Consider the following 57671-nt stretch of genomic DNA (forward strand, 5'->3'; position numbering starts at 1 on the left):
TATCCTGATTTCCTTCCATTGTCTGCACGGCTAAAATCTCATTAGCCTCTTTTTCAGTTTTACAAACCTATAGATTTTAACCTTGATATTTTTAATATTTTTGGGTATTTCTGCTATAATCAGGGTAAAAGGAAAGAGGTGAGCCGTTTTGTCAGGCATAGAAAAAGCGTATGATTCCCCTACCAGAAAAGACTGGATCAGGACTTTTTATACTTTTGCTTATATAAGTCTGCTCATTCTAATTATCGTCTCTGGAATTATTCGCTATTTTCAGGCACCTGCTGGTAATGTTCAAGAGTCGAAACAGGAACAATCAAGTAACAGTGAAAAAGTAAAGGAAAGTAAAGTCATTGAAAAGGACCCCACCGTAACATCACTGGTTTTAAAACCATTAGCGGAATCACCAAAAGCAAAAATCATATTTGAACATGTCGGTTACTTTTTAATCCTGCTATTCCTTTTTATACTCATACCAATCCCGCTATTGAGCGTTAAAAGATTTAAATTCATGACCCTCGAAGTTGAAAGAGAATCCCAAGCCATCGAGGTAGCTAAGAATTTGACCATTCAACAAGATAAATTCGGACTTCTCTCTTACTGGTTAAAAGAGGATTTTAAATCATTGTTTTTAGAAGTTGAAAGGGATAATACAAGCTATAAGGACTTTCTTGAAGAAATGCTCTTTTACATGAGAGATCACTATAAAAATAATTGGGACTCCCATTTTGAATTTGATATAGTGACGGAAACCAAGTTTAAACAGAATTATTCAGCTCCTAAACTTGTTAAAAAATCTCTTCCCTCTGCAAAAGTGAAAGGAATCGGGCTTCCTATCAATAAAGAGAATGATAGATACATACACTTTAAAAACTTTATGATCCACACAATTAACGTCGAGGAAAATCTTTTGACTGAGGAAGAATGCTTAATTACTTATGTCATTGTCCTAAAGAGCTATCGAACCATTTTTGATGAATATGACGGCCATTTAGTATCAGGCTTAGCTTCATTAACATATGAATTATACCGAAGATATCACACATCTTTGGCTATTCAAGAAGAGGAAGATGTTGAATCTGAGGAAGAAATTAAGTAAAATAAAGGAAAGAGGTGATAACGATGTCTTTACCTAAAAGAAAATATAGTAAATCCAAACTATTTAAATCCGCAAGTAAGGTTGGTAAGTCACAGCCTCACGAGGTCGTTATTCCAACTTATCATTCGAACAAGTTGACACCGAATAGTCCGTCAGTAAAAAAAGTATTATCACATGTAAATTAAAAATAACCCCTGATGACTCACGGGGTTATTTTTTAAGTCCAAGATATGTATTAATATACGGTTCCAGAATAGGGCTCCTGCCGATCCAATCCTTAGCTGATTTTATATGATCGGGACTCCATACAGGTGAAGATGGCATTTCAGTACCTTTAGGTTTGGACCCGACTTTCCTGGCGCTTCTCAATAGTAGCTCATACTTGTACTTCCTTCCCTCCATATCTTCCCTCCTACCCATAAAACACCTATCGTTATATATAATTATGTTTAAATGACTTTTTTATGCGGAGCCATTGGTCATCCACTCCTCATTAAAGGATGCTCTTTTTTTCATATTCGCTTATTGCTACCTGGCAACCATTCCAGTGATCTATGCTACTCATTCAGGAAAATTGCGAATACAAAAACAAAAAAGATGACCCCGTTAATTCGGAGGTCATCTTTTTTAATGTGTTAGCGAATGCCTTTCATGTAACCTTGAATCTTTGGTGATAAGGCCATCAGGGCCAGTCCAAGGATTATTGAAGCAACACCGATCACTCCAAAATAAGCCATTTCGGTTTGAGGTGTGTAGAATCTAACGATTTGTGCGTTCAGTGCTTGTGCTGCTGCACTGGCCAGGAACCACAGGCTCATCGTTTGTGCCGAGAATGCGGCCGGAGCCAATTTTGTAGTTGCTGAAAGTCCGACTGGCGATAAGCAAAGCTCTCCAAGCACTACAAGGAAATAGCTAAGTACAAGCCATAACGGATTGACTAATGCGTCTGATCCACTGAAATAAACAGGAAGCAGGATCACCAGGAATGATAAACCGGCGAACAGTAGGCCTATCGAGAATTTTTGCGGAATGGTCGGCTGACGCTTTCCTAGTTTAATCCATAACCATGCGAATACTGGTGCAAGGGTGATTATGAACAAAGGGTTCAAAGATTGGAACCATGCCGGGTTTATTTCCAATCCTGCAAAGTTCAACTGTGTCCGTTTGTCTGCATAGCTTGCCAATATTGTTGCACCTTGCTCTTGAATCGCCCAGAACATGACGGCTGCTATAAACAAAGGAATATAGGCAATCAAGCGTGAACGTTCAACAGAAGTCGTTTTCGGGCTGCGATACATGAAAATGAAATAAAGGGTCGGAATTACGATTCCTAGAATACCTACAAGATTAATAAAAGTTTCAATCGTTAAGATGCCTGCAGAAGCAGTGATGCCGATGATGGCAGCTATGATAAGTGCGGCTATCCCCAATTTAGTAAATACTTTTTTCTTTTCATCCTGTGATAATGGGTTAGCAGGAAGAGTTCCAGCCAAGCCCAGGTTCTTTTTCTTTGTTGTAACAAAGACAATGAGACCAATCAACATACCAATTGCTGCAAGTCCAAAACCAAGATGGAAGCTGTAGTCCATACCGACTGTACCGACAACAAATGGTGAAAGGAATGCACCCATGTTGATACCCATATAGAATATACTGAAACCGGAATCCCGGCGTTCATCATTTTCTGCGTAAATTTCCCCGACAATGCTGGAAACATTCGGTTTTAATAAACCAGTACCCAGAACAATGAGTACCATGGAAACAAAGAACATGGAAAGACTGCCTGGTACAGCAAGGACAATATGCCCGAGCATGATCAAGATACCGCCGTAAAATACGGCTTTTGAAGTCCCGAAAATCCTATCGGCGAGCCAGCCGCCAATTATACCTGACATATATACTAAAGATCCATAGATGGATACAAGGGCAAGGGCCGTGGGTTCATCAAGGCCTAATCCCCCTTTAGAAACTTCGTAATACATATAGTAAACAAGAATGGCCTTCATGCCATAATAGGAAAAACGCTCCCAGAACTCAGTAAAGAAAAGGGTGAATAATCCTTTAGGGTTTCCAAAAAAACCTTTTTGAGGTACACTATCCACAATTTTCTGTTTATTTATCGTTGCCATACCTAGCCCTCCTTTTATTATTGTATAATAACTTTAAATTTCACTATTGTAAACAAATATTTAGTATATTTAAATAATTAATTTCAAAATAAATAGAAGTGAGCTTTCCACCATACAAGCAAAAGTCCGGATTTCGCACTAAAAAACAGTCCATATAATCTAATAGAAAGCGGCCATCAATGATATATTACCCTAACTTCATCCATGGTATTACGCTTGATATCACTTTGGTTGCCATGTACTTTTTAACGAGAAAAGGAAATGATGAATTTTGAAATAACCCCACCACAACCGTTATATTCACCGTATAATAGATATAAAAAAAGAGGAGGCACCATAATGTTCGGGATCATAACCGTGGTAATGATTTTTTCCATCCCTATACTCGGAATACTGACAAGCCATTTCGAAAAACAGTCAAAAAACAAACATAAGATGCTGCAAGTTGAACTGGAGCTTGAAAAACTTAAACATGAAAACTTCCTTATGGAGACGGAAAAAATGAGGCTGGAACTGGACCAGATGAAATTCGAACAAAAAAGAGACGAACCAAGGTTACTGTAAGTAGTAACGTTGTTCGTCTTTTTTAATGGATATTGTGCCGTTTTAAAAACCTTCCGCCCATCATAGAATTACAATAGGGCCGTTTTAATGGATATATTGATCGCCAACAAGAAGGTCTGACAGCACCTTTGTCGGGATGATGAACTCGACGGCCCCCATGTACCCCGGCGCAGCTACATAGCTGTTAAAGGCGATGACTAGCTTGCCATCTTCGTTTATATAAAAGTTTTGGTTTTCATCGATGCCTTTAAAAGCAGTAAAATCATCATCTTCCACCCAATATATCTTTTCCGGATCTTCAGCCATCTGCCGCTTCATCTGTTCCTTGATGTTTTCGCTGATCACCTGAAGATAGCGATCATCTTTAAATAAGCTATTTAGCGTTAACAGCACTTCGTTTTTCTTGTCGACTGTATCGAATTGACTTTCTGTAGAACTGGAAGCAGAAATCGTATCCGTATAACGCTGTACGGATACTATCGTTTCATTATCCGTCAATATCACATATCCGCTTTCCACCGAGATATTGCCCTTTTCCCCTTCCTTCAGTTTTGACATGGAATCCGTGAATTCCTTATAAAGCTGCTTGCTTTCCGATAAGTATTTTTCATTCAAGCTATCTTCGAGCTGTTTATTCTCGAGACCGGATATTGCAGGCGTTTTGATTACTGCCGAAGAATTATTCGCTTCTTCTTTCCATTCGACGAAGGTAATCACTTTGATGACCTTCTCGACTATCGGTATATCACTCATGGCTTTCGCCGCTGCCGGACTGATGTTTACGGAAGCTGTCACGATCAGGAGCGCTGCAGCCGCTGTCACGAGGATATTCCTGCCAACCCTCGGCTTTTTCCTTGGCTTTTCATTCAAGGCTGCTTGAACGACATCATCCAATTCCTTTGGTATCGGTATTTTAAGATATTCTTCCCGCAGATCTTTTAATTTTTTTTCCATCTTTTCGTTTCCTCCCGTTCAGTCATGTTGATCCGCAATAGTTGCAGCGCTTTATATAATCTCGTTTTAATCGTGCTTACATTTTATTCCAGCACTTCCGCTATCTCGTCCAGCTTCAGGTCCTCAAAGAAACGGAGGACGACTACCGTTTTGTACTTGACTGAAAGTCCTTCCAGGGCCATTTGCAAATCCAGGTCAGGATAGTGATCCTCCTCACCGCGGCGCAAGTATTCTATTGTTTCATCATCGGCGACTGTCAGTTTCTTCTTCTTCCGCAAAACATCCAGTGCTGTTCGGACGATGATCTTATATAACCAACTATCTATAGAAGCGGCGTCTTTGATTTTGCTGCTGGAGGCTAGCGCTTTCCTGATTGATTCCTGCACGATATCCAGGGCATCCTCTTGGTTTTTGACATAGTAAAAAGCAAGTCTGTACAAATTCTCTTGCCTTTCGGTTATCCGGGCCGCGATTAATTGATTCATTTCTGGGTTTTTCATTACATGTTAGAGCTCCTTACATTTAAATTACGTATCCTAGGTACAAAGAATAGACGTTGGTGCAGCCATAAAAGTTTGAAAATGAGCAAGAAAATATATAAATATAAAAAAATGAAATTTTTTACAAACTTTTAAGGCTTTTGGCGCCTCTATATAGTAGAATGATTATCGAGGTGGAGTGCATCATGAGGAAATTAAATTATAAAAAAGTCTTTATTTTTCTATTTTGTCTAACAGCTGCTGTAGGAACGATGGGGTTAGCCATTAAAAGCCTTGCTTTTGATAAGAAGAGAACCGTTTCGGCCTATACAACTGATAAAAATTACCCAGAAGCCGATATTCAAACGTATGTGAAAGATAATACGAAAGGCGGGTATTCAGCCAGCAGGCCAGTTCTGCATTTAGAAAATATCGACAAGCAGCTAGAAGCCTACATAAAGAAAGAAATTAAGGATTATGAAAAGAAATGGAAAGCATCCGACGGAAAAGCTTCCGAGCTTAACCTCACCTATACGATCCTCCATTTTAGCAAACAGACCATTACGATTTCCTTCGATAAATATGAGCAAGTGGAAGGAAAGAAGCAGTCTGGAACCCAGATCTTCACTTATGATATTCCATCTCAGCAAAAGCTCTCCATAGAAGACATCTTTGCCACGGATACTGATTATTTATCCGTTTTATCCGATATTGTTTTTGAAGAGTTAACGCAGAAGGAAGAAGAAGGCATTTCAAACAGTCTCATTAAAAAGGAAAACAAACTGAAGGCAGCCAACTTCAATTCTTTTTCAGTCTTGAAAAATACGCTCGTTTTCTACGTTAAGACTGATGATTCAACTAAGACCCATACAATAGCCATCAAGAAGGATCTTTTTAAAGATAGTTTGCTAGATTCATATCAAAGTCAAGATTTGAATGAGGATCGTGTAAAGGAATGGCAGCCGAAACATATCGTCGCCAAACTGCCCGTGCAAAATGAATGGATCGACCCTTCAAAAAAGGTCATTGCCTTGACGTTCGATGACGGGCCGCATCCAAGTCATACCATGTCCATCCTGGAAGTCCTGAAAAAATATGATGGTCACGCGACGTTTTTCGTACTTGGAAGCCGCGTACAGCACTATCCGGAAGTTCTGCAAAAAATGCTGCAGGAAGGAAATGAGATCGGCAACCATTCATGGGATCATCCGCAGCTGACGCGCTTAAGCAAGAACAAAATCGAAGATCAAATCGAAAAGACCCAAGACGCTGTAAAAAAAGCTACAGGTACTGAGCCAAATCTCGTCCGTCCCCCATATGGAGCGATTAACCATAATGTGCGGGAATACATGGAGGATATGAAAGTCTCACTTTGGGATGTCGATCCAGAGGATTGGAAAGAACGCAATGAAAAGAAAATCATAAACAAAGTGATGAGCAAAGCCAAAGATGGCAGAGTCATATTAATGCATGATATCTATCAAACTAGCGCCCAGGCTGCAGGAAAAATCATTAAACAACTGCATGACCAAGATTATCAACTTGTCACTATTTCAGAATTGGAAAAGGTAAAGAAAGACCGTGAACTTTCCGGAATCACCATAAGTGAATAATAAAAGGAAAGAGCCTGTTTCGTGATTCGGAACAGGCTCTTTCCTTTCAAATGAAATAAGCAGGCCTTTGATCATATAGCAAAGGCCTGCTCATTTTATCATTCACCAAGATCTACATTATGATAAACTTGTTGAACATCTTCCAGATCTTCCAATGCATCAATCATTTTTTCGAATTGTGCTTGTGCATCTTCCGGAAGGGTTAGGTCATTTTGTGCAAGCATCGTCAGCTCTGCCACTGTAAAATCGCTGATTCCTGCATCCTTGAATGCTTGTTGTACAGCATGGAATTGTTCAGGCTCGGCATAAACGATGACACTTTCTTCTTCTTCAATGATGTCACGTACATCAACATCCGCTTCCATTAACAGTTCAAGAACATCATCAGCCGTTTTACCTTCAATCCCGATGACAGCCGTTGCATCGAACATATAAGCAACAGATCCGCTGACACCCATATTCCCGCCATTTTTCCCAAATGCGGCACGTACATCGGATGCCGTCCGGTTCACGTTGTTTGTCAATGCATCCACGATGACCATTGAACCATTTGGACCGAATCCTTCATAACGAAGTTCGTCATAGTTTTCTTCCGAACCGCCTTTAGCTTTTTCAATCGCACGGTCAATGATCGCTCTTGGAACATTGTACGTTTTAGCACGCTCAAGTACGACCCTTAATGCCTGATTGGATTCTGGATCTGGTTCGCCTTGTTTTGCCACTACATATATTTCCCGTCCGAACTTAGCATAAATCCGACTAGTATTAGCATCTTTTGACGCTTTTTTTTCTTTAATGTTATTCCACTTACGACCCATTATAAACACTCTCTTTCATCATTGATATATACGAATAGATAATTAAGATACGGCCCTATGAGAAAACCCACAAGGGGAATTCCTTTGAAGATAGGCTATACGTTTACTAGATTATATTATACATCAATTGTATAATTTTGAAAAAGTCCTGCACATCCCTCACTGGCATTTATCGGTACTTTGCGCCATTTTTCATGAAATGCTATGGAAAACATCAGTAGTGGTATAGTATGAAGTGATTGGAAAGGAGAGATGATCCATGAAGGACAACCAAATCATCATCGGGATACCCGGGAAATGGAAGGACCGGACAGAATTGATTCAAACGGTTGCTTCCCAAAGCGAGGGGTATCTGTTAGCCGGGAATGTTTTTCATAACAGTGATAAGAACATTACGTTTCAGGCGGAGATCCATGATTATGAACCCACTTTAAAAGAGAGCTTTTCTTACGCCAGTAAAGACGCCTTTTCAGAGAATGCATTAGAGGAAATCAATGGCCATACCTTTACCGTTTATATAATAGCCGATGTATCCGATACCGGAACTGTTATCGATTTGATCGATGCCGGGGCAGCGATCCTCAAGGCAGGCGGAATGGCAGTGAAAATAGAAACGGCGGGAATTGCCCATTCAAAGGAAGATTGGCTGCATCTTCATCATAGCCCGGATATTCTCTCGGTATATGCCCATTTTGTCACGATCATCGGAGAGGAAGACTATTATTGTTCTTTCGGAATGAAAGCCTTTGGTCTTCCGGATGCCGTGACACTTAACACAATGAGTCCGAAAGAGGCGGCTGCCCTGCTTAACACATTTAATTATTACCATGTAGGTGAACGGCCTCTCTTTAAGAATGGCGAAACCTTTAGCATTCAGCAAGATGCACCCGACTTTATTTTGACGGGCCTTCAAGACTTTAGATATGAAGAAGAACATCCCTTCTACAACCCGTTTGGTTTATGGAATTTAGGGACAAGTAAATAGGGGAGCGATCCGCTCCCCCCAGACTGCAGGCAAATAAAGCGGGTGCTTGCAGTTTTTTTATTTTAAAAGTATTTCAGTCGATTCCAGAAATCCGCTCCCTTTCCGCCGACTGTCTGCCAAGCCTCCTCGGCTCAAGCGCCTGTGGGGTCTTGGCTAGCCAGCTTTTCGGCAGGAGTGTCGCACTTTTCTTCCGTCCAATAACGGATTCATAAAACAATAAAAAAACATATAAAGCGAGTGCCTGGAGAGGAAATCAACGACCTATTCTTAATGATCGTCAAATGAGACCATCCGAACTTCCTTTTTTAGACACTAGGGGTTCAACCGAGTTTTTCATGCTTTTCTTCTTCATGCTCCTTCTTCACGAGGGACATGCCGCTCGCTTGGTATTTGAGGATTTTTTGAATGACCGTGCCAAGATGCGCTCCAGCTTCAACAGGGGGGATCCCTCCTTTATGGATGTTGGAAATGACCATCCTCTCCGCTTCAATGGTGCCCAAACGTGGTTTATAGCAAATGTAAGCGCTCAATGATTCAGCACTGACAAGACCGGGCCGTTCACCGATCAACAGGACAATGACCTCAGGTCCAAGGATTTCACCGATATCATCCATCACGGCAACCCGGCCCTTTTCAATATAAAATGGTGTACCCGTATCCAGACCTGCCACTGCCAAAGATTGTTTGAAAGATAAATAGACGTCCTCGACATTTTCTTCGATTGCCTTGGCACTTAAGCCATCGGAAATGATGATTTGAACCGTTGGAGCCTTTATGCATTTGGCATCTATCACCCTCTTTGCTTCATCCGAAAGCTTCCTGCCATAATCCGGACGCCGTAAATAGACTTCCTTATCATCGGCCTTCGTTTTCACCTTGAATAAATCCAAGCGCTTCAAAATAATATCACTGACTTCACCATATACAGCATCGACGGCCGCTGCATGGTCAAAACGGAATTTCAGCCACGAATCCGTTTTCGGCCGGGTCCCTGACCTGCCTACCCCTATCCGCGCAGGGGTTTTCGCTATCATGGCATCCAAATCTTCCTTATTATTCATTCCCATATCATCCACTCCTAATGGTTAAATATAGTTGGATCACCGGCAAGCTTCGTTAATTTTCCGTTCTCCATAATCCCCATCTTCTCCAGCCAAGCTTCATATAATGGGGCAGGCCGCTTATCCATCGTTTGCCTCAAAGTCGCTATATCGTGATAACTCAAAGACTGATAATTTAACATGCAGTCATCACCCATCGGAGTAGCGATGATGAAATTCACACCAGCCGCCGTTAAAAGTACACCCAAGTCCTCGATATCATTTTGATCCGCCTTCATATGATTCGTATAGCATATATCCACCCCCATCGGCAGTCCATGCATTTTCCCCATGAAATGATCTTCTAACCCTGCCCGGATGACCTGCTTGCTGTTATATAGATATTCAGGTCCGATGAAACCGACGACCGTATTGACAATGTACGGGTCAAAATAACGGGCAAATCCATAGTTCCTGGCTTCAAGCGTCACCTGATCGATACCGAAATGCGCTTCGGCCGATAACTCGGAGCCTTGCCCCGTTTCAAAATAAAGATGCTGCGGGCCTGTGCCGGTGCCATAGGCCTTCGCTATCTCATTAGCTTCTTCGAGCAATTGTACGTCAATTCCAAAAGAGCGATTGGCCGTTTCCGTTCCGGCTATGCTTTGAAAGATCATATCAGCAGGCGCCCCCTGCTGAACGGCCTTCATTTGCGTGGTCACATGCGCAAGCACACAATTTTGGGTCGGGATGTTCCATTTCTGGATGACATCCTGTGTAGCATGAAGCAGCCGCTTTACGCTTTCGACCGAATCATCGACAGGGTTGATTCCAATGAGTGCATCCCCGATTCCATAGGAGAGGCCTTCTTTTAAAGAAGCCAGCATGCCATCCACATTGTCTGTCGGGTGGTTAGGCTGAAGGCGCGAAGCAAGCGTTCCTTTGTATCCGATCGTGCCATTATTCTTGGTGAGCACTTCGATTTTATTGGCTGCATGGATAAGGTCGAGGTTCGACATCAACTTGGCTGCCGCTGCAATCATTTCACTATTCAATCCCCTGCTTAATCGCTTTAAGTCCTCGCCTGTCGTTTCGTCACTCAAAATATATTCACGCAGTTCGGCAACGCTCCAATTCTTCACGGATTGATAGATGGTTCCATTGATGAGACCATCTATGATCCGCGACACCTCATCCTCTTCCGGGGAAAGCAGGGGATAGTTCCTGATGTCCGCCAAAGTCAATTCGCTAAGCACCGCTTTTGCCGCAATCCGTTCTTGAACGGAATCTGCTGCAATTCCCGCAAGCCTATCTCCTGATTTCTCTTCATTCGCTTTGGCCAGGACTTCTTTCAACGATTTGAATTGATGGATTTCCCCAAAGTATTGAGTGGATAATTTCATCGTATGATCCTCCTTTTCCTAACTGTGGAAGGTTAGCGTTTTTACTACAACCGGAACGACCCCTGTCCGCAGCAGCTTTCCTATATCTAAATAGTCACCATGTTCCACTTCTGTCTGATCAATGCAGATGACCGGCAGATCCGCTTGGTTCGCTAGAATGGTTTGACCAAGTGCCTTTCCATAATCACTATCCATGACAATGATCAGAGGCTGCTGCCGATTCGGTTTTTGCTTCAGTGCCTCGGTAAAAGCGACTGCAAGCCGGTGAATGTCCCGAAATGATTGATAAGGTAAATTCGTTAAATAAAAGGCAAAATTCAGCCCCTCCTGCAAAGCGTCGTATATTGTGATCGCATCCTGAACAGCCTGTGTCATTTTCGCGGTTACATCATCAAGCCCGCCATGAAAATCGACCCGATAGACTGGAATATTACGAACTGGCAGATGAGAATCATTCACTTCGATGGTTGCTCCGCTGATTTCAGTTGTATGTGCTCCTGCTCCAAGTACAGTCGCCCGAACCGTTTCTACTGGCTGTTCCCACTCCCATGCGGCCAATTCTTCACTTTCCTTGATGGAGGCGGCAAGCATCATGCCGATATCCCGGAAGCTTTCGTCCTCCCGTTCTTCATGATAGATGCAATCACTGACACCGCCCGAGAACATCAACACGTCTATTCGTTCTGTCCAAGATGGCTCCTTCCCAACTAATAGAAGTTCATCTTCTTTTGTGAAGGAGCCAGCCAAAAACCTCGAAAGCACCTTCGCCATTTCATTTGCGATGATTGCCCCTTCACCATTCAAAGGAGAGCGCCCTATTGATTTCAGCCATTTTCCTATTGAAGGAGCAACCTTCACCTTCGCTCCTTCCCACTCCACCAAACGGCCTCCTATATGCAGTGTGCAGGTTCCGCAAAGCATGCCTGAACGGTATACGGCAATATTCGCGGTCCCCCCGCCAATGTCTATGTTCGCTACAGTCTTTCTTGTCTTGATGGAATGTTGATAGGCGCCGGATCCCTTGGCGGCAATGATCCCTTCCAAATCCGGACCGGCTGCCGCTACAAGGAATTCACCCGCCGCATTAGATAACCGGTACACCATTTCTTCTGCATTTTGTTTGGTTGCCGTTTCCCCAGTGATGATGACAGCCCCTGTTTGTATGTTTTCGATCGTGATTCCTGCTTTTTGGTATTCACTTTCCACCATTCTTTGAACAGCAGGTATGTCAATTACCGTCTCGGATACAAGCGGGGTCCTGAAAATGGGACTTCGATACAGAATTTCCTTATCGGTAATTTCAATTTTTGGCACCTGTCCGCCACCCGCCACATTCCTAAGCGAAAGCTCGCTGATAACAAGTTTCGTCGTACTGGTGCCAATATCAATTCCTGCACTGATGATTCGTTCCACCTGTTCATTCACTAAAATCACACCCCAGTTTTACACCACTTGGATTTCATTGCTGTTTTCTTCCTCGTTTTTCGTTTTATATTCATTTATGCCGATAATTCCTGCTGCTCGATCCTTTTCTTCTAATTCCAAAGCTTTCGGAACGGACAGCCAGTAAGCAAGACCGATTCCAATCGCTCCGGCAGATAGCTTTCCGACAATGATCGGTAATATTAAGGAAGGCTGAAAGTTGGCTGTGAATGATAAATGATCACCCAATAGGAAGGCTGCACACACAGCGAAGGATATGTTTATGACCTTATCCTTCGGCGGCATTTCTTTAACAAGCTTGAACATTGCCAATATATTGGCTACCGTGGCTAATATCCCTGCACTCCCGGCTTTGCTCAACCCAATTTTCCCGCCCATCGCTTCCAATGGCTTGCCTGCATATTTTTGAATCAGGTAAATCATTGGAAATGCACCTGCCAGCATGATCCCGATATACCCCGCCGTTTCCAGGGCACGGAACTGGTCTGCCTTATCGGCCATGATCGGATGGAAGCCCCAAGCACCAAATACTTTGGAAAACAATCCGGTGAAAATTTCCACGATCGAAAACACGAGCACTAGTTTAATCGCGGCGTCCAATATTTTTCCAAACCACATGAAACCTTTGATCATCAAATCCGGCAGGAAATAAAGACCTAACGCGAGCAAGACCACAAAAATAAGAAGCGGAGAAAGATTCAGGGCAATTTTCAAATAGCTCAACGCGAATTCGTAGGTAGAATCCGCATTCGTGGAAATCACTTCGCGGATTTTTGAATTCGTCGCCACCACTAGCACGCTTGAGATAAAAGCGCCAATCGGAATCGTCAGGATTCCTGACATGACACCAAGTGCCATGTATTTATGATCACGCTTTTCCAGCATCGCAAGCCCCATTGGAATCGAGAATACAATCGTTGCCCCGGACATAAAGCCGACAATCATCGCCATGATCCAGCCTTCATAGGATTCCTTCAGCTCGGCCGCTAATTGGTAACCCCCCATATCCGTCGCCAAAATCGTTGTTGCGGCGAAGGCTGGATCTGCACCGATCGCAGCGAAAACCGGGCCGCATACTGTATTGATGAACCAAGATAAATAAGGGATCGAGGCCATGATTCCAGCTGCCGGGATAAATATATGGCCAACGGTATGCAAACCTTCCATGAACTGTTTCCCCAAGCCCTGCTCACTTTCTTTAATCGATGCAATAGCACCGACAACGGCACACACCATAATGATATAAATAACCAATTTACCTACCATCTCCATACATATTCCCCCTGAATTCCGATTTGATTTGGCCTATCGACTTAAAAAAAGGGTATAAAAAAGACGCCTCTTATAGCCCAAACTTAGGTTTTTTGGCAGAAATGCCTGCCTACAACCAATTTGGTCCATCAAAGCGCCATTGCTTCATCTATTTACTTGTTTTTGATCATTTGCAATGATTCGACGTGCCACCGTCTCCATGGAAAGCTGCTTATCCATACTAAGCCTTCTCAGTTTATTGTAAGCGATTTCTTCGGTGACATTCTTCCTTTTCATGATGATTCCTTTTGCCTTTTCAATGACTTTGCGATTTGTGAGCGTTTCATCCAATTGAGCATTTCGTTCCTGATACTTCTTTGTATTGGCTGCTTGCAGCAAAGCTATCTCCACTGCCGGAATCAGATTCGCCTCCGTAATTGGCTTTACAAGATATCCGACGATGTTCGCTCGCTTCGCCTCATCGATATATTCACGCTGGCTGAATGCTGTTAAAAGCAGGACAGGAATCTGAAAGGTATTGGATATCACATCGCTAGCCTTAAGCCCATTCATTTTCGGCATTTTGATATCCATCAAAACGAGATCCGGCTGCAGTGCATGTGCCAATTCAATCGCCTTCTCGCCATTACGGGCATGTCCAACCACATCGAAGCCTGCATCCTTGAGCATGATCGTTATATCAAGCAGAACAATCGATTCATCCTCCACGACCAAAATCCTCTTGTCCACTTCTCCCACCTACCTCTTGTATGGAAATCTTACAGAAGCCAGGGTACCTTCTTTAATCCGCTGAATCGAAAACTCCCCATCCAAATCATTTTCCACCGTCATACGGATGATATCCAGCCCCAAAGAAGGTTTCACTGGAGGTGAATATCCGATGCCATCATCTCTTACTTGAAGTTCCAATTCAGGACCATCCTTTTGCAAGGATACGGTAATGTTCCCTTCCGTCCCTTCCTTGAAAGCATGTTTCACACAATTATGAATGAGCTCATTCACCACCAGCGCGACCGAAATGCCAATGTCGGAATCAATCGAATGAAGCTCACCCCTATATTCAATACTTACGCATTGGCGAACTTGACCCTCCGTATGAACGATCATATCGCCTATTTTTCTAATAAGCTCCAGCAGATCCACATGATCAACCTGACTGCTTGCCAAAATGATTTCATAAACCGACGATATGCTTAACACCCGGTTCAAACTGACCAATAAATGGGGCTTGCTTTCTTCAGGGGCTCCTAACCTCATTTGCAGCCGAAGTAAACTGGCCACTGTCTGCAAATTATTCTTCACCCGATGATGAATTTCACGAATCGCTACTGACTTGCTGATTAGCTCCCTTTCTTTATCCCGCAGTTCAGTCAGGTCCCGGATGATGATGAACGTTTCATTGGAATTCTTGTTGCCCAAATGGAACTTCTTTAGTTGGATAATCTTTTTACCAATGTTCATTTCCTTCATCAAAATGTCCTCTTTTGAAGCAAGAACATCGGCAAAGCCAGGAAAATAATCGAAAATCGATTCACCTAAAACACAGTCCGTCAAACATATTTCCGATACTAAATTAATGGCAGCAGGATTCGTATAAACAAGTCGGTTTTGGTTATTAATCAGGAAAATGGACTCCTCGATAAATTCAGGAACTAAGGAATTTTGTTGATCTTGCCTATCAAACTGATTGAAAGATTCAAGTTCTTCATGAATCACCTTTTCCATGATCAAAACGGCGATGACCCGATTGCATTCACCTTTGATTGGAACGACACTTTGCTGGACCATCGCTCCCTCTTGAGTCAATGCCCGATTCACGAACATGTCCTTTCCGGTGCGCAATACATAAAATACGGCCGGTTCGAATGCCTCATAAGCAAATTTACCGACAACCGGATGATCGTAAACCGATTTCACGGAGTGTCCGCACGCCTCTGCAACGACAATGGCATGCTTCCCTTCACGCACCGGACAATCAATAAACACATTCGCTTTATTCAAATCGGCTATCAACGGTAAATTCGTTGATAGGTTTTCAAGAATTTGAATATCATTGTTCACTAAATGAGTATGCAACGCACATAAATCCCGGACGGTCATTGTCCGTTCCATAGGCAAAACCCCAATAATCGTTTATTCATGGATATTATTATTGATTATTATAGATACCGGCTTTATTTTTGTCAATATTCAAAATATTCTAATGTAATGTATTCTAACATTAGATAGCGATATTTAAAACGATTGACCCATATTCTTTTCAACTCACTTGTGGAACAAAATTACCACTTTACGTCCATATATGACCACCGTTCCTTTTTGCATACTCATGAATTCCACCTCTTCTGGTTATAGTAAAAAAGAAAATAACGGAGGAGGTACATTCCATGAAAAGTTCAAAGGAGTTTGTTGAAAGCATTCAAGAGCAGCAAAAAAAGGAAGAAGGCAATTTCCGCCGTCAAGGCAACGGGAATCCCGCCCAGAAATTACCAAATAAAAAACACTAATGAAGCAAAAGATCCCAGCTTTAATATAGGCTGGGATCTTTTCAGTCTGATGCACTTTTCTTCTTCATCTCTTCGATTTCATTTGAGAATGTTTCTTCTATCTCTTTTTTATTTCCATATAAAAAGAGATTATCCCCTAATTTGATTTTATACTCATATAGCTCTTTTCTGATTTTAACTTCTCCGCTTTCAATAAATAAAATATTGATGTCGGCTCCATCTGAAATGACATCAAAGGCTTTGACATCGATGAACTCCGAGTCCTCATAAATATCGATTTCCATGACCACGTCTTCATCTTCTAAAAATAAGACCTCTTCTATCGGGTGTTCCCATAATTCATAATGATTGTACATTTCACTTTTCATCTTATTCGATAATCTATTATTCAAAAATGGAACCTTCACTAAAATGGTTAAAACCAGCAGGATTCCAATAATGATGCTTAACTCCATCAAACGCAGATCATCTGTAAGCAATGTACTGATCGATGAAATGATGACAGCAAGCGAGAATGCACCAAATAAAATTAAGAACATGCTTATTTTCCTTCGAACGGGATGATCGATAATGGATTTTGACTCGTCAGTTGTAAAACCAGTGCCCGTCAGCATGGAAATAACCTGAAATCTTGCCACTGTGCCTTTTAATCCAGTTAATTTCATCAAGGTGACCGATATTTCAATTACAAGAACAATGATTATAAAATAAAGCAGCATAAAAAGTACATTCATCAAAATGATCACTCCTCATCTATGGTTTACCCCAATCACGACAAAAGAAATCTCATTCGACGTTCATTTTAAGTTTCCACCAATAGTTGACAAAGCCAAAAAAAAACAGTAAGATCCAAAACTTGAATCCTACTGCGTTTTTATCTATATGTTTCTTAAATGGTCTTCAGCAGCAATTTTTTTAACAGCGGTGTAAATTGCTCTGGCAATTCAGCTACACTCGGAATCATCAGGCGTTCTTTGCCATAGATGTTTTTCATTGTCATCTCTTCACTCTCATCGATGCCTCCATCCGCTAAAAACAGGCCGATGACTTCGATGCCCTTTTTTCTGGCTTCCGAAACAGCAAGGTGTGTATCGACAATTCCATTTTGATCATAATCGCTTGCCGCCGGCTCACCATCGGAAAATACGAGCAAGAAACGGTTTTTTTCGCGCCTTTTTTCCAATTCCATTGTGGCAACCCTGATACTGTATCCGTCGCGGTTGTCTTCCTCTGGCTCAAGCTGCATGATTTTAGCTCCTGAGTTTAGATAAAGAGAATCGGAATGGGACTGGATCACATGGAAGTAGTTTGGCTGATATCCTTCCCTCACTTCATTGGCATCTTCCCAGAAACCCACGATCGAGTGGGGGATCCTTAATTTCTTCAGCACTTCATGAAACAGGACGACCCCTCGTTTCGTTTCATCCATTTTGTTGTGCATGGAAGCCGAGCAATCGATAAGCAATGTGAATACCGCATCCATTTCATTGGAATCCTGGTTCTTTTTATAAAAGACCCTTGGATTTTCTTCAAATACAAGCGGCAGTAATTTCTTTGATAAACGGCCAAAAACCAAATCTTTTCTTGGTGCGTTCTTTTTATTTTCCAGCGTCTTTTCAATGGTGCTGGAGAGTTTCCTCTTGAACGGTTCGATATCCGCAACAAACTCTCGGTAGCGTTTCTCTTCCATAAGTGTTGGTACTTCGGCTTCTTTGATTACCTGAACGACGTCTTTATTTTCTTCACCAAATGGATGTTCACCGCTTTTGCCCATATTGGTTTGTTTCTTCTCCAGCGTTTCTTGCTGATTGTATTCCTTTTGTTGACTTTCCCCTGATGAACCCTGGATCGAAGCCAGTGCTTGGTCGGCATCTTCCGCTTCCCGGGCACCTCCGCCCATCAGGCTTGTTTTCGTTCCCTGCTCCAATTCAAATTGGAGAAACGTCGAATTACTTTCGCCGTTCTTGTTCTCCCGATGCCAAGTCGAAAATTTTTCATCAATGAACTCACTTTTTTCTTCGTCTGCATCATCTGTATCATCGTTCAACAGTTCATCATTTCTAGTCAGTTCATCAAATAAGGTATTTGCTTTATACTTTTCCACACTTGCAATGGGGAAAATGAAATATTCATTCATCGTATCTTCGTACCCATCGTTCACACGGAAAACGATTTGCTCGCAAATCCTCGTGATATCACTGGTTTTAGTGGCATCAAAGACCGAATGGATGAACGGTTTCAGTTTCTCCAGTTCTTCCAGCTGCCTTTCGTTGGCTCTCGGAAAAATCGGATCCGGCCTGTCGGATTGAAGTAATAAATATATGAGGCAATATAATTCATCCAGTGCAAAACTTCTTGTGACATTCGTCGCCAATTGGCTTTCGAAATATTGTTTAAGGTAAGCCCCCCTTACCGAAAACCATTTTTTCGTGCCTGGTCTTTCTTTCTTCACCAATTCTTCCAATCGCAAATCTTCCAGCAAAGCGAATAATTGGGCTGCAAACTTCGGAAGTGAACTTTCCCCGATGCTGTCCTGGTACTCCTTCATGCTCCGGATTGTTGTATGATGCAGCGTGCCTATCGTTCTAAGAAGCACGTCCGTTTTCAGCCCTGCTTCCTTCACTTCCTTATTGCCATTTTCCCAAAAGTGGCTGGCAGTGACCTTATTCTCGATCAGGTCAATGAAGGAGCCATAATTGTATTCGAATTCCAGCTCAGGAATGCCGGATAAAACAGTCGAGAGATCCTGAAGCTGTAAAAAAAGTGCCGTATCTATTATTGAATCATTGAACCGGATATACTTCATGAGGCATTCTCCTAGTTAGAATAATGTGTCAGCCAAGTTCTTCACGAACTCACGCTCCCGTTCCTCGTCCAACTTATCCACAATGGAACGAAGGATCGCCCGTTTCGGCGGGATCAACACACTCAGATCGCAAGCATCAAGCAAAGCCCTGATCGACGCCGCATCTTCAGCCACCTTCCCTTGATTCACGGCATTTATCAAATCACTCGACAGTTTAACGAACAAATCAATACTTCTTGGGTCCTTCAGCTTTGTATTGGTTTCTATCAATTGCTTTAACTGCTCCCCTTCGATATAAGGAACTTCAATGATGACAAACCTATTTTTTAGCGCTTCGTTCAGCGGCACTGTCCCGACATACCCTTCATTGATTGCAGCAATCACATTAAAGCCCTCTTTTGCCGTTATCACTTCATTCGTGAACGGATTCGTTATCGTCCTTCTGTAATCAAGCACACCATTGATAAGCGGCAGAGTCTCCGGTTTTGCCATGTTGATTTCATCTATATATAAGAAGTGACCGTGATTCATCGAATTGGTCACTGGTCCAGGTACGAATTCTATCACTTGTTTTTCCTCTTTGTAAGCCAGCGTCTTGAAGCCCAATAAGCTTTCTGCATCCAAGTCGACTGAGCAGTTGACACTGAACATCGGCTGATTGAATAAGTTCGATAAAGTCTCGGCAAACTTTGTCTTTCCAGCCCCTGTCGGACCCTTCAAAAGGATATTCTTCCCCATGCTCAAGGCCGTGATGGCATCCACCATCAACTCCATCTCGGGAGGGAGATATCCGCCGCTCCTGATCAATTCCTCAAATTGAGCAGGATTCTTTTTGCTTGCTTGTAATATATTTGCTATTTCTGTTGGTAATCGATTGATCATTATGTTCCTACACCCCTTTCTGAACATTTTAAGGCTCTTTCCCATTAAAAACAAACACTAAGAAAAGGAGCTGTCATCAAGACAGCTCCCCGACTGCAGATAAACCCGGAGTAAAGTGAGTTTTTCATTTCAGAAGTCCGTTCCTTACTCTAACCAAAACTCATCAAAACAAACTGAGTGTCGCAGCTTTCTTCCATACAATAAGAGTTTCATAAAACAATAAAAAACCATATAGAACTAGTATATCTGCAGTTTTTTTAAAAAAGACGTTCCAGCAGATTTCTGAAATCCGCTCCCTTTCCGCCGACTGTCTGCCAAGCCTCCTCACCGCAAGCGGCTGTGGGGTCTTGGCTAGCCAGATATTCGGCAGGAGTGTCGCAAATTTCTTCAATCCAATAAGGGTTCATAAAACAATAAAAAACCATATTGAACTAGTTCGCTGCAGCTTTTTTATGTAAAAGACGTTTCAGCTTGATTTCTGAAATCCGCTCCCTTTCCGCCGACTGTCTGCCAAGCCTCCTCACCGCAAGCGGCTGTGGGGTCTTGGCTAGCCAGATATTCGGCAGAAGTGTCGCAAATTTCTTCAATCCAATAGGGTTCATAAAACAATAAAAACCGAAAGTGTAACCCTGTCTTAATCAAGCTTAAAGATGAAACCAACTACAGTTTTTTCTTTAAAGACAATCCAGTTGATTGGAACGGAAGGTACGAGACTCCTGCGGAAAAGCGCGGCCAAGGGAGACCCCACAGGCGCAAAGAGCGCCGAGGAGGCTCCCGGACCGCCCGCGGAAAGCGAGTGCCTGGAGTGGAAATCAACGTTATTCGAGGTTCACTCTGATATCCCTTAATAGGCTTCCTTAGGTTCACCTTTCAATAGGTATACCATATAGCCCAATACACCGCCGATGATGGCAGGAATCACCCAGCCCACCCCTACACTATATAGTGGAAGGTATTGAGTGAAAAGGTCCGAAACGGCATCCAGTTTAATGCCTGATGCCACTATTCCATCCATTATGCTGATGATGGCCGTTAATAATAAGCTTCCTAAATATACCTCCGATTTCCCTTTGAATAAGGAATGGAAGAACGTAAGAACGATCAAAACGATCGCCACGGGATAAAGCGCAGTTAACACAGGCACTGTAATGGAAATCAGCTTGGTCAAACCTACATTGGCAACGGCCGCACTGAAAACGGAGAAGATGACGACATATGATTTATACGATACGGCAGGCAGTATTTTATTGAAATACGTAGCACAAGCCGTTATCAAACCGATGCTTGTAGTCAGGCAAGCAGCGATCACAATCAACCCTAACAACACGGCACCAGCCGGTCCGAAAAAATGGTTCGAGGCTTGGGCCAAAACGTCTCCGCCATTACCCAGTTGACCGAGGTTTTCCACACTTGTTGCCCCGACATAAGTTATAGACGCATAAACGATCACCAACAAGCTGGCAGCGATTAAGCCGGCTTTCAGACAGAAGCCCAACACTTCTTTTCTTGATGTTATCCCTCTATCTTTGATCGCATTGATGACGATGATCCCAAATGCAAATCCGGCCAGCGTATCCATGGTCAAATATCCTTCTTTAAATCCCTTAAAGAAAGAATTATCTGAATAATCAGCCGCTGGTGCCTGGATTTCACCCATTGGGTTAATAATTGCGACCACAATGAGAATCCCGATGAAAATCAATAATAAAGGTGTTAATATTTTTCCGACGATATCGAGCATTTTTGATGGATTGATGGATAATAAACAGGCAATCCCAAAGTATATGATCGTGAATATCAGCAATGGTAAAAAACCGACATCATTAGATAGGAAAGGTTTAATCCCTATTTCGTATGATACACTCCCCGTTCTGGGAAGTGCGAAAAGCGGTCCCAAAGATAAATAAAGAACGACGGTGAAAATGATGCCGAATAAGGGGTGTGCCCTGCTTGCAAGCGATTGAACATCATTTTTTCCTGAAAAACCAAAGGCCAATATTGTAATGAATGGCAGTCCAACACCAGTAATGATGAATCCTAAACTGGCCGACCATAAATTGGTCCCCGCTGATTGACCGAGCATGGCAGGGAAAATTAAGTTTCCTGCACCAAAAAATAAAGCAAAAAGCATTAATCCTGTTACAATGACGAAAGACAGCGGTGCTTTCTGTGACATATAGAGCCCTCCATTGTTTTGTGATTATCTTAACCAAGAAAAGAGTTGTCCACAATTTCCGAAAAAAAATGACATGAACTTCGAACCATTCTACTGATCTGTTAAAATGGACCTTCATGAAACTATGAATCACCCATAACTCCTCTTACTATAAAATCCGGCGGAACGTTTGTCAAAGCTATTTCATTCATTATTCGGAAAAATCTTTCTTTTCTAACTTCTTTTAAAAAAAACGAGAGAGGCATTTAGATCCAACAGAAAAGTTGAGTAAAAAGTACTGCAATTTATTTTGCAGGAAAAATGTTTTAATATTCAAATATTTTTTTCAAACTATATAAAAAAGAAACAGGAGGCGCATACATGAATACTGAAAAAGAAAAGATGGTGAGCGGGAAACCTTACATCGCCGCTGATCCGGAATTAATCAGAGATAGGGAAAATGCCAGAAAGTTGACCCGGTTATACAATCAGACAACGGAAAGCGAAGGAGATGAACGGACCGCACTGCTGAAACGGCTTTTAGGTTCCACTGGGCTAAATGTATATATTGAACCCACTTTCCGTTGTGACTATGGATACAATATTTCTGTCGGGGAAAACTTTTATGCTAATTTTGATTGTGTCATTTTGGATGTTTGCGAAGTGAAAATTGGCAGGGACTGCATGTTGGCTCCCGGAGTGCATATCTATACAGCTACACATCCGCTGGATCCCTTTGAACGCAGTTCTGGAGTGGAATACGGAAAACCGGTTACGATAGGGGATCATGTATGGATTGGAGGAAGGGCCATCATCAATCCTGGCGTTACAATAGGGAGTCATTCCGTTGTCGCCTCAGGCGCAGTCGTAACAAAGGATGTTCCTGAAGGCGTTGTTGTCGGTGGAAATCCAGCGAAGGTCATCAAGAATATCGAAGGAATTAAATAAGCAGAGTCCACTGAGTGGCTCTGCCCCTGTTTTACGTTAAATTTTCCTCAAGGCTTCCGCGATTGCAGTATCGCCAGAGATTAAATCAAATGAACGCTTATAGGTATTTTCATCGGTCAATGAAGCAAGGATCGTACGGGCCACATCTTCACGGGCAATCGATCCTCTTTCCAATTCCTCGGCGGCGGTCACTTTGCCCGTTCCCGGTTCATTAACCAGACCGCCAGGCCGAATGATCGTATAATTTAAATCGCTTTGTAACAATGCCCTATCCGCATAGTGCTTGGCCACATAATACGGTTTGATGGCTTCATTCCAGTTTTCGCGATTATTGGCCTGAAAAGCACTCACCATGATGAATCGGTCGATTCCCAGGTTTTCTGCTGCTTCAATCGTTTTAACTGCACCATCCAGATCAATCAACAGCGTTTGATCAGCACCGGTGCTACCTCCGGACCCTGCTGTGAACACGATGGCATCGCAGCCTTTTGCCGCATTCGCAATCTCATCCACTGATCCAGTTAAACTGACGACTGCAGATTCAATTCCATTTTTCTTTAAATGCTCACTTTGTTCTTCTTTGCGAACCATTGCCCGCACACTATGATCCGGGCTGTCGTTTAATAAATCTACAAGATGTTTACCGATCTGCCCATTTGCCCCAACTACGAATACTTTCATAAAGTCAGCTCCCATAATGTTTAGTTTGGTTTCCCTCCAAATTATTTCATGGACTCAGAACATTATCAAACAATCAGCCCGCCGATTCAGCTTTAACATTGGAAAAAGTTTGGCAACTCACCCTATTCTATTTTATAATAAGAACAACACGTGTTCTTCAGAAACACAAAGGGGAGGTGTAAAGATGGCAATACGAATGTTAATGCCACCTTCTGCAGCGTCTCATGCAAAGCCTAGTATTGGAGGCGATACTTTGCATGGGGTTGAATTAAGCTAAATTTAATCGCCCGCCTTATCATTTCTAATATTCGGCTTTGCACCTTATTTCATTCTTAATAAAGAATAAGGGGCTGGCAGAAATGAAGTATGTAAAAGCGACGGCCGTTTTACCTGAAAAGCTGATCGTTGAAATTCAAAAGTATGTGCAAGGTGAAACCATATATATCCCTAAACCCGAAAAAGCCCATCACAAATGGGGAACCCGTTCGGGATCAAGGGAATTGATCGATGACCGAAATGCCTCTATAAAATATGCTTTCAAAGACGGGCATTCCATCCATCAATTAGCCGAGGAACATTTTCTCTCCGCGGAAACCATCAAGAAAATCGTATATTCTAAATAAAGATTACACGGGTAGCACTGATAATGATATCAGTGCTATTTGTATGCCGAGTATGTTTCTTAGTCGTTTCCCCCCTTTTAAAGCAGATGCAATTTATGTAAAGTAAAGAGAAACGGTAACACTTGAAGAAACAGGAGTGAAGAAAATGGAACCTTTTATCAGGAGCGAGCAGTATAACTTCATAAAATCCCAAACACAAATTCTCATAAATGGACACGCGACTGCCAACGATAAGGATGTGATCAACACCCTGAAAACAGTCGCCAAAGAAAGGGTACTAAGCTTATTCAGTGACTTGAGCGAAGAGCAAAAACAACTGCTGGATCCAGTGGATACCATCAAAGATCCCGCACAAGCCGAAGCCTTTCTACTACAGGTAAAGCCATTTGTGATCCCATTTAAAGAAGTAACCGAAAAAACGATAAAAAAACTATTTCCTAAAGCAAAGAAATTAAAAACCCCTTTGTTGGAAAACATCGATTTGAGAGAGATTTCATACCTGGGATGGGATGATGTCGGATCCGGAAAGAAATTCATCATTGCCCCCCATCATCATAAACTCACCGGATTGCATGGAACCATTAAACCTGCCAACAAAAAAGGGATCTGTGCCATATGCAGCCGCTTTGAAGAAGTAGGGATGTTCATGTCTGAAACAAAAGGAACCGTCCAAGGGACATTTATTAAAAAAGGGAATTATATTTGTCTGGACAGCATGAAATGCAACCAGAACATAACCACTTTGGATAAAATGACCGACCTGATCGAACGGCTGAAATAAAACGGAAAAGCAATCCTTCAATGGAGAAGGATTGCTTTTTGCCCTTGTTAAAAAACTCTCATTTTGTCCTGCTATGGAATTCTAGTATAATGGAAACGATACATGAAAGAAGGATTGATATATTGAAAAGCAAAATGAATCAGTTGTTCGAAGACCAAAAAAATGTTCATGTGCTATATTCCTATAATGAAATGGAAAATTACATTAAACAAGTTTTAAGTTATATCCAAGATGGCATCATGGCGGGGGATTACGTCATTCTTGTTGAAAATGACCGTATTTACCCCATTATCCATAAAGAACTAAGCACTCGGTTAACAAAAGAACAAATGAAGCTCCTTCACTTTGTGAACAACTTCGATTTCTATTGCTCAAGCGGCAGTTATCATCCTCCTGCAATCGAAGAATACTTTAATAAAACGGTTCAGCCCTATGTCGAAAATAAAATCTCTTTCCGATCATGGGCACATGTGGAATGGGCAACCTTGGAAGAGCCCCTGCATATCATAGAGGAATTTGAGAGAACAGTAGATAAAGCTGTAAATCTGCTGTCATTTCCATTAATTTGTGCGTACAAAGGTGATAGGATGCCAGAATACCTAAAAACCATTTTACTGGAAACACATCCTTATGTTCTAGAAGACGATGATATCACCATCTGTGAACAATACTTGCCATCTGTTTGAAATAATACACTTACACGCTTAGGAATTCCCCTAAGCGTGTTTTTCCCGTTGCATTTATCATGAATCCCTCGTGTATTTATACGGCATTAATTCACCGACCTTCGTCTTTACCGTTTCCCCATTAATATTCAGGATGACAAAGCACTCTTTTGCATAATCCGAGATTAATTCCCGACACATCCCACTCGGGCTAACCACTTTAAAAGCTCTTTCTTCACATCGGAATAGGGATGCTTAACCGCCACGATGGTATCGAATCCCTTTTCCCCGTCCGATATCGCCTTGCCGATCCAATGGCTTCTGCACATACAGTAACCCGGCCAATATACGCTTCAATACGTTAACGCAGCAGAACTCGTTTTTAATGCAGCGCCAACATGATGCCTATTTTCCTCATAAAGATCTCTAATTTTTGCACTTGCAGCTTCTATTAAATCACGATCCGACTCATTCAATGGATAAGTTTTGATGACTGGACCTCCGTCTCTTCTAATATTTCATTCAAGAATTTTTTTTAACGCTTCTAAAGCCAATAAGCGGAAATAAGAAGCAGCTGGAAAAAGTGCTTTTTCATCTACTATAAACTTAGGATGATGCAGGTCATAAGGACCGCCCGACCCTATCATGACGAAAGCACCTGGAATTTTTTCTTGGTAAAAAGCGAAGTCTTCCCCTATTGAACTAGCTTCCAAGGTTTTTGTCGTGTAACCTGCTATGTCTCCAACCTGAAGCGCCAAATCTGCCCATTCAGGCGTATTATCAACTGATGGCGGGCCAGGATGCCATGATAATTCAACATTTGCATTGAATGTTTCACTAATACCGTGCAGGACCTGTTTCATACGTTTCTGAATGAACTCTCGTTGAGTTTTACTGAAGGTGCGGACGGTTCCTTCCATATATGCACTATCCGGGATAACGTTCCACGTTGAGCCGCTATGAATTTGGGTGATGCTCAAAACCGCGGACTCTTTTGGCGCCACATTGCGGCTGATGATGGTTTGCAACGTTGAGATAATATGTCCTGTTATGATAATCGGATCATTACCCTCTTCCGGTTTGGCCGCATGAGAACCAGTTGCTTTAACATGCACTTCAAAGCGATCGACTCCCGCTGTCAGAGCTCCATGTTTTGTCCCTAACTCCCCAACTTGCAATGTCGGATCATTATGAAGGCCAAAAATCACATCCACATCATCCAGCACACCGGTTTCCATTAAAGCACTTGCACCATGCCCCGTTTCCTCCGCAGGCTGAAAAATCAAGCGAATCGTTCCGGATAGATCTCTTTCTTCTTTTTTTAATAAAAAAGCAGTCCCCAAAATGACGGAAGTGTGAAAATCATGACCACATGCATGCATCACGCCGCTGTGCCTTGAAGGAAAATCCACCTCAGATTGCTCTAAAATTGGTAAAGCATCAATATCTGAGCGAAGTGCTATCGTAGGTCCCGGCTTACTCCCTTTTATCTCAGCTACGACACCAGTTTTCAATGGGAAATCAAGTATCTTGATATCTTGAGTTTGAAGCGCTTCTTTAATTTTTTTAGTCGTTTCAAATTCTTGGTTTGATAATTCAGGTGTCATATGAAGATCGCGTCTGAATTCCAATAAATAATTTTCCAATTCTACATTGCTCATGGTCAACGGTTGTCCATCTCCTTAAAAATCCGAATAGTAAAGAACGAAAGCTAATAGCCAAGGAATATCAATTGAAACAGCTTTCAAATAAGCTATTTGATTAACGTATAAAGACTGAGCTCTAATTTAGGTCGAGTCATAAGCACCATAACAATGTTTTCCGGAAATGATAAATGTGTATATTCCGAATATTTAACATTGACAATTTATTATATAAGATGCTACCATTTGATTTAATTTCTATATTATATTAACGTATCAACCCGAAAAAGGATTCAATTTAGTAGAAAACAAGTAAGGAAATATATAGTCGGAAGAAACCCTCTTCTAAACTGAAGCGGGTTTTATTTCAGCATTAATTCATAGTAAACCAGTAAGGATATTACCATTATAAATCCCCTGCGTTTAAAAGTGAAGACATAAAGGAGCAATTGACACATGAAAAAGAAAACAGTAAAGCTTGGTGTATTTTTGGCCGGAACAGGACATCACGTTGCTTCCTGGAGACATCCTAACGCCAATCCGAAAGGTAATATGAGCATCGATTATTTTAAAGGGTTGGCCCAGACTGCCGAAAAAGGTTTATTTGACTTATTATTTTTGGCAGATAGTTTGTCAGTTGCAAAGGACTCGCATCCTAATATTCTGACTCGATTCGAGCCATTGACCTTGTTATCTTATCTAGCCTCGGCGACTTCCAATATTGGTTTGGTTTCAACGGCCTCCACCACTTACGAAGAACCCTTTAATGTTGCTAGGAAATTTGCTTCTTTAGACCATATTACCTCCGGCCGCGCTGGCTGGAACGTAGTCACAACGTCCCTTGCCTCCACTGCAGTAAACTTCAATAAGTCAGAACATTTAGAACATGGACTCCGTTATAAAAGGGCGACTGAATTTGTTGAAGTTACCAAGAAATTGTGGGACTCATGGGAAGACGATACATTGGTCATCGATAAAGAAACTGGCCAATTCATTGATGAAAGCAAGTTTCATGAAATCAATCACCAAGGTGAGTTTTTCAATGTAAAAGGACCATTAAATATTTCCCGCTCCCCCCAGGGGCATCCGGTCATTGTACAAGCAGGCTCTTCTGGCCCTGGGCAATTGCTTGCAGCAAAGCACGCAGAGATCGTCTTTACTGCCCAGGAGAACAAGGAGGACGCGGTTTCATTTTACCATGAATTAAAAGGTCAATTGGCCGCTTTCAATCGGGGGAAAAACAGCTTGAGCATCATGCCAGGGTTGTTCCCGATTGTGGGACAGACCGAGAAGGAAGCCAAAGAAAAGTACGAGGCATTGCAGGAGCTGATCATTCCCGAAATAGGATTGGCTGTTATGGGAAGATATTTTGGAAATGTGGATTTTTCGAACATCCCTTTGGATACACCGTTCGCTGATATTACGCTACCAGAACATGTAGACGGCATCCAAAGTAAATATGATTTGATCGTTAAACGGGCGATCAATGAAAATTTGACGTTACGTCAGACATATCAGTGGGTTGCAGGATCACGTGGACATCATATCGCAATTGGAACACCAACGCAGATTGCGGATAAGATTGAAGATTGGGTGAATGGAAATGCGGCTGATGGCTTTAATATCATGCCAGCCCTCTTGCCTGATTCTTTAACGGATTTTGTAGAACTTGTTGTCCCTGAACTGCAATCGAAAGGAATTTTCCGTACTGAGTATGAAAGCAACACATTACGAGGGAATCTCGGCTTGGATAAACCGGCCAACCAATATTCCCAGCTTTAAACACTTACACCTGACGGATAGTTCTCAAAGACGGAATCACCCACCCGAAGAGGAATTAACTAGATAGAGTATAGGAGGCGCAAGATGAGTCAAACATTTCGTGAAGTACGTGTAGAAGATGTGGATAAATTCCTCCAATTAACATTGGATGCTTATGCGAGTATAAGAGAGTTGGACATTCACTTCTCTGCAGCAACGGCCACGAGGGAGGAAGCGATAAAGCATATATCCGAAAATAAGGCATATGTCCTGGAGGAAAGCGGGACATTTATTTCGACCGTATCGATCCGGTTGCCTTGGGGCCCTAATCCTGGCCCGCTCGTATTGCCACACATAGGCTGGTTCGCTACAAACCCTGCGTATAAGCGTCAAGGAATAGGGAAAAAAGTGCTGTCATGGCTCGAAGAAGAAATTTTGAAGAAGCAACTGCGAGCCCCTGCGGTTACGCTCGGAACCGCGGATAATCATCCATGGCTAAAGGAAATGTACGAAAAAAGTGGATTTGAAGAGATCGGGCAAAAAGATTTAGGCAAAGGCCATCTCACAATTTATTTGAGGAAAATCTTGCAGCCTGGACAATATCAAGCTTGGACCGAAAAACATAATCAAACCATTTAATAACAGGAGGTAAATAACGATGAAAAAAATTCTTTCCCTTGGACTTGCATTACTTTTCATATTAGTACTTGCAGCATGTGGCAATTCAAAACAAGAGAATGCGGCCAATGATTCCGAACAAAAAACAATTAAAGTAGGGTCCACTGGCCAAAGCTATCCAAATGGTTATCAAGAGGATGGTAAATTAATAGGTTTTGACGTAGAACTTACAGAACTCATCGCCAAGAATTTAGGATACAAGGTAGAGTGGGTCACTTCTGATTTCAGTGGGATAATGGGGCAATTGGGATCAGGTAAACTGGACACCGTTGCGAATGCCGTTGCTATAACACCAGAACGCGAAGAGCAATTTAATTTTACAGAGCCGTATAGTTATTATGGTGCACAAATTGTATCAAGCACAAAAAACGATGATATTAAAGGTTTGGCTGATCTTAAAGGCAAGACCGTTTCCGGTGTGCTGGGGTCTAATAACGTCACAAACCTAGAAAAATATGATAAAAATGGCGAAATCAAAATACGAACCTATGAAACCCGGGATGGTGCGATGCAAGATGCCATTAACAACCGTGTAGATGGCTATATCAATTCCCGCCCAATCCTGGTTGCCGAGATAAAGAAAAATGATCTTCCGCTAAAACTGGTTGGCGATCCAGTGGCCTATGAAAATGTAGGGTATCCATTTACCAAAACAGAAAAAGGCAAAAAATTAAATGATGAATTCACGACAGAAATCAAAAAACTTAAAGAAGATGGTACATTAGCGAAGCTGTCCAATAAATATTTTGGTGAAGACATCACCACGAATTCCGGCGAATAAGCATAGCGGAGGTTTTAAAGCATTATGAATTTTGATTTACAATATATGTTGGAAATTTCCCTGCAAATCGCAAAATTTATTCCAATCACTCTGGTTTTAGCCATCATTTCGATGGCTTTAGCCATTATTATCGGACTTGTAGTAGCCTTAATAAGAAATAGCAATATTTTTGGAATCACCCAATTGGCAGGCTTATATATCTCTTTATTCCGTGGAATGCCAACATTGGTACAATTATTCATCATTTATTACGGTTTACCACAGTTATTCCCGTCGTTGTCAACGATGGAAGCAATGACGGCGGCAATCATTGGATTCAGTTTGAAGGAATCCTCTTATTTAGCAGAAATTTTCCGAGCTGGTTTGAACTCCGTGGACAAAGGGCAGATGGAAGCGGGCCTTGCAACAGGCATGAAAAGAGTGCAGATTTACTCGCGAATCATATTACCACAGGCTGCTTTAAATGCATTGCCCGCAACAGGGAATACATTTATATCTTTGATTAAAGAAACGTCCCTTGCCTTTACATTAGGAATTACGGAATTATTTGCAGAGGGAAAAATTATTGCATCCGCTAACATGCGCTTTTTCGAGACGTATTTGGTGGTTGGCTTGATTTACTGGCTATTGGTTATTCTTTATTCTTGGATACAAAAATACCTGGAAATTTGGCTCAGCAAACCACTTAGAAGGTGATCATATGATAAAAGTAAGAAACTTATCTAAATATTTTGATGATAAACAAGTATTGAACGATATTAACTTGGAAATAAGAACCGGGGAAGTTGTCGCCATTATTGGCCCTTCAGGTTCTGGAAAATCAACGTTATTACGCTGTCTGAACTTGTTGGAAAAGCCCAACAGCGGCACCATCGAAATCAAGGATGTAAAATTGGATACCCAAAAATATAAAGAGAAAGACGCCTATCAATTAAGACAGCAAACAGCGATGGTATTCCAACACTATAACCTTTTTAAAAATAAAACGGCCTTAAAAAACGTGATTGAAGCATTGCTTGTCAGCAAAAAAATGAAAAAAGAGGAAGCCATTCAAATCGGCGTTGATTTATTGAATCGGGTTGGCTTGGAAAAACAAGCCCAACAATACCCCGCTACCTTATCCGGCGGGCAACAGCAGCGTGTCAGCATCGCTAGAGCATTAGCTGTGAAACCACATGCCATTTTATTTGATGAACCTACCTCCGCTCTAGATCCCGAATTGGTTAATGAGGTTTTACAAGTCATACGGGAGTTAGCGAAAGAGGATACCACAATGGTGATCGTGACGCACGAAATGCAATTTGCCAAGGAAGTTGCTGACCATGTCATATTCATGGCAGACGGACATATTATCGAACAAGGCACCCCAGAACAAGTAATTGAGCATTCTCTTAATTCGCGAACTCAGCGTTTTTTACGGCAGATGGGAGATGAAACGGAAGGATCTGCCAGGCAAAAAAGGAAGTGAAGTGCATGAACACGGAAAGGTTATCTGAAATGATTTATCATTCCAATCCGTTGGTAAATGAAGGAGTATTACAAGCTGCAATTGATGGACTTCTTGATTATCTTGCTGTTTCCTATCAAACGAAATCCGAAAAGGAAATTACGATTTTAAAGCAAATCATTTTGGAAGAAGGCGGAAATGGGACGAGTTACTTGATTGGAAGCCACATACATGCAACAAGATCCCAGGCCGCACTCTTCAATGGCTTTCAAGCTCATTTACTAGATTATGATGATGTACATTCAGACGTACGAGGTCATCCAAGCGCAGTCATTTTGTCTGCATTGTTAGCAGTTGGAGAACCTGAAATGACAGGAAAACGTTTTTTAGCTGCCTATGTGGTTGGTGTGGAAATCATGGCTCGGTTCGGGGAAGCTATGAACCCATATCATTATACAAAAGGCTGGCATAATACAGCTACACTTGGCGTAATAGCTGCAGCTGGTGCGGTTGCGTATTTACGGGAATACTCACCACGCTTAATAGCTGAAACCATGAGTCTTGCAGCTACCCAATCGGCGGGTTTACGACTCCAATTTGGCACTGTAATAAAGCCGCTCCATGTAGGGATTGCTGCTAAAAATGCTGTGGATTCCGCTGATTGGATTCGGATGGGATTACATAGCAACCCCGACTTTTTGAATGATAAGAATGGATTCTTTGAGGTATATGCAGAAAATGGAGTTCCCGATTTGACGGAAAATTGGGGAAAGACATGGCGGATCGTAACACCGGGATTATGGTTTAAACAGTACCCTTTTTGTTCTGCTGCGGCACATGGCGCTGATGCAGCTGTCTTTTTACATAAGACGTACGATTTGTCGGAAGAAGATATTGAATCGGTGAGTGTTTGCTTTCCTCCAAATGGTGATTCCGCTTTGATTCACCATAGCCCTTCAACCGGTGAAGAAGGAAGATTTTCGATTGAGTATATTGTATGGCTCGCGCTTACAGGCAAGCCCCTGACCTTTGCTTCTTTTGAATCGAAACCTCTTCCCCATTCATGGAGAAAATCCTTGCAAAAAGTAAATAGGGAGACGGATGCAACGATCAAGCCTTCCAAAGCAGCACTCCCAGTGGGAAGATTTACAATTGTGACCGTGACCACAACGAGTGGGGACGTACTATCGAAACGAATCGATACACCTAAAGGAAGTCCTGGGAACCCATTAACAAAACCCCAGCTAATAGAAAAATTGCATAAAGCCATAGGAGATGAAGTAGAGACAGAGAAAATAATAGCGGCTGTCCATGCACTGAATCACACATCACTTGGCGTTCTTCAAGAAGCTGACTATAGAAGCTGACTGAAAGTAAATTAGGCGAACAGTATTTATGCTGCTCGCCTATTTTGTATACCATCAATACGGTATCTTTATACGTGAGGTGAGTTTCGGTGTGTCACTCTTGAATTCCGGGCATTTACTCGTGAGTTTTGACGTTTTACTCGTGAATTCGGGGCATTTACTCGTGAGTTTCCGCGCTTTTACTCGTGAATTCCGGGCATTTACTCGTGAGTTTTGGCGCTTTACTCGTGAATTCGGGGCATTTACTCGTGAGTACATATTTCCCACCACAGAAAAAAAAGAAGCGCCATAATGGCACTTCTTTTTTTTGAGTTTAAGGCAATACGGTTGCACCCATTAAGTAGCGGTCCACTTCTCTTGCCACTTCTCGGCCTTCATTGATTGCCCAAACGATGAGGCTTTGCCCTCTTCTTGCATCTCCGGCAGCGAAAACCCCTTCGACATTCGTTCTGTATTCGCCATAGACGGCATCAATTTTTTGATTGACTGTTTCTACGCCAAATTGAGTTAATAGCGGCATTTCCGTTCCTTCAAATCCGATTGCGATGAAAACGAATTGTGCAGGCCATACTTTTTCAGTTCCTGGAACTTCCCTGAAAATGTACATTCCGTCATCGCCTTTGACTTTTTCCATGGAGATTGTGTGCAGTTCTTTAACGTTGCCATTTTCATCGGCGACGATTTTTTTTGTTTGGATTGAATATTGACGCGGATCTGCACCGAATTTCGCTTCCGCTTCTTCATACGCATAATCAAGGGAAAAGACATTCGGGTAGGCCGGCCACATATTATCAGATGTACGGGCCGTCGGAAGGATTGGATGCTTCCCGAATTGTACGACGCTCTTACATCCCTGGCGAAGGGCAGTTGCGACACAGTCAGCTCCTGTATCCCCGCCGCCGATGACGATGACATCCTTCCCCTTTGTGTCTATGAACTTGCCGTCTTCAAAATTGGAGTCCAACAGGCTTTTAGTCGATGTAGTCAAGTAATCCATTGCAAGGTGAATGCCTGATGCCCCGCGTCCTTCAATTACCAGGTCACGCTGCTTTTGGGCACCTGTACAAAGGATGACTGCATCATACTGATCTTGCAGTTCTTCGGCTGTTATATCTTTGCCTACTTCTGTATTGGTAATGAAATCGATACCTTCCTGGGTCAATAATTTGATTCGGCGTGCAACGATATCCTTTTCAAGTTTCATGTTCGGGATTCCGTATGTCAACAGCCCGCCTGCACGGTCTGAGCGCTCATAAACCGTGACCGAATGACCTGCTTGATTCAACTGGTCGGCACTCGCCATTCCTGCCGGGCCCGAACCGATGATGGCAATTTTCTTGCCGGTCCTGCTTTCAGGGATGCGAGGCGTTATCCAGCCATTTTCAAATCCTTTATCGATGATGGTCCGTTCTATGTTCTTGATGGTAACGGCAGGATCGCTTATCGCTACCGTACAAGACCCTTCACAAGGAGCCGGGCAGACGCGCCCGGTGAATTCAGGGAAATTATTCGTTTTCGATAAACGGTCCAATGCTTCTTTCCATCTGCCGCGGTACACCAGATCATTCCACTCCGGAATAAGGTTATGAATCGGACAGCCCGTAGTGACTCGGTTCAATTCCATGCCCATATGGCAGAAAGGGGTGGCGCAGTCCATACACCGCGCTCCCTGTGTACTTAACTTTTCATCAGAGAAAGGAGCTGTATACTCTCTCCAGTCGTTTAAACGAGTGAGAGGATTCCGGTCTTTTGGTTTTTCTCGCGGATAATCCATAAATCCTGTTGCTTTTCCCATCTTTCTCTCCCCTTCCTTACTGCATCACAGCTTGTTTAGTGATTTTTTTATCTTGAACGGCATTTGCTTGGAATGCACTCATGATCGCTTCTTCATCCGATAGCCCTGCAAGCTTCTGCTCATTGATGCTTTTGATCATCCGTTTGTAATCTTTCGGAATGACTTTTACGAATTTCTTAGCGAAACCCTCCCAGTTCTCCAGTACATACGATGCTTTGGCACTTTCTGTATAATGAAGGTGGCTGTAAAGCATTTCTTTTACCTCGTTGGCATCATCCATATCATCAAGCGTCTCGAATTCTATCATTTCGCCATTGCATAATGCCTTGAATTCTTCTGCATCATCAGCAAGTACATAAGCGATGCCGCCTGACATGCCTGCCGCAAAGTTTTTGCCGACGTCGCCCAGAATGACCACGCGTCCGCCAGTCATATACTCACAGCCATGATCTCCAATTCCTTCAACGACGACATTGACTCCACTGTTCCGTACGGCAAATCTTTCTCCCGCACGCCCATTAATGTAGGCCTCGCCGCTTGTTGCACCATATAAGGCGATATTTCCGGCAATTACATTGTCCCCGGCCTCGATCTGATTGCCAGAAGGTGCCGTGACAATGATCTTCCCGCCAGATAAGCCTTTCCCAACATAGTCATTCACATCTCCAGTCAAATACATCGACATCCCCTTTGGAATGAATGCACCGAAGCTCTGGCCCGCCGATCCTGTAAAACGAAGTGTGATCGTATCTTCAGGCAACCCTTCCTCACCGTAGCGTTTGGATACTTCACTGCCGACGATCGTTCCGACCACACGGTTCACATTGGTAATCGGGAAGCTGACATCCACCTGGGTTTGGTCATTTAAAGCAGGCTCCACAACAGGTAAAATCTCACGGATATCCAAAGATTCTTCTATTTTATGGTTTTGCGGAAGTTGATACGTACGAATCCCCTCCGGTTGGAAAAGAAGTGTCGTCAAGTCCAGATGCTTCGCTTTCCAATGGTTTTGCGCCCGCTCGCTCACTTGTAAAACATCAGTGCGGCCGACCATTTCTTCCAGTGTTCTAAAGCCAAGCTCAGCCATCGTTTCCCGGACTTCCTCAGCGATGAAGCGCATGAAATTCACGACATGATCCGCATCTCCAGTGAATTTGCTGCGAAGTTCAGGGTTTTGGGTAGCTACCCCGACAGGACATGTATCCAAATGGCAAGCACGCATCATGACACAGCCTAGGACCACAAGCGGTGCTGTAGCAAAGCCGAATTCTTCCGCTCCAAGGATAGCTGCCATGACCACATCGCGTCCCGTCATTAACTTCCCATCCGTTTCAAGGACAACACGGCTGCGCAGGCCATTCAGCATCAATGTTTGGTGTGCTTCGGCAAGACCCAGCTCCCAAGGAAGACCCGTATGTTTGATACTCGTTTTTGGTGATGCACCCGTACCGCCATCATACCCGCTGATAACGATGACATCTGCGGCTCCTTTGGCCACGCCGGCTGCGATCGTGCCTACGCCTGCTTTTGACACAAGCTTGACGCTGATCCTGGCCTCACGGTTCGCATTTTTCAAATCATGGATCAGCTGTGCCAAATCTTCAATCGAATAGATATCGTGATGCGGAGGCGGTGAAATCAGGCCGACACCCGGTGTGGAACCGCGGACCTCTGCAACCCAAGGATATACTTTGTTTCCGGGCAGCTGGCCGCCTTCACCCGGCTTAGCACCTTGCGCCATTTTGATTTGAAGTTCATCGGCATTAACAAGGTAATGGCTTTTCACTCCAAAACGGCCGGACGCAATTTGTTTAATACCGCTGCGGCGATTATCGCCGTTTTCATCCAGTTGGTAACGGCTAGGATGCTCCCCGCCTTCACCGCTATTGCTTTTTCCGCCTAAACGGTTCATCGCGATCGCTAATGTTTCATGCGCTTCCTGACTCAATGAACCGAATGACATCGCGCCCGTTTTGAATCGGCTGACGATGGATTCCACGGATTCCACTTCATCTATTGAAATGCTTTGGCGTTTTTGATCGAACGAGAATAAATTCCGTAAAAACCCAAGTCTCTCTTCATTCGCCAAGTTTGAATATTGCTTAAATAAATTATAATCGCCTTTCCGGCACGCCCATTGCAATGTATGGATCGTTTTAGGATTGAAAGCATGATGTTCCCCTGTTTTTCTCCATTGAAAATCACTTCCGCTTTCAAGCGTTTCATCAAGGGAATCGGCTGCAGCTTTCCTATGGCGAATCAACGCTTCATCTGCGATCGTTACCAAATCGATTCCACTAAGCTGCGATGCCGTACCGCTGAAATAGCGTTCGATCACATCAGCACCGATTCCGACCGCTTCGAAAATTTGTGCGCCGCGATAACTTTGAATCGTTGAAATCCCCATTTTCGACATCACTTTTACGATGCCTTCTGTCACAGAGCTGACATATTTCCTTACCGTTTCTTCATAGCTGGTGGCCAAACTGCCTTCCAATACCGCCTGCTTATATGTTTCATAAGCAAGATACGGGTAAATCGCATCCACTCCATACCCGATTAGGGATGCATAATGATGGACTTCCCTTGCTTCCCCCGATTCAACGATAATGCTCACCTTCGTACGGTTACCATGGCGGATCAGCTCTTGATGAAGGGCGCTCGCAGCCAGCAGGGAAGGAATCGCAGCTTTTTCTTTGCTCATATCCTTGTCAGATAATATCAAAAGGCTGACACCATCAGCGATCGCTTGTTCCGCTTCACGGCAGATGCGATCGAGTTCACTCTCTAAATCTTCTGAAAATAAAGTGTGAATGACTTTGCTCCTGAATTCAGGATAGGCATTTTCTTTCAACTGCTGCATTTGACCCGGCGTCAAAACAGGCGAATCCAATTGAATGCGGCGGCTGTTCGTTTCATCCGGCTTCAGCAAATCTCCTTCCGCACCGAGAAATGTCATCGTTGACGTGACGATCTGTTCACGCAGCGAATCGATCGGCGGATTGGTTACCTGTGCAAAAGATTGCTTGAAATAGTTGAAAAGCGATTGCGGGCGATCTGATAAGACCGCTAACGGAATGTCATTGCCCATGCTGCCCAGTGGATCTTTGCCTTCGTTAATGACCGGCAGTAAATACTTTTGGACATCTTCATACGTGTATCCGAACGCTTTTTGCCTGAATAATAAATCACTCAAAGGCTCCCCTTCGAGCACAGGTTCTTCGTCACTTAATTGAACAAGCTGTTCGTCCAGCCATTGCTGGTATGGATTTTCCTGGGCCATTTCCGACTTGATCTCTTCATCGGAAACAATACGGCCTTCCTCTAAATCTATTAAAAGCATTCTGCCTGGACTTAAACGATCTTTATATAATACATTCTCCGGCTCCACATCGATCACGCCGACTTCAGAGGAGAAAATGATGTAATCATCTTTTGTTACATAATACCTTGCCGGCCTTAAACCATTTCGATCAAGGATGGCACCGATTTGCTTGCCATTCGTAAAGGATATGGCCGTCGGTCCATCCCATGGCTCCATGAGCATGCTATGATATTCGTAAAATGCTTTCTTTTCCTTCGTCATATGCGGATTTTCCGTCCACGGTTCAGGAATGAGCATCATCGCCGCATGTGCCGGTTTACGCCCGGCAAGCACGAAGAATTCAAGTGCATTATCAAGAATCGAGGAATCACTGCCGTCTATATCCAGAATAGGCAGGACCTTTTGCAGGTCATCCCCGAATGCTTCCGAAACAAACTGCTGCTCACGCGCCTTCATCCAATTCACATTGCCTCTAAGCGTATTGATTTCACCATTATGGATCAGGTAACGGTTTGGATGTGCCCGTTCCCAGCTAGGAAAAGTATTCGTACTGAAGCGGGAATGCACTAAAGCGAAAGCGGAAACGAAAGACTCCTGTTGGAGATCAAGATAAAAAGCATCCACCTGCTCTGGCGTCAACAATCCTTTGTATACGATCGTAGCACTTGAAAGGCTGGCAAAATAAAAACGATTGCCGCGTTCCCGGGCCCAGTTTTCAGCTTGTTTTCTGATAACGAACAATTTACGCTCAAAAGCTAAATCATCGGTAATCTCTACGCCTGCCCCGATGAATACTTGGCGGATCGTCGGACATGTCTCCTTGCCGACCTCCCCGATTTTCGTTGCATCAACAGGAACCGTTCTCCAGCCTAATAACGTTTGGCCCTCTTGTTCGATAAATGCATTCAAACGAGCTTCGATTTCATTCCGTTCATCATCATTGTTAGAGAAAAAGAGCATGCCTACACCATAGCGTCCTTTTGCCGGCAAATTCATTTCCGGACATGCCAGCCTGAAATATTCATCAGGAATCTGTACCATTAATCCTGCGCCATCTCCTGTAAGAGGATCGCTGCCTTGTCCGCCGCGATGATCTAATTGGCACAGCATATTCAGTCCTTGTTTGACGATGTCATGTGTAGCAAGCCCTTTTAAATGAGCGTATAAACCGATCCCACATGCATCATGTTCAAATTCAGGATGGTAGAGCCCTTGTGCTTTTGGTATTTGATTGTATGTCATATTAATCGCCCCCATCGTATTCTTACACCGTTATGTCACTTACATTTATTCTAGGTTTTCAAATCGATATAAACAATATATAATTCTAGTAGAATCCATCTCAATTTGAGATGAATGGCAGGAGGATGAATAAATGGAACTACGACAATTACGTTATTTTGTTGAAGTCGCCGAGAGGGAACACGTCTCAGAAGCCGCAGAGCACCTGCATATCGCACAATCAGCAATCAGCCGGCAAATCTCCAGACTGGAAGATGAGCTTGGCGTACTTTTATTCGAGAAAGTCGGCCGGAATATCCAGTTAACCCCTATTGGTAAAATTTTCTTAATCCATGCCAAAACGGCGATACAGGCGATTGAATATGCCAAATATCAAATTGAGGAGTTTTTGGACCCTGAACACGGAAGCATTAAAATCGGGTTCCCGACCAGCCTCTCCACCCATTTACTGCCTACAGTCATTTCCGCTTTTAAAGATGAGCAGCCGAATATCGGCTTCCACTTAAGACAGGGATCTTATTCCTCTTTAAAGGAAGCTGTCAAAAATCGCGAAATCGGATTAGCCTTCCTTGGACCGATCCCGACAAACGATCCAGATATCGAGGGTCATATCCTGTTCACGGAAAACATATCCGCTTTACTGCCAATCACTCACCCATTGGCTGATAGGAAGAGTGTGCGCCTTAGTGATTTAAGAAATGATCCCTTCGTCTTGTTTCCAAAAGGATATATCTTTCACACTATCGCTCTAGAAGCGTGCAAAGCAGCCGGTTTCACACCGAACATTGCCTCGGAAGGTGAAGACATGGATTCCATAAAAGGGCTCGTTTCTGCCGGAATCGGAGTCAGTCTGCTCCCTGACAGTACCTTTTATGAAGTCATTCCAAGACTCACTGTCAAGATCCCGATCGATACGCCCGAAGTCAAACGGACGGTCGGCATCATCACTCCTAAAAACAGGGACTTGGCTCCATCAGAAAAACTTTTTTACCAATTTGCCAAAAAGTTCTTCTCTGTTCTCGAACAATATCAATAAAACATGGCCTTCAAAACTGTTAATGGAAATTGAAGATGGGACAGATCTTCCCATAAATATTTCACTAGACAACTTACCTATAGCCCACTGAACGAATAATGTATGAAGATTATTCGTTCAGGAGGAATTTACATGCAACCCACCCATTCACATCTTGCTTGGCATGAGACACTCGAGCTTCATGAGTTGGTCGCCGCCCAGTCCAATGCCCTTATGAAATTTAAAATTGCTTATCCAAAAATAAAAGACCCCATTCTAAAAACGATATATAAGCAAACGATCGACACCCTTACCCAAAACATCATGGAACTGCTGCAATTTTACCCGTTGACGCCTAAAACGGGCAGGGATGACGATGCATCAAGAGATGAAACATCGGCCGCCGCTGCCGGGGAATTGCTGGGCTTTGCCAAATCATCTATCAAAAATTACGCAATGGCGATTACGGAAACAGCCACCCCTTCCCTTCGAAAGGTATTTAAGAAACATTTAAATGGAGCCATCGATACCCATGCCAAGATTTTCAACTACCTTTATGAAAGAAATCTCTATCCTGCTTACGACTTGAACCAATTGCTTCAAAATGACGTCGATGTTGCCAATAAGGCTCTTTCCCAACCTTTCTAAATACGAAAAAAGGCAAGCATTCCGATTGCTTGCCTTTTTTGCCGTATTCCGATTCCGTTTTTCATTATAATGTTATAATATACGAGAATTGGATTTAATTAGGTCATTAGTATTCAAGGGGTGAAAATCATGAAAAAAATCATTTTATCCATTATCCTTTCCCTGCTCTCATTTTCCTTAGTTGCTTGTAAGGCCGATGATCAAAAGTCCGAGAATATCCTTTCAGTTCCAGAGCTGACAGCAAGGGAGAAAGCCATCCTGGAGAATTCAAGTGAACATTCCTTTCTTATCGATTTCAGTGTGGATGATACATACAAGGAAATGTCCGTCTGGGTCGAAAAATATGAATTTGGCAAACTTGTCAAACCTGAAATGGGACGCATGACAACGGGGATTGAAAAGAATGGGACAATCATCTTTACGACATCGAAAACGGATGATGATCAAAAACGATCGATGTTCAATGTCAGCATTCAAAACCATGATGGTACGGATACGTTTACTTATCCTGAAACCATTGATGAAATGGATTCCAGCGTATGGGGCAATGCTGGCAAGCTCATAATAAACAGCACAAACAAGCTTGCATTGGCGAGTATATGTTACTCAAGCGGAAATGAAGGCATACGTTCACTTTCCACTGGTTTTTATGGTAATACGGAAGGACATATGGACGAGTTGAAGGAATACGATGTGGTCTACCTCCTGAGAAGTGAATTCACTAAATGAGCTGACAAATTAAAGGGGCAAGTTAAATCGAACATGCCCCTGCATTGTTTTTTCATTCCGCCCTATTTACCGCATCAAGACCTCCCCTTTCAGTCATCTCCCTAGCCTTACAGTAATCCCAATTAGCCGCCCGACGAATTACATATATTCTGCATCAAGCTAGATAAAAACTCATGCTTTAAGAGCAATTCAATATCGAAGTGGTGGAATTAGCGGATCCAAAAGCATATGAGAGTCCCCCAAGAGCTGACTCCCATAAATTCACATCCTCTTATTATTCTCATCTATATTAGTGAATTATTTAAAGTCTTTCACTTCTAATTTAATATCATCTACTTTATCTTTGATACATTAGTTAAAAACGATCATTTAATGTTTGTCACAATTAATTCGACATCCATAAAAAGGGGGTTGAAGAAAGAGGCATTTGGGTGTAATCTTTAAAAATAAAAAACGGAAAGAAGATATTTAATTGAAGAAAATCCTCCTCCTCTTTGCAGCAGTAGTCATTGCAAGCTCTCTCGGACATCAAATAAACGGCGGATATATGGACCCTCGAAAATCCCGCCCTAGGTATATACATTTAAAATAAGGAATCATTTATAAAAGTTTGATTCTTATAATGCATTAAACTGTTAATGTTAACATTTTTAGCACATAGTAAGAGATTTGGATTTAAGCAGGAAGTTACCCCAAACGCTCATTCCCAGCCTCAACCGAAAGCGTTCCTAACCCAATTGAGCAAGCTAAAATAATACCTTATGCTATTACTCTTCCTTTTTTCATTATATTTCCTCCTGATATTTATTATTGAACAGATTAATGATGTAAGAACGGCGAGTACATGAGGTTTCAGAATTAAAACACGAAGCTCCAGATCTGATATCATGCTATGACAACGCACAGGCACAAGACACGCTCATGACAAAAACACCGCATATCATCGAGCGGTGTTTTCATTCATTTTCTCACAAAAAAAAGCCGTTTAACATGTAAGTTAAACGGCCTTCACTGTTATTTAGATTTTTTCACTGTTACTTTTGTTGCTTTTCCAGTATTGCCCGCTTTGTCTTTTGCTGAGACGTATAATGCGGACCCTGCTTTTTTCTTGCTGATTTTGACGGAGAAGTTCCCCTTACTATCAGCTTTTGCCGTTCCGATGTTTTTATTGCTGTGTTTCACGGTAACGGTTGAACCGATTTCCGCTTTACCTGTTACTTTTGTTGCTTTGTCGTTTACTTCATTCACCTTTGGTGCTCCTGGAGCCGTTTTATCTTTAACGATTACTTTTGCAGCTTTTCCTGTATTGCCCGCTTTGTCTTTTGCTGAGACGTATAATGCGGACCCTGCTTTTTTCTTGCTGATTTTGACGGAGAAGTTCCCCTTACTATCAGCTTTTGCCGTTCCGATGTTTTTATTGCTGTGCTTCACGGTAACGGTTGAACCGATTTCCGCTTTACCAGTTACTGAAGTAGCTTTATCGCTTACTTCATTCACTTTCGGTGCATCCGGGGCTGTTTTATCGAGAACCGTCACGGTTGCCGCCTTGCTTTCACGTTTCGCTAAGTCTGTAGCCGTGACTGAAAGTTTAGTTCCGGCCTTTTGCTTGCTGATTTTCACTTTGAAATTCCCTTTGCTGTCCGTGTTACCTGAACCAATCACTTTTTTGGCACTATTTTTGATCGAGATTTTCATGTCCGCTTGCGATTGACCCGTTACATACGTATCTTTGTCACTTAAAGCTTTGACAGTTGGCTTGTTAGGGGTTACACCCTTATTCACGAATACTTTGATTGAAGATACTGCTAGTTTGGTAGAATCAGAGATATTCACAGTAAGCAGCTGCGCAGCTTTTTGGACCGGAATCGTAACGCTGAACGTTCCGTTGGCTGACGCCGTTCCTTTACCGAGCGTTTTGCTTCCGCTTTTCACTTCGATCACTGACCCTTTTTTAGCTGAACCAGTCAGTTTTGTTTGCGTATCCATCACAAGATTGACTTTAGCATTCAAGTCCACTGTACTAAGTGCACTGTACGCATTCAATCTTCCGTATCCAGAGACTAAATCTTTTCCGACAGGAAGTTCTTCTTCCGGTATGATGATTTCGCCATCTTCCGGTACATAGTCCTCATAAGGGTCTACATTATCTTCTTCTTCAAAAGCGACATATTCCGATGTCTCATGAAGGATTTCCCTTACTTCATTCACTTTCAACCCAGGGTTTCCGGATAATAATAAGGCTGTGGCTGCCGCAACATGGGGAGCTGCCATTGATGTACCATCCATGTAAGTAACATTCCCGTTAGGCACAAGGCTTGGGATGGCTGTCCCTGGTGCGACCATGTCCAACTTCGATCCATAATTGGAATAATCGGATACTAAATCAAGGGCATTGGTTGCACCGACGGATATGGCGTATTTTGATGATGCAGGATAAGAAAGACCTTCCATCCCATCATTACCGCTTGCCACGACAACCATTACATTCTTGGCAGCGGCATGTTTCAAGGCATATTCAATCGTCCTGCTATATTCTCCGCCCAAGCTAAGGTTTATGACCTTTGCACCATGATCCACGGCATATTTAATGCCTAGTGCAATTTTCTCATTGTCTCCAAATCCTGAAGAGTCCAAGACCTTCACAGGCATGATTTTAGCTGCCGGATTGATTCCTTGCATGGAATAACCGTTATCCGCTTTGGCAGCGATGATTCCGGATACATGTGTACCATGTCCATTGTCATCGATTGCTTTTTCTTTCTTATCGATGAAATTCTTACCTGACTCCATTTCAACGACACTCTGTAGATCCGCAAGTGAATCATCGACACCTGTGTCGATAACCGCTACCAACGTATCTTTTAAATTGCGTTTCTTGATAAGGTTCTGCAGTTTTTCGTTATCGATGTCCGCTCCCTTTACGCCTTCTTCCCCGCCGGCGTTATTCAAAGACCATTGATACGGTGATTGAATGTCGGAAGAAAGTGCTTTGTACGTTTTTACCGCTTCGATATATTCCACTTCTGGAAGTTTTTCGATACCGGATAGAGCTGCTGTGCTCATTTTAGCTTGGTTCTTTAACGCGACGACATACATATCATCATACAGAACCTCTTGTTGCTTAGGTGCCGATAATGTTCCATATCCTTTTCCGCTTATCTTGGATTGGACAGCGCTTAATGACTTCCCAGGTTTAAGTTTGACGATATATTTGTTCTTTACATTTTTCGAAGCAGGAAGTTCGACTCCCGCTTTGCTTGCGATATCAACGATCCTCTCACCTGCAAGCTTATCAAGATTGATTTTCTTTGCAATGGCGTCCATATCCTTTTTCAATCCGGCCGGAGCAACGTCTGCCGACTTTTTGAATAAGGCCTTGATCGCTTCTTGCTGCTTGTTGCTAATGACTGCCGTACTGCTTGCTCCATTTTCATTAAGATCCTCAATAAGCGGCTTAATCTCGACTAAGTGTTTATAAACGGCTTCCCTTGCCGTTTTATTACCAGCCAGGTGAAGGGCCAGGAATGGCGAAGCTTTATAGTATAAAGAGGAAAGGGTACGTCCCTCAGACGACTTCGTGAGAACTTCATCTCTAAACACGCGGAGTGTTTTTAACATGGATTCTCCCGTTTTCTTATCGTTTACACTCACTTCAACCGGGCAAGATTCAAGCTCCTCCCCTTCGTCCCCGGCAGATGGAGGCAATGTTACTGAATGCGCATTGATGGAGTATTCAGCTACATTTTCCGCATCCGGAATGGGATTTCCCTCATCATCCGTATCGCCGAAATATTCAACTTTAACATAATATGTGCCTTCCCATGCATATGGGAAATCGACTACAGCTTTTTCATCAGGATAAGCAGAGACAATATAATTGCTCTCATCTTTTTCTGCTTTTTCTTTATCTTGATATACGGAGATATTCAAGATTTTGTCCGAATTGACTTCGAACTCAATATGGGAGAACTTTTGTACCTCTTCTGTTGTGGGACTGATTTGGTACCATTGAACATCCGGTTTTTCAAACTTTCCGTCCAGAGTGTCCCCATTTTTAATCGTTTTTACATTTTCAATGGGTGCTGCAGCTGCTGCTTGAGAATTCAGTGGAACCATCAAGCTGAAAATCAGTGCAAAAATTAGTGCAAACGCCGTAATTCGACTCACATTCTTAAATTTCACGGTTTTCCCTCCAATAATTGGTTAAAAAAATATAGTACTATACCAAACTATCACACTGTAAAATTTTATCAACCAATTTTTTCCCTTTTTTATGTCAAATGCTTGATTTCTTTGGCCAAAGAGCTGAAAAATGATTCGCATGAACCAATTAGGCAAGTTATTTACGTTCCGATTTCCTCTCATGACGATAGTAGATGTCCATTTGGCAGATTGATCGCTAATAGAGTTAAATCGGTGAGTATCCTAACATGACCTTTTTCCTATAATCAGCCAATGCCACGAAAAAAAGCTGTCCCCGCAGTAAACATATGCGGGACAGCTTCCAATCATTTTTATTTAGTTTGCGACGATATTGACTAATTTGCCTGGTACGGCAATCACTTTACGAATGGTTTTCCCATCGATTTGTTCTTTGATGGAATCATCACCCATCGCGATTTCTTCCAGTTTTTCTCTCGTAGTGTCAGTCGGCACCATTAATTTCGCTTTGACTTTTCCGTTGATTTGGATGACGATTTCGACTTCGTTATCCACTAACTTCGCTTCGTCGAAAGCCGGCCATGTTCCGTACGTGATGCTCTCGGAATGGCCCAGTTTAGACCAAAGCTCCTCGGCGATATGCGGTGCAACTGGTGCAAGCAGTTTTACGAATCCTTCGATATACACCTTAGGAAGCGAATCTGCTTTATAAGCATCATTAATGAATACCATCAATTGTGAAATCGCCGTATTGAATTTCAATTCCTCATAGTTCTCGGTCACTTTTTTAACCGTTTGATGATAGACTTTTTCGAGCTTGCCCGTGTCATCCGTCTCTGTCATCTTATCTGTGATCGTCCCGTCATCGTTGACTAATAAACGCCAGATACGGTCAAGGAATCTGCGGGAACCGTCCAATCCGTTTGTGGACCAGGCAATCGAAGCATCCAATGGCCCCATGAACATTTCGTACATGCGAAGTGTATCGGCACCATGGCTTTCCACGATATCATCCGGATTCACGACGTTCCCTTTGGATTTACTCATTTTTTCATTATTCTCACCAAGGATCATTCCTTGGTTAAATAGGTTCTGGAACGGTTCCTTCGTTGGCACGACACCGATATCATACAGGAATTTATGCCAGAAACGAGCGTAAAGCAAGTGAAGCACCGCATGCTCAGCGCCGCCAATATAAATGTCGACCGGCATCCATTCTTTTAATTTTTCAGGATCGGCAAGTGCTTCTTTGTTATCCGGATCGATATAACGAAGGAAGTACCAGCTGCTTCCTGCCCACTGTGGCATCGTATTCGTCTCACGGCGTCCTTTTCGTCCGTTTTCATCCGTTACATTCACCCATTCCGATATGTTCGCAAGTGGTGATTCGCCTGTACCCGAAGGCTTGATGTCCGTAGTTTTCGGTAAAATCAATGGAAGTTCTTCTTCCTTCACTGGAGACATCGTGCCGTCTTCCCAATGGATGATTGGAATCGGTTCACCCCAGTAACGCTGACGGCTGAATAACCAGTCGCGAAGGCGGTATGTTATTTTCTTCGTGCCGATTTCTTTTTCTTCCAGCCATTTGATCATGGTCGAAATGGCATCTTCCTTATTCAACCCATCAAGGAATTCCGAATTCACATGAAGTCCATCGCCTGTATATGCTTCACTTGTCACGTCTCCGCCAGCTACGACTTCCTTGATCGGCAAGTCGAACTTTACTGCGAATTCATAATCTCGCTCATCATGGGCAGGAACGGCCATGATTGCTCCTGTTCCGTAGCTGATCAACACATAATCGGCAATCCAGATCGGCATTTTTTCGCCATTTACCGGGTTAATCGCATAAGCCCCCGTGAACACGCCTGATTTATCCTTTGCCAAGTCTGTTCTTTCCAAGTCGCTTTTATGTTTCACTTCATCCAAATAGGCTTCAACTGCCGCACTTTGATCAGCTGTCGTAATTTTATCGACAAACGGATGTTCAGGTGCCAATACGGCATATGTTGCACCGAATAACGTATCCGGACGAGTCGTGAACACCGTGAATGTTTCATCAAAGCCATCGATATTGAATGTAACCTCCGCTCCCTCGGAACGGCCAATCCAGTTACGCTGCATATCCTTGATGTTTTCCGGCCAATCCACATCATTCAGATCGTCGATTAAACGGTCAGCATACGCCGTGATACGAAGCATCCACTGTTTCATTGGGCGGCGCTCAACAGGATGGCCTCCACGCTCACTTTTCCCATCGATGACTTCTTCATTCGCCAATACCGTGCCAAGTGCCGGACACCAGTTAACGGCCACTTCATCAATATAGGCAAGGCCCTTTTCATATAATTTCAAGAAAATCCATTGCGTCCATTTGTAATAGTCGGGATCTGTCGTGTTTATTTCACGATCCCAGTCATAAGAAAAACCAAGGGCTTTGATTTGGCGGCGGAACGTGTTGATGTTGTGCTCCGTGAATTCAGCTGGATCATTTCCCGTATCGATCGCATATTGCTCTGCCGGAAGTCCAAAGGCGTCCCACCCGATCGGATGCAATACATTATACCCCTGTGCCCGTTTCATCCGTGCCAGGATGTCGCTTGCCGTATAACCTTCCGGGTGCCCCACATGAAGACCGGCCCCTGAAGGATATGGGAACATATCCAGCGCGTAGAATTTGCGTTTGCCGCTATCTTCACCCGTTTTGAATGTCTTATTGCCTTCCCAATACTTTTGCCATTTCGTTTCTATGCTTCTATGGTCAAAACTCATATGATTTCCTCCTAATTTCCGTTTAAAAAACAATAAAAAACCCCTCATCCCAAAATAGGGACGAGAGGATTATGTATATCTTCCCGCGGTACCACCCACATTGGCGATAGCTAAAATCCGCCCAGCTTAAAACATCCGTAACATGGATTAAAACGCCAGGCATTACTTATTAATTCACACCCGGGACTCCAAGGCGAGTTCGCGACCGTCCCAGGTTGACTTGCACCACCCGTCAACTCTCTTTACTGGTTTAAACCGCTACTATTCCTCATCATAGTCTTTATGAGAATATTGATTTTATTTCATTCTAGTCAATTTCACCGATAATTGCAATAGCCGTACATAAACATTATCGACAGGTTTTTCATTATATATGCGAATTCAGGAAAATTCGTGCAAAAAAGGGAGCTATTCATTCATAGCTCCCCTGCTTCCATTTAATGTCGCAGTAAAATCATTTCATTCCTCAATTCGTTCAACTGCTGCTTCATCCGCGAAAGCATTTCCCGTTGCTGATCATTCGAACTGGCATACAATCGTTCCATATCCGTCAAAGCCTCTTCGATATACCTTTGCGAATTTTGAAATTGTTCATCATCATAATGCTCCTGCCGTGAGGCCTCGTTAAATTCAAACTCTGCAAAATGGAGAGCCCCTTCACATTGCTCTAAAAAATGATCGACGGATTGTCTGGTTGCCATTTCAAACCCTCTCCTTCGCGTCTCATTTGGATGATTCGGAATCATCTTTTTTAGTTTGAGCAAATAACGGGAGGATTATCATTTTTTTTTGAGCAATCAACCCTTATCCCAAAACTTCTCACCTTGATGGGAAATGAACTGCTCGATCCATTCGGCAAAGCCCATATGGAGCTTCTCGCCTTCTTCAAAATCATCGATATGGCCTTTTACCATTAAATACTCCTTATCGCCTTTGGCGACGGCTTCCCCATCGATCACAATATTATCTTGATAAATGCAGGCCACTTTATAGCATCCCTCGTAGGAATTTTCATATGTGTAATTAATAATATCATCCAAGCTGTATAAATCGTTTTCCCCGCCTGATTCCACATTATCGAACAGACGGCATCCATTGGTTATTTTTAAAAACTCCTTATAATCCTCAGGCAGAAGCAGTCCGGTTTTCTTTTCAAAGGAATGAATTTGCTCATCCGAAGCAGGTGAATTGAAGGTGCAAGTGGCTTTGTATGTGAACCCATCTTCATTTACTTCGATCACCTGATTATTTTCGGCTAATTTCTTTTTCATTTGTTTGATCGCTTCTTCAACTTGACCGGTCATGTCCATCAGCTCCCGATTGGATATAGTCATTCAAAGATAAACTGGAAATAGCGGCAAAATATTTAGCCTTCAAGTATACAGTATACGCTTATTTTTCAAAAAAAGACCTAGCTGCGAGAATGTTGTATAATATATGTTGCGCTTTATTTTATTTAGGAGGTTGCTGATTTGAATCAAGCAAACCCGTTTATATATGCAACGGACAACAAACGATATCATACATGGAATTACCACCTGAGAGAACATTTTGGACATAAGGTCTTTAAAGTTGCCCTGGATGGCGGTTTTGACTGTCCGAACCGTGATGGCACCGTCGCACATGGCGGCTGTACCTTCTGCAGTGCCTCAGGCTCTGGTGACTTCGCTGGCAGCAGGGTTGAACCCTTGGACGTCCAGTTTAAGAAAATCAGCGAACGGATGCACCATAAATGGAAAGATGGAAAATATATGGCCTATTTCCAAGCATTCACGAATACGCATGCACCCGTGGCAGAGCTTCGCGAGAAATATGAAAGTGTATTGACCCAGGAAGGTGTCGTCGGACTCTCCATCGCGACACGCCCGGATTGCCTTCCAGATGATGTAGTCGAGTATTTAGCGGAATTGAACGAACGCACTTACCTTTGGGTCGAGCTCGGTCTCCAGACGGTCCATGAAAAGACCGCAGCGATGATCAACCGCGCCCATGACTTCGATTGCTACAAAGAAGGCGTCGATAAACTGCGCAAACATGGCATCCGCGTCTGCTCCCATATCATCAATGGCCTGCCTCAGGAAGATTACGGCATGATGATGGAAACAGCCCGTGAAGTCGCCAAACTCGATGTGCAGGGGATAAAGATCCATTTACTTCATCTATTAAAAGGGACACCGATGGTCAAACAATATGAAAAAGGCCTGCTCGAGTTTCTTGACCGTGACGATTATGTCAGCCTTGTATGTGACCAGCTGGAAATAATCCCTCCAGAAATGATCGTTCACCGCATTACTGGTGACGGTCCGATCGATTTGATGATCGGTCCCATGTGGAGCGTCAATAAATGGGATGTCCTGAATGCCATTGACGCCGAACTGAAACGCCGCAACAGCTGGCAGGGGAAAAATCATCACATGGAGGTACAATCATGAAGCTAGATCGAATTTTGCCTTTCGCCAGGATTCTGCTGGAAAAAGCGGTCCGCCCCGGGGATATAACGATAGATGGCACGATGGGCAACGGCTTTGATACCGTCTTTCTTGCAGGACTTACAGGTAAAGACGGACATGTCTATAGTTTTGATATTCAAAAAGAAGCAATCGAAACCACAACGGCAAAACTGAACGCCGAGAATTTACAAGAGCACTGCACCCTCATTCACGATGGGCATGAACATGTAAGCAAATATATCAGGAAAGAACATTCCGGAAAGGTCACAGGCGCCATCTTCAACCTGGGCTACCTACCTGGCGGAGACAAATCAATCATCACCCAAGCCGAGACAACGATATCAGCCATTGAACAGCTGTTCGAACTGCTGGCGCCTGAAGGCATCATCATCCTCGTCATATACCATGGTCATCCAGGGGGATCGGCAGAACGGGATGCATTGATGGATTATGTAGAGAACTTCCCTCAACAGAAAGCCCATATCCTGAGATACGGGTTCATCAACCAAGCAAACAATCCGCCATTCATTGTCGCGATTGAAAAGAGATGATAAATCTGGCACCGTTCTATTCGAACGGTGTTTTTTCAATCCGAACTCGCAGGCAGCAGAATTACCAATCTTAACTTTTTGAATTTTTCGTCTTTAATGATTATAATGATAGTAAATAGATAAGAGGGTGCAGAAAATGGAACATTTGCCTATTTCATTACTGACAGATATATTGACTGAAAAAATCAAAAGGGATTCAAGCGAGCAATACGGAGATTTTGTCAGCTCGCTCAACTCGTTGACAGAGGAACAAAAAACCATGGAGGGCCTCAAACAATTTGACCATCATTTTGATAAGTTCCTGCCACAGCTCGATTTAATGATTTCCACCCAAAACCATGAAGCGATCATGAATATGAAAGCGACGCTTTTAGACCTATTCGCCAATGACTTGACCTTCAAATCCATTTATCTCCTATCCACTGCATTATCCAACAAAAAGGAACTTCCCCATTTGAACCAATTTATGTACCCGGTTACTTTCTGGGCACCGGTCATCAAGTCGAACGAATTGCTTAAAAACGCAGGCTGATCCAAAAAAACTGCCGAAGACTATGAACTGCCCCGTAAATGTTAGACACCAAACTAACATTTACGGGGTGTTTTTTATGGCTAATTTTTCTGCCGAACAGAAAATATTCATTACACGACTTTACCTTGAAGGAAAGCACAGCTATATGGATCTTCAAAAAATATTTGAAGTTTCGTATCAAGTGATTCAAGGATGGGTTCGTTTATACCAAATTCAAGGAGCCGATGGATTTAAGAAATCCTATACAAGTTATTCTACGGAGTTTAAAATGGATGTACTTAATTATATGAATGAAACGGGTATATCTTCTTACGACGCAGCCGCAAGGTTTAATATTTCATCTCCAGCACTAATTCGGACGTGGAGAATAAATGTTAATGCCTATGGATTAGATGCCCTAATTTCTAAGAAAAAGGGGAGACCATCCATGAAAAAAGATATCAATCCATCCAAACAAATTGAAGGTTCGGTTAAAGAGCTTGAAGAACGAATTAAACAACTAGAAATGGAGAATGCGTATTTAAAAAAGTTAAATACTTTAGTTCAAATGCAGGAAAAATTACAACCCAAATCAAAGCGCAAGTAATTTATGAACTAAAGTCCATTTATGAGGTTGTGGCCTTAATTAAAGTCGCTGATATTCCACGTAGCACGTACTATTATTGGGAAAAACGCTTGAATCGAGAAGATAAGTATTCGAAGGTAAAAGCCACTATTCAGTCTATCTATCATGAACATAAAGGACGTTACGGTTATCGTCGTATCACAAAAGAGTTAAAAAAATATGGGTTTTCTCACAATCCAAAGACCATCAACCGCCTCATGAATGAAATGGGCGTAAAATGTTTAGTCCGTATGAAAAAGTATCGTTCGTATAAGGGGCGTGTTGGTCGAATTGCCCCCCATATTTTACAACGTGATTTTCAAGCCGAGAAAATGAATCAAAAATGGGTAACAGACGTAACGGAATTTCATTTATTTGGGGAGAAACGTTACCTATCCCCTATCCTTGATTTATGTAATGGTGAAATTATTGCCTACAAAGTGATGAAACGCCCTGTTTATAAACTTGTTGGAGATATGTTAGATGAGGCGATTAAACACCTAAAACCAGAAGATACGGTCATCCTCCATTCGGATCAAGGGTGGCATTATCAAATGAAGAAGTATCAAAAAACCTTAAAAGATTCCCGCATTATACAAAGCATGTCCCGTAAGGGAAATTGTTTAGATAACGCAGTCATTGAAAACTTTTTTGGCTTGTTAAAGTCTGAATTGCTTTATCTCCAAGAGTTTGAAAGTATGGAGCACTTTGAAAAGGAATTAGATGATTATATTCATTACTATAACCACAAACGAATGAAGGTAAAATTAAAAGACCTGAGTCCGATAGAATACCGAACTCAGGTCTTAGAAGCTGCTTAAATTATATGTCTAACTTTATTGGGTCAGATCACTAACTTCGGCAGTTTTTCATTTATCCTGAAGTATGTACGGAATCAAACGACATACCCTAATATTTTTAAACGGTTTTCAACAAAACTCAGCGCATATTGAAATACATCATCACGCTCCGGTTCATTGAAGATTTCATGATAAAGCTTCGGCCATTCCTTATATTGCTTTTCACTGGCCAAATTATAATTGAACCACTCACGAACCGCCTTCTTGTTCACGATTCGGTCATCTCCGCCCTGCATCACCAAAAGCGGAACATCCTGAAATTCAGGAATCTCTTCAAAAGCATCCTTCATAGCCTGTGCAAGCTCGCGATACCAGCGAACCGAAACCTTTGTGATATATAAGGTATCGTTTCTATCGGATTCACGAATTTCCGCACTTCTCGTCGCCATTTCAGGTGTCAATCCGGAATCCACCCTGAACTGAGGCATAACGATGTTCAAACCATGCGAGAGCATTGTAAGGAACTTCCGCGGCTTCGTCACGAGGCCCAAGCAAGGAGAAGAAAGAATCACCCCTGCAATGTCCCATTCCTCTTCCTGAAGAAGGCGTATCGAAATCAAACCGCCCATGCTGTGTCCAAGTAAAAAGACCGGCAACGAATATTCATAAGCCTCTTCTATCCAGCTTTTCACTTCGTCCAAATACTCATCAAAGGAATCGATATGTCCCCGGTAGGCGCGAGTAGTCATACCCTGCCCAGGAAGGTCGCCCATGACGACATGGTATCCAGCCGAAAGCCACATTTGTGTTACCCACTTATAACGCCCGTGATGTTCCATTGCCCCATGAATGATGACAATGACGCCCTTTGCGTCTCCTTCTGTCTCCCATTTCCACATTCGAAATCCCCCTTTCACTTTTCACTTGTTGTGTACGATCCATGATAGTTGAAATAATATATATAAATTATAACCATATTCGTGATTTTCGACAAAAAAGAAATCTAACAAGTTGTACATTGCTATTATAAATAGCCAAGTGTATTTGCATACGGTATATTAAAATAATACATAAAAACATTCACTTCGGAAAGGAAATGATTGAAAATGATTATTTATCCGTATAAAGGCAAAGAACCTGAAATTGCTGAAAGCGCTTATATTGCTGAAAATGCTGTCGTCACAGGTGATGTCAAAATTGGCGACGAAACATCAATCTGGTTCAATTCCGTCATTCGCGGTGATGTATCCCCAACCATCATCGGAAAAAAAGTCAGTATACAGGATAACAGCGTCCTGCACCAAAGCCCAAATAATCCATTGATCATCGAGGATGAAGTAACCATTGGCCATCAGGTCATATTACATAGCTGTAAAATCCGCAAAGGAGCTTTAATCGGCATGGGATCGATCGTACTTGATGAAGCCGAAATCGGCGAAGGGGCTTTCATAGGTGCCGGCAGTCTCGTTCCCCAAGGCAAATTCATTCCACCGAACATGTTGGCATTCGGACGTCCAGCTAAAGTCATCCGTGAAATCAACGAAGAAGATCGTCAGGATATGGAACGCATCGTACGCGAATACGCCGAAAAAGGCCAATACTATAAAACGGCGGAACGAATAAAGTAATGCACGATCACTTGACTGAAAATTACGAATACGTGAACGCAACTCACGAGTAAATCGCTTTAATTCACGAGTATTGCTCCAAATTCACGAGTAAATTGCTGAAATTCACGAGTATTTGCTCCAAATTCACGAGTAAATCGCTCTAATTCACGAGTATTGCTCCAAACTTACGAATAAATCGCTCTAGCTCACGAGTTTGGCCCTTAAAGTTTAATTTCTTTGGGATTTCTTGAATTATTCCCGCAGACGGCTAAGTTAATCCATAAAAAAGGTGCCCCGTAATAACGGGACACCTTTTTTTATATGAATTACGCTTGTGCTTTTAATGTTTCTGCTTTGTCCGTGCGTTCCCATGGAAGATCGACATCTGTACGGCCGAAGTGTCCGTATGCAGCTGTTTGTTTGTAGATTGGGCGACGAAGGTCAAGCATTTTGATGATACCAGCTGGACGAAGGTCGAAGTTTGCGCGAACTAGGTCAACAAGGACTTCTTCGCTAACTGTACCAGTTCCGAACGTATCAATGGAGATCGATACAGGCTCTGCCACACCAATTGCGTATGCCAATTGAACTTCCGCTTTATCGGCAAGGCCGGCTGCCACGATGTTTTTCGCAACGTAACGTGCAGCGTATGCAGCAGAACGGTCAACTTTAGTAGCATCCTTACCAGAGAATGCACCGCCGCCGTGACGAGCGTATCCGCCGTAAGTATCAACGATGATTTTACGTCCAGTAAGACCAGCATCCCCTTGAGGTCCGCCGATTACGAAACGGCCAGTCGGGTTGATGAAGTACTTAGTATCTGCATCGATCAACTCGGCTGGAACGACAGCTTTGATCACATGTTCTTTTAGATCGGCTTGAATTTGTTCAAGCGTAACTTCTGCATCATGCTGTGTAGAGATGACGATTGTATCTACACGTACAGGACGGTTATTCTCATCATATTCCACGGTTACCTGTGTTTTACCATCAGGGCGTAGGTAAGCAAGAGTTTCATCTTTACGAACTTGGGTCAAGCGGAATGAAAGTTTATGCGCCAATGAAATCGGAAGCGGCATAAGCTCTTCTGTTTCATTACAAGCGAATCCGAACATAAGACCTTGGTCCCCTGCACCGATTGCATCAATTTCTTCATCTGACATGTTTCCTTCACGAGCTTCCAATGCTTTATCGACACCAGCTGCGATATCGGCAGACTGCTCATCAATGGAACTCAAAACGGCACAAGTTTCAGCATCGAAACCGTATTTCGCACGTGTGTAGCCAATTCCTTTAACCGTATCACGAACGATACGCGGGATATCCACGTAAGCGGACGTTGTAATTTCACCAGCAACAAGTACAAGACCTGTAGTTACACTAGTTTCACACGCAACACGTGCATTTGCATCCTTAGCTAGGATAGCATCTAAAATGGAATCTGAAATCTGATCACAAATTTTGTCCGGATGGCCCTCTGTAACAGATTCAGAAGTAAATAGACGTTTCTTTGACATCATATTTCCTCCTTGGAAGTTAGTATGTTGTAGGCATAAGCCTGATTTTTACGGAACTCGTTTCCCTCATTAGTTTCAACTATAGACACAGAATTACTTATAAAAAACACAAAAACCTTCCCTGGCAAATGAGGAAAGGTTTAAAATTCTGTCTTCTATCCTTTCACTCTTATCGTTCAAGGGTTTTTTACCTTGCTCAGGTTAGCACCATCACCACTATTCCTTGAAGACCTTCGCTTTATTTTCGGCGATCGATCTTGGAGTCAAGTTCAATATGGCAGGTTGCTGGGTTTCAAAGGGCCTGTCCCTCCACCAACTCGGGATAAGAGAATCCGTACAATTTAAGATATTATCGTATCTGGCTGGAATTTGTCAATGCTTTTCTAAAAAGAACATTTC

Annotated in this window: 47 protein-coding genes, 3 pseudogenes, 1 riboswitch and 1 other annotated feature; of the genes and pseudogenes, 24 read left to right on the plus strand and 26 right to left on the minus strand. The window is 42.7% G+C overall.

The window, feature by feature from the left end; all coding sequences use genetic code 11:
* Window positions 1–148 precede the first annotated feature (148 nt).
* A complete protein-coding gene (locus ACJ9PY_RS23495; RefSeq protein ID WP_098865844.1) occupies window positions 149–1096 on the plus strand; it encodes a hypothetical protein in 948 nt (315 codons plus the stop codon).
* 210 nt (window positions 1097–1306) lie between these two features.
* Here the strand turns inward: ACJ9PY_RS23495 and ACJ9PY_RS23500 are convergent, their stop codons facing one another.
* Window positions 1307–1498 (minus strand): hypothetical protein, encoded by a 192-nt coding sequence (locus ACJ9PY_RS23500; protein ID WP_063574880.1) that lies wholly within the window; start codon window positions 1496–1498, stop codon window positions 1307–1309.
* Between the two features lie 233 nt (window positions 1499–1731).
* Complete coding sequence (locus ACJ9PY_RS23505) at window positions 1732–3225, minus strand: peptide MFS transporter (RefSeq protein ID WP_098865847.1); 1494 nt, start codon at window positions 3223–3225, stop codon at window positions 1732–1734.
* A gap of 339 nt (window positions 3226–3564) precedes the next feature.
* On the opposite strand from ACJ9PY_RS23505, the gene ACJ9PY_RS23510 reads away from it, so the two are divergent.
* Window positions 3565–3789 carry a hypothetical protein gene (locus tag ACJ9PY_RS23510; RefSeq protein WP_057279147.1) on the plus strand — a complete coding sequence of 75 codons (225 nt, stop codon included), beginning with the start codon at window positions 3565–3567 and terminating at the stop codon, window positions 3787–3789.
* A gap of 84 nt (window positions 3790–3873) precedes the next feature.
* Here the strand turns inward: ACJ9PY_RS23510 and ACJ9PY_RS23515 are convergent, their stop codons facing one another.
* Window positions 3874–4743: a DUF3298 domain-containing protein gene (locus ACJ9PY_RS23515; RefSeq protein ID WP_411739133.1), complete on the minus strand. Its 870-nt coding sequence runs from the start codon at window positions 4741–4743 to the stop codon at window positions 3874–3876.
* Window positions 4728–5243: pseudogene (locus ACJ9PY_RS23520) on the minus strand (sigma-70 family RNA polymerase sigma factor). The gene ACJ9PY_RS23515 and the pseudogene ACJ9PY_RS23520 overlap by 16 nt, the downstream one beginning before the upstream one ends.
* Before the next feature lie 185 nt (window positions 5244–5428).
* Between ACJ9PY_RS23520 and ACJ9PY_RS23525 the strand changes: the two are divergent.
* Entirely contained in the window at window positions 5429–6835 is a 1407-nt protein-coding gene (locus ACJ9PY_RS23525; RefSeq protein WP_411739134.1) for a polysaccharide deacetylase family protein, read from the plus strand.
* 98 nt (window positions 6836–6933) lie between these two features.
* On the opposite strand, the gene ACJ9PY_RS23530 is transcribed toward ACJ9PY_RS23525, so the two are convergent.
* A complete protein-coding gene (locus ACJ9PY_RS23530) occupies window positions 6934–7653 on the minus strand; it encodes a YebC/PmpR family DNA-binding transcriptional regulator (protein WP_053536610.1) in 720 nt (239 codons plus the stop codon).
* A 259-nt stretch (window positions 7654–7912) separates the two neighbouring features.
* Between ACJ9PY_RS23530 and ACJ9PY_RS23535 the strand changes: the two genes are divergently transcribed.
* Window positions 7913–8638, plus strand: coding sequence for a DUF4261 domain-containing protein (locus ACJ9PY_RS23535; protein WP_098865850.1), 726 nt, complete (start codon window positions 7913–7915; stop codon window positions 8636–8638).
* A 320-nt stretch (window positions 8639–8958) separates the two neighbouring features.
* Here ACJ9PY_RS23535 and eutC read toward each other — a convergent pair.
* The 6 genes and pseudogenes from eutC to ACJ9PY_RS23565 all read right to left on the minus strand — a co-directional run.
* Window positions 8959–9690 (minus strand): annotated as a pseudogene (eutC, locus tag ACJ9PY_RS23540) (ethanolamine ammonia-lyase subunit EutC); the annotation flags it as partial.
* A 26-nt stretch (window positions 9691–9716) separates the two neighbouring features.
* Window positions 9717–11081 (minus strand): ethanolamine ammonia-lyase subunit EutB, encoded by a 1365-nt coding sequence (locus ACJ9PY_RS23545; RefSeq protein WP_411739135.1) that lies wholly within the window; start codon window positions 11079–11081, stop codon window positions 9717–9719.
* An 18-nt stretch (window positions 11082–11099) separates the two neighbouring features.
* A complete protein-coding gene (locus ACJ9PY_RS23550) occupies window positions 11100–12506 on the minus strand; it encodes an ethanolamine ammonia-lyase reactivating factor EutA (RefSeq protein ID WP_411739136.1) in 1407 nt (468 codons plus the stop codon).
* 18 nt (window positions 12507–12524) lie between these two features.
* Complete coding sequence (eutH, locus tag ACJ9PY_RS23555; protein ID WP_411739137.1) at window positions 12525–13796, minus strand: ethanolamine utilization protein EutH; 1272 nt, start codon at window positions 13794–13796, stop codon at window positions 12525–12527.
* A gap of 144 nt (window positions 13797–13940) precedes the next feature.
* Window positions 13941–14525: an ANTAR domain-containing response regulator gene (locus ACJ9PY_RS23560; protein ID WP_053537393.1), complete on the minus strand. Its 585-nt coding sequence runs from the start codon at window positions 14523–14525 to the stop codon at window positions 13941–13943.
* 9 nt (window positions 14526–14534) lie between these two features.
* Window positions 14535–15908, minus strand: coding sequence for a histidine kinase N-terminal domain-containing protein (locus ACJ9PY_RS23565; RefSeq protein WP_411739138.1), 1374 nt, complete (start codon window positions 15906–15908; stop codon window positions 14535–14537).
* Window positions 15909–16183: 275 nt separating this feature from the next.
* On the opposite strand from ACJ9PY_RS23565, the gene ACJ9PY_RS23570 reads away from it, so the two are divergent.
* Complete coding sequence (locus ACJ9PY_RS23570) at window positions 16184–16303, plus strand: DUF4023 family protein (RefSeq protein WP_061465287.1); 120 nt, start codon at window positions 16184–16186, stop codon at window positions 16301–16303.
* A 41-nt stretch (window positions 16304–16344) separates the two neighbouring features.
* Here ACJ9PY_RS23570 and ACJ9PY_RS23575 read toward each other — a convergent pair whose 3' ends face one another.
* The 4 genes from ACJ9PY_RS23575 to brnQ all read right to left on the minus strand — a co-directional run bounded on the left by ACJ9PY_RS23575 (window position 16345) and on the right by brnQ (window position 22167).
* The gene (locus ACJ9PY_RS23575; protein ID WP_411740321.1) at window positions 16345–17037 is read right to left on the minus strand and encodes a hypothetical protein; all 693 of its coding nucleotides are present in this window, start codon (window positions 17035–17037) and stop codon (window positions 16345–16347) included.
* Between the two features lie 155 nt (window positions 17038–17192).
* The gene (locus ACJ9PY_RS23580; RefSeq protein WP_411739139.1) at window positions 17193–19109 is read right to left on the minus strand and encodes a vWA domain-containing protein; all 1917 of its coding nucleotides are present in this window, start codon (window positions 19107–19109) and stop codon (window positions 17193–17195) included.
* Between the two features lie 15 nt (window positions 19110–19124).
* Window positions 19125–19991, minus strand: coding sequence for an ATP-binding protein (locus ACJ9PY_RS23585; protein ID WP_082609479.1), 867 nt, complete (start codon window positions 19989–19991; stop codon window positions 19125–19127).
* Between the two features lie 844 nt (window positions 19992–20835).
* Window positions 20836–22167, minus strand: a complete 1332-nt coding sequence (brnQ, locus tag ACJ9PY_RS23590; RefSeq protein ID WP_411739140.1) for a branched-chain amino acid transport system II carrier protein — start codon at window positions 22165–22167, stop codon at window positions 20836–20838.
* 360 nt (window positions 22168–22527) lie between these two features.
* On the opposite strand from brnQ, the gene ACJ9PY_RS23595 reads away from it, so the two are divergent.
* The gene (locus ACJ9PY_RS23595; protein WP_057279159.1) at window positions 22528–23094 is read left to right on the plus strand and encodes a sugar O-acetyltransferase; all 567 of its coding nucleotides are present in this window, start codon (window positions 22528–22530) and stop codon (window positions 23092–23094) included.
* Window positions 23095–23130: 36 nt separating this feature from the next.
* Here ACJ9PY_RS23595 and ACJ9PY_RS23600 read toward each other — a convergent pair whose 3' ends face one another.
* Window positions 23131–23775 carry an SDR family oxidoreductase gene (locus tag ACJ9PY_RS23600; RefSeq protein ID WP_057279203.1) on the minus strand — a complete coding sequence of 215 codons (645 nt, stop codon included), beginning with the start codon at window positions 23773–23775 and terminating at the stop codon, window positions 23131–23133.
* A gap of 359 nt (window positions 23776–24134) precedes the next feature.
* Between ACJ9PY_RS23600 and ACJ9PY_RS23605 the strand changes: the two genes are divergently transcribed.
* The 3 genes from ACJ9PY_RS23605 (at window position 24135) to ACJ9PY_RS23615 (ending at window position 25865) form a co-directional block, all read left to right on the plus strand.
* Window positions 24135–24398 carry a CD3324 family protein gene (locus tag ACJ9PY_RS23605; RefSeq protein WP_034310602.1) on the plus strand — a complete coding sequence of 88 codons (264 nt, stop codon included), beginning with the start codon at window positions 24135–24137 and terminating at the stop codon, window positions 24396–24398.
* Between the two features lie 145 nt (window positions 24399–24543).
* Entirely contained in the window at window positions 24544–25179 is a 636-nt protein-coding gene (locus ACJ9PY_RS23610) for a FusB/FusC family EF-G-binding protein (protein WP_034310600.1), read from the plus strand.
* Window positions 25180–25268: 89 nt separating this feature from the next.
* Window positions 25269–25865, plus strand: a complete 597-nt coding sequence (locus ACJ9PY_RS23615; protein WP_411739141.1) for an MEDS domain-containing protein — start codon at window positions 25269–25271, stop codon at window positions 25863–25865.
* Between the two features lie 57 nt (window positions 25866–25922).
* On the opposite strand, the pseudogene ACJ9PY_RS23620 reads toward ACJ9PY_RS23615, so the two are convergent.
* Both ACJ9PY_RS23620 and ACJ9PY_RS23625 read right to left on the minus strand, forming a co-directional pair.
* A pseudogene (locus tag ACJ9PY_RS23620) lies at window positions 25923–26359 on the minus strand (cytidine deaminase).
* Between the two features lie 3 nt (window positions 26360–26362).
* Window positions 26363–27505 carry an amidohydrolase gene (locus tag ACJ9PY_RS23625; RefSeq protein ID WP_411740322.1) on the minus strand — a complete coding sequence of 381 codons (1143 nt, stop codon included), beginning with the start codon at window positions 27503–27505 and terminating at the stop codon, window positions 26363–26365.
* Between the two features lie 438 nt (window positions 27506–27943).
* On the opposite strand from ACJ9PY_RS23625, the gene ACJ9PY_RS23630 reads away from it, so the two are divergent.
* The 7 genes from ACJ9PY_RS23630 to ACJ9PY_RS23660 all read left to right on the plus strand — a co-directional run bounded on the left by ACJ9PY_RS23630 (window position 27944) and on the right by ACJ9PY_RS23660 (window position 33813).
* Window positions 27944–29269, plus strand: coding sequence for an LLM class flavin-dependent oxidoreductase (locus tag ACJ9PY_RS23630; RefSeq protein ID WP_411739142.1), 1326 nt, complete (start codon window positions 27944–27946; stop codon window positions 29267–29269).
* Window positions 29270–29353: 84 nt separating this feature from the next.
* Window positions 29354–29887 (plus strand): GNAT family N-acetyltransferase, encoded by a 534-nt coding sequence (locus ACJ9PY_RS23635; protein ID WP_411739143.1) that lies wholly within the window; start codon window positions 29354–29356, stop codon window positions 29885–29887.
* A 19-nt stretch (window positions 29888–29906) separates the two neighbouring features.
* Window positions 29907–30707 (plus strand): amino acid ABC transporter substrate-binding protein, encoded by an 801-nt coding sequence (locus tag ACJ9PY_RS23640; RefSeq protein WP_187050188.1) that lies wholly within the window; start codon window positions 29907–29909, stop codon window positions 30705–30707.
* A gap of 24 nt (window positions 30708–30731) precedes the next feature.
* Window positions 30732–31403 carry an amino acid ABC transporter permease gene (locus ACJ9PY_RS23645; RefSeq protein WP_057279163.1) on the plus strand — a complete coding sequence of 224 codons (672 nt, stop codon included), beginning with the start codon at window positions 30732–30734 and terminating at the stop codon, window positions 31401–31403.
* Between the two features lie 4 nt (window positions 31404–31407).
* Complete coding sequence (locus ACJ9PY_RS23650; protein WP_411739144.1) at window positions 31408–32175, plus strand: amino acid ABC transporter ATP-binding protein; 768 nt, start codon at window positions 31408–31410, stop codon at window positions 32173–32175.
* Between the two features lie 5 nt (window positions 32176–32180).
* Entirely contained in the window at window positions 32181–33521 is a 1341-nt protein-coding gene (locus ACJ9PY_RS23655) for an MmgE/PrpD family protein (protein WP_283929514.1), read from the plus strand.
* A 91-nt stretch (window positions 33522–33612) separates the two neighbouring features.
* On the plus strand, window positions 33613–33813 hold the full coding sequence (locus ACJ9PY_RS23660; RefSeq protein ID WP_411739145.1) for a hypothetical protein: 201 nt from the start codon (window positions 33613–33615) through the stop codon (window positions 33811–33813).
* 21 nt (window positions 33814–33834) lie between these two features.
* Here ACJ9PY_RS23660 and gltD read toward each other — a convergent pair whose 3' ends face one another.
* The gene (gltD, locus tag ACJ9PY_RS23665; RefSeq protein ID WP_411739146.1) at window positions 33835–35316 is read right to left on the minus strand and encodes a glutamate synthase small subunit; all 1482 of its coding nucleotides are present in this window, start codon (window positions 35314–35316) and stop codon (window positions 33835–33837) included.
* Between the two features lie 16 nt (window positions 35317–35332).
* On the minus strand, window positions 35333–39883 hold the full coding sequence (gene gltB, locus ACJ9PY_RS23670) for a glutamate synthase large subunit (protein ID WP_411739147.1): 4551 nt from the start codon (window positions 39881–39883) through the stop codon (window positions 35333–35335).
* A gap of 133 nt (window positions 39884–40016) precedes the next feature.
* Between gltB and ACJ9PY_RS23675 the strand changes: the two genes are divergently transcribed.
* From ACJ9PY_RS23675 to ACJ9PY_RS23685, 3 genes are all read left to right on the plus strand, one after another.
* On the plus strand, window positions 40017–40919 hold the full coding sequence (locus ACJ9PY_RS23675) for a LysR family transcriptional regulator (protein ID WP_048686286.1): 903 nt from the start codon (window positions 40017–40019) through the stop codon (window positions 40917–40919).
* 132 nt (window positions 40920–41051) lie between these two features.
* Window positions 41052–41546 (plus strand): spore coat protein, encoded by a 495-nt coding sequence (locus ACJ9PY_RS23680; protein ID WP_187050193.1) that lies wholly within the window; start codon window positions 41052–41054, stop codon window positions 41544–41546.
* A 129-nt stretch (window positions 41547–41675) separates the two neighbouring features.
* Window positions 41676–42275: a hypothetical protein gene (locus ACJ9PY_RS23685; protein ID WP_411739148.1), complete on the plus strand. Its 600-nt coding sequence runs from the start codon at window positions 41676–41678 to the stop codon at window positions 42273–42275.
* Between the two features lie 1014 nt (window positions 42276–43289).
* Here ACJ9PY_RS23685 and ACJ9PY_RS23690 read toward each other — a convergent pair.
* The 4 genes from ACJ9PY_RS23690 to ACJ9PY_RS23705 form a co-directional block, all read right to left on the minus strand.
* On the minus strand, window positions 43290–46457 hold the full coding sequence (locus ACJ9PY_RS23690) for an Ig-like domain-containing protein (protein WP_411739149.1): 3168 nt from the start codon (window positions 46455–46457) through the stop codon (window positions 43290–43292).
* A 336-nt stretch (window positions 46458–46793) separates the two neighbouring features.
* Window positions 46794–49208: a leucine--tRNA ligase gene (leuS, locus tag ACJ9PY_RS23695; protein ID WP_057279170.1), complete on the minus strand. Its 2415-nt coding sequence runs from the start codon at window positions 49206–49208 to the stop codon at window positions 46794–46796.
* Window positions 49209–49261: 53 nt separating this feature from the next.
* Window positions 49262–49492: a binding site (T-box leader), on the minus strand.
* Between the two features lie 153 nt (window positions 49493–49645).
* Entirely contained in the window at window positions 49646–49909 is a 264-nt protein-coding gene (locus ACJ9PY_RS23700) for a DUF2524 family protein (protein ID WP_034310579.1), read from the minus strand.
* Window positions 49910–50005: 96 nt separating this feature from the next.
* Entirely contained in the window at window positions 50006–50512 is a 507-nt protein-coding gene (locus tag ACJ9PY_RS23705) for an SMI1/KNR4 family protein (RefSeq protein WP_052137365.1), read from the minus strand.
* A 168-nt stretch (window positions 50513–50680) separates the two neighbouring features.
* Here ACJ9PY_RS23705 and ACJ9PY_RS23710 point away from each other — a divergent pair, with 168 nt between their 5' ends.
* The 4 genes from ACJ9PY_RS23710 (at window position 50681) to ACJ9PY_RS23725 (ending at window position 54166) form a co-directional block, all read left to right on the plus strand.
* Window positions 50681–51640: a TIGR01212 family radical SAM protein gene (locus ACJ9PY_RS23710; RefSeq protein ID WP_063589856.1), complete on the plus strand. Its 960-nt coding sequence runs from the start codon at window positions 50681–50683 to the stop codon at window positions 51638–51640.
* Complete coding sequence (locus ACJ9PY_RS23715) at window positions 51637–52209, plus strand: class I SAM-dependent methyltransferase (protein ID WP_411739150.1); 573 nt, start codon at window positions 51637–51639, stop codon at window positions 52207–52209. Before ACJ9PY_RS23710 ends, ACJ9PY_RS23715 begins: the two co-directional genes overlap by 4 nt.
* Window positions 52210–52345: 136 nt before the next feature.
* Complete coding sequence (locus tag ACJ9PY_RS23720) at window positions 52346–52741, plus strand: hypothetical protein (RefSeq protein ID WP_278088704.1); 396 nt, start codon at window positions 52346–52348, stop codon at window positions 52739–52741.
* 76 nt (window positions 52742–52817) lie between these two features.
* Window positions 52818–54166, plus strand: a protein-coding gene (locus ACJ9PY_RS23725) for an IS3 family transposase (RefSeq protein WP_411738344.1) whose coding sequence is annotated in 2 segments (ribosomal slippage) — window positions 52818–53277 and window positions 53277–54166 — 1350 coding nt in all. Because the reading frame shifts where the segments join, the coding sequence is not laid out codon by codon here.
* 74 nt (window positions 54167–54240) lie between these two features.
* On the opposite strand, the gene ACJ9PY_RS23730 is transcribed toward ACJ9PY_RS23725, so the two are convergent.
* Window positions 54241–55044, minus strand: coding sequence for an alpha/beta hydrolase (locus ACJ9PY_RS23730; RefSeq protein ID WP_034310569.1), 804 nt, complete (start codon window positions 55042–55044; stop codon window positions 54241–54243).
* A 210-nt stretch (window positions 55045–55254) separates the two neighbouring features.
* On the opposite strand from ACJ9PY_RS23730, the gene ACJ9PY_RS23735 reads away from it, so the two are divergent.
* On the plus strand, window positions 55255–55773 hold the full coding sequence (locus ACJ9PY_RS23735) for a gamma carbonic anhydrase family protein (RefSeq protein WP_411740323.1): 519 nt from the start codon (window positions 55255–55257) through the stop codon (window positions 55771–55773).
* A gap of 308 nt (window positions 55774–56081) precedes the next feature.
* Here the strand turns inward: ACJ9PY_RS23735 and metK are convergent, their stop codons facing one another.
* On the minus strand, window positions 56082–57275 hold the full coding sequence (gene metK / locus ACJ9PY_RS23740; protein ID WP_063574850.1) for a methionine adenosyltransferase: 1194 nt from the start codon (window positions 57273–57275) through the stop codon (window positions 56082–56084).
* Between the two features lie 163 nt (window positions 57276–57438).
* A riboswitch (SAM riboswitch) is annotated at window positions 57439–57601 on the minus strand.
* Between the last annotated feature and the right edge of the window lie 70 nt (window positions 57602–57671).

This window comes from Peribacillus sp. S4, from assembly GCF_046715815.1.
Classification (GTDB): Bacteria; Bacillota; Bacilli; order Bacillales; family DSM-1321; genus Peribacillus; species Peribacillus frigoritolerans.

Excerpts from the sequence above, each read along its gene's own strand:
- ACJ9PY_RS23500 (WP_063574880.1), bottom strand. The coding sequence starts at position 1,498 with ATGGAGGGAAGGAAGTACAAGTATGAGCTACTATTGAGAAGCGCCAGG.
- ACJ9PY_RS23505 (WP_098865847.1), bottom strand. The coding sequence starts at position 3,225 with ATGGCAACGATAAATAAACAGAAAATTGTGGATAGTGTACCTCAAAAA.
- ACJ9PY_RS23510 (WP_057279147.1), top strand. The coding sequence starts at position 3,565 with ATGTTCGGGATCATAACCGTGGTAATGATTTTTTCCATCCCTATACTC.
- ACJ9PY_RS23515 (WP_411739133.1), bottom strand. The coding sequence starts at position 4,743 with ATGGAAAAAAAATTAAAAGATCTGCGGGAAGAATATCTTAAAATACCG.
- ACJ9PY_RS23525 (WP_411739134.1), top strand. The coding sequence starts at position 5,429 with ATGAGGAAATTAAATTATAAAAAAGTCTTTATTTTTCTATTTTGTCTA.
- ACJ9PY_RS23530 (WP_053536610.1), bottom strand. The coding sequence starts at position 7,653 with ATGGGTCGTAAGTGGAATAACATTAAAGAAAAAAAAGCGTCAAAAGAT.
- ACJ9PY_RS23535 (WP_098865850.1), top strand. The coding sequence starts at position 7,913 with ATGAAGGACAACCAAATCATCATCGGGATACCCGGGAAATGGAAGGAC.
- ACJ9PY_RS23545 (WP_411739135.1), bottom strand. The coding sequence starts at position 11,081 with ATGAAATTATCCACTCAATACTTTGGGGAAATCCATCAATTCAAATCG.
- eutH (WP_411739137.1), bottom strand. The coding sequence starts at position 13,796 with ATGGAGATGGTAGGTAAATTGGTTATTTATATCATTATGGTGTGTGCC.
- ACJ9PY_RS23565 (WP_411739138.1), bottom strand. The coding sequence starts at position 15,908 with ATGGAACGGACAATGACCGTCCGGGATTTATGTGCGTTGCATACTCAT.
- ACJ9PY_RS23570 (WP_061465287.1), top strand. The coding sequence starts at position 16,184 with ATGAAAAGTTCAAAGGAGTTTGTTGAAAGCATTCAAGAGCAGCAAAAA.
- ACJ9PY_RS23575 (WP_411740321.1), bottom strand. The coding sequence starts at position 17,037 with ATGAATGTACTTTTTATGCTGCTTTATTTTATAATCATTGTTCTTGTA.
- ACJ9PY_RS23580 (WP_411739139.1), bottom strand. The coding sequence starts at position 19,109 with ATGAAGTATATCCGGTTCAATGATTCAATAATAGATACGGCACTTTTT.
- ACJ9PY_RS23585 (WP_082609479.1), bottom strand. The coding sequence starts at position 19,991 with ATGATCAATCGATTACCAACAGAAATAGCAAATATATTACAAGCAAGC.
- brnQ (WP_411739140.1), bottom strand. The coding sequence starts at position 22,167 with ATGTCACAGAAAGCACCGCTGTCTTTCGTCATTGTAACAGGATTAATG.
- ACJ9PY_RS23595 (WP_057279159.1), top strand. The coding sequence starts at position 22,528 with ATGAATACTGAAAAAGAAAAGATGGTGAGCGGGAAACCTTACATCGCC.
- ACJ9PY_RS23600 (WP_057279203.1), bottom strand. The coding sequence starts at position 23,775 with ATGAAAGTATTCGTAGTTGGGGCAAATGGGCAGATCGGTAAACATCTT.
- ACJ9PY_RS23605 (WP_034310602.1), top strand. The coding sequence starts at position 24,135 with ATGAAGTATGTAAAAGCGACGGCCGTTTTACCTGAAAAGCTGATCGTT.
- ACJ9PY_RS23610 (WP_034310600.1), top strand. The coding sequence starts at position 24,544 with ATGGAACCTTTTATCAGGAGCGAGCAGTATAACTTCATAAAATCCCAA.
- ACJ9PY_RS23615 (WP_411739141.1), top strand. The coding sequence starts at position 25,269 with ATGGAAACGATACATGAAAGAAGGATTGATATATTGAAAAGCAAAATG.
- ACJ9PY_RS23625 (WP_411740322.1), bottom strand. The coding sequence starts at position 27,505 with ATGAGCAATGTAGAATTGGAAAATTATTTATTGGAATTCAGACGCGAT.
- ACJ9PY_RS23630 (WP_411739142.1), top strand. The coding sequence starts at position 27,944 with ATGAAAAAGAAAACAGTAAAGCTTGGTGTATTTTTGGCCGGAACAGGA.
- ACJ9PY_RS23635 (WP_411739143.1), top strand. The coding sequence starts at position 29,354 with ATGAGTCAAACATTTCGTGAAGTACGTGTAGAAGATGTGGATAAATTC.
- ACJ9PY_RS23640 (WP_187050188.1), top strand. The coding sequence starts at position 29,907 with ATGAAAAAAATTCTTTCCCTTGGACTTGCATTACTTTTCATATTAGTA.
- ACJ9PY_RS23645 (WP_057279163.1), top strand. The coding sequence starts at position 30,732 with ATGAATTTTGATTTACAATATATGTTGGAAATTTCCCTGCAAATCGCA.
- ACJ9PY_RS23650 (WP_411739144.1), top strand. The coding sequence starts at position 31,408 with ATGATAAAAGTAAGAAACTTATCTAAATATTTTGATGATAAACAAGTA.
- ACJ9PY_RS23655 (WP_283929514.1), top strand. The coding sequence starts at position 32,181 with ATGAACACGGAAAGGTTATCTGAAATGATTTATCATTCCAATCCGTTG.
- gltD (WP_411739146.1), bottom strand. The coding sequence starts at position 35,316 with ATGGGAAAAGCAACAGGATTTATGGATTATCCGCGAGAAAAACCAAAA.
- gltB (WP_411739147.1), bottom strand. The coding sequence starts at position 39,883 with ATGACATACAATCAAATACCAAAAGCACAAGGGCTCTACCATCCTGAA.
- ACJ9PY_RS23675 (WP_048686286.1), top strand. The coding sequence starts at position 40,017 with ATGGAACTACGACAATTACGTTATTTTGTTGAAGTCGCCGAGAGGGAA.
- ACJ9PY_RS23680 (WP_187050193.1), top strand. The coding sequence starts at position 41,052 with ATGCAACCCACCCATTCACATCTTGCTTGGCATGAGACACTCGAGCTT.
- ACJ9PY_RS23685 (WP_411739148.1), top strand. The coding sequence starts at position 41,676 with ATGAAAAAAATCATTTTATCCATTATCCTTTCCCTGCTCTCATTTTCC.
- leuS (WP_057279170.1), bottom strand. The coding sequence starts at position 49,208 with ATGAGTTTTGACCATAGAAGCATAGAAACGAAATGGCAAAAGTATTGG.
- ACJ9PY_RS23700 (WP_034310579.1), bottom strand. The coding sequence starts at position 49,909 with ATGGCAACCAGACAATCCGTCGATCATTTTTTAGAGCAATGTGAAGGG.
- ACJ9PY_RS23705 (WP_052137365.1), bottom strand. The coding sequence starts at position 50,512 with ATGACCGGTCAAGTTGAAGAAGCGATCAAACAAATGAAAAAGAAATTA.
- ACJ9PY_RS23715 (WP_411739150.1), top strand. The coding sequence starts at position 51,637 with ATGAAGCTAGATCGAATTTTGCCTTTCGCCAGGATTCTGCTGGAAAAA.
- ACJ9PY_RS23720 (WP_278088704.1), top strand. The coding sequence starts at position 52,346 with ATGGAACATTTGCCTATTTCATTACTGACAGATATATTGACTGAAAAA.
- ACJ9PY_RS23730 (WP_034310569.1), bottom strand. The coding sequence starts at position 55,044 with ATGTGGAAATGGGAGACAGAAGGAGACGCAAAGGGCGTCATTGTCATC.
- metK (WP_063574850.1), bottom strand. The coding sequence starts at position 57,275 with ATGATGTCAAAGAAACGTCTATTTACTTCTGAATCTGTTACAGAGGGC.